This is a genomic window from Providencia sp. Me31A (assembly GCF_050487165.1).
In the GTDB taxonomy this organism is placed as follows: domain Bacteria; phylum Pseudomonadota; class Gammaproteobacteria; order Enterobacterales; family Enterobacteriaceae; genus Providencia.
On sequence record NZ_JBKQGZ010000003.1, the window covers coordinates 57,672 to 115,342 of the forward strand.

Sequence of the window (57,671 nt, forward strand, 5' to 3'; positions counted from 1 at the left end):
TGCGGAGGGGATGCGATGGAAGTCTCGCATTGTCAGCAACCTGCTAATGAAAAACAATATTTAGCTGAACTTGCTAAGAATGTGGATTTACGCACTTCTGTAGGCTCCGATTTTCATCGTCCATGTTCTTGGATAGAACTCGGTCGCAACCTATGGTTACCCAATGACGATGACGCAGTTTGGACTCTTTGGCATGAAGTAAAAAATAGCTAATTCATTGATGTATTAATAATGCGGTGTAAACTAATCAATATGGATTATGTTTGGCGCATGAGTCATTCGATTGTTATAAAAGATAGTACCATTTTTAGGTGTTTTGCCGTGTGATGCTGTCGATACCAAAACGTTGAGGTATGTATGAGTCAGTTTTTTTATGTCCATCCGGACAACCCGCAGGCACGGCTAATAAGCCAGAGTGTTGAAATCTTAAATAAGGGGGGAGTCGTCGTTTATCCCACCGATTCAGGCTATGCCATAGGTTGTCGTCTTGAGGAAAAAGATGCGTTACAACGTATTTGTCGTATCCGTCAGTTAGATACTAACCATAATTTCACCTTAATGTGCCGTGACCTTTCTGAACTATCGAACTATGCTCATGTCGATAATACCGTCTTTCGCTTAATTAAGAATAATACGCCGGGTAATTATACATTTATCTTACGGGCTACTAAAGAAGTGCCTCGCCGTTTAATGAATGAAAAGCGCAAAACAATTGGTTTGCGTGTGCCGTCGAATCCTATTGCTCGCGATTTACTTGAAGCCGTGGGGGAGCCACTGATGTCGACCAGCTTAATTATGCCTGGTGATGATTTCACTCAGTCTGATCCAGAGGAAATCCGTGATTTGTTAGATAAGCAAGTCGATTTAGTGATCCACGGTGGTTACATTGGACAAAAACCCACAACTGTCATCGATTTTACTGACGATACGCCTGTTGTTGCACGAGTTGGAACGGGCGATCCTAGGCCTTTTGAATAAATTTTAGTGGCTTAATCAGGGAAAGTGTATTGAAAATGCAGTATACAGATAAGTAATAGGGGATCAGGATAAACCTGTGTATAATGCGCGGGTTTTTAATTTAATCCTTTTGGATTGAAGTTAATGCTTTATCCAAGAGGTCATTTGACGCCTGTGAAGGCGACAGCAGAGGGTTACATGAGCGCTAAACCGCAAAAAACTGAAAAATTACAAAAAATCCTTGCTCGATCAGGGCATGGGTCACGCAGAGAAGTCGAAACATTCCTACAAGCAGGCCGTATCAGTGTTGATGGTAAAATTGCCACATTGGGCGATCGGGTTGAAGTTAAAGCGGATACTAAAATTCGTTTAGATGGTCGTTTATTGGCGATTAAAGCACCTGAAAAAGAAATTTGCCGTGTCATGGCTTATTACAAACCGGAAGGCGAACTGTGTACACGTCATGACCCTGAAGGTCGCCCGACTGTATTTACACGTTTACCAAAGTTAACAGGTGCAAGATGGATAGCGGTTGGTCGTCTAGATGTAAATACCAGCGGCTTATTGTTGTTTACGACAGATGGTGAATTAGCCAACCGTTTAATGCATCCAAGTCGCGAAGTTGAACGTGAGTATGCGGTGCGGGTCTTTGGTGAAATTAATGATGCTAAAATTCGCCAGTTAACGACAGGTGTCCAGTTAGAAGATGGTCCAGCTTCTTTTAAAACGGTTTCATATCGTGGTGGAGAAGGGATGAACCAATGGTACAACGTAACGTTAACTGAAGGCCGTAACCGTGAAGTTCGCCGTCTTTGGGAATCTGTTGGGGTGCAAGTTAGTCGTTTGATCCGTGTTCGCTATGGTGACCTTGACTTACCAAAAGGTCTACCACGGGGTGGTTGGACTGAACTGGGTTTAGAGCAAACTAACTATCTGCGAGAGTTAGTTGGTTTGGCGCCAGAAACTGAAACTAAAGTTGCGGTTGAACGCGATCAACGTCGTATTAAAGCTAATCAAATTCGCCGTGCAGTAAAACGCCATACGCAAGTGGCCTCACGTCCAGCCTCAAAACGCCAATCCTCAAGGCCGACAGCAAAACGTCGCACGCGTATCTAAAACGCTATCCATATTTTGTTATTTAAGATGCGCAGGGATAAAAACCTGCGTTTTTTGTATTTAAAATTTCTGCCAATAATCTCCTTTCTGACCGGTTATATGATAAATATGCATGATGATATGTATGCTACAAATTGATATCAATGATGCTATCAGACTGTCTAACATGCTGAGTCTACTATAACAACTGAAACCCAATTAAGGAATTACACTTGGAATTTGGTTGGTTTTTTTCGCTCACTATTAACAAATGCAGGTCTAGCTCACATTATTATTAACATTATTAATAATAGATAATATTTATGAGATATCAGTCTCGTTTTGATGAAAACAAAAGGCTTAATATTATCAACGCTGTGGGATGTGAATCACAAAATTTGCATTATTTACCGAGAGCAATAGAAAAATACGCCACAGAGCATATTACTTACACATTAGTTACACAGTTTATCCAAATGAATAAAGAATGGTTTTTAAGTGGATAAACCTGAATAAGGATAAAGCATGAAAAAAATAACACTGACGTTGAGCGCGGTTGCATTGGCATTAAGCTTTACAGCAACTTCTCAAGCAAAAATTCCAATGCCAGAAACCGTTAGCCCTGGTGTTACTGTTGTTGAACTTGCTCAACAACAACCTATTCATTGGGTCTCCATTGAGCAAATTAAGCAAAGCTTAGAGGGAAAAGCACCAATGGCGGTTGGTTTTGACATCGATGATACGGTGTTATTTTCAAGCCCTGGTTTCTACCGCGGTCAACTCGAATTTTCGCCAAATGATTTTAGTTATTTAAAAAATCCACAGTTTTGGGAAAAAATGAATAACGAGTGGGACAAATTTAGCATGCCCAAAAAAGTGGGTATTGATTTAGTCAAAATGCACTTAGATCGTGGTGATACTGTTTATTTCATTACAGGTCGTACTGAAACTAAAACTGAAACAGTGACTAAATACGTGCAAGAAGGCTTAAAGATCCCAGCAGATAAAATGCAGCCGGTGATTTTTGCTGGTGAAGGGGAAGGTAAAAATAATAAAGTAAGCTGGATGCGAGACCATAAATTGACAATTTATTATGGGGATGCGGATGCGGATATTGCAGCGGCTCATGAGTTAGGTATCCGTGGTATACGTATTTTAAGAGCAGCAAACTCATCTTACCAACCGTTACCAAAAGCCGGACGTTTTGGTGAGGAAGTGGTTATTAATTCAGAATACTAATTCTGAAAGCTAATCAGTGAGGAGGCGATAAAGCCTCCTATTAACTCGTCTTTTAATTATCTACAATAATCGGGCTTGCCTATATTGAGATATTGCTCTTTATTATATAGGTTACCAATCTATTCCTTTTTGCGCTTTAATTCCTACATCAAATGCATGCTTAATTGGACGCATCTCGGTTACAGTGTCTGCTAACGCTAATAAATCACGGTGGCACCCTCTACCCGTAATGATAACGGATTGATTGGAAGGCCGATTCTGTAACGCTTGAATGACATCATTTAACGCCAGATAATGGTAGCTCACCATATAAGTTAGCTCATCAAGTACAACTAAATCATATTGTGGGTCGTTCAATAACTGTTTGGCATAATGCCAAGTTTCAAGGCAAGCAAAGGTGTCGGTTTCTTTATTTTGCGTTTCCCATGTAAAGCCTGTGGACATGACATAAAAAGGTACTCCGTGAGGCTCTAATAGTTCGCGTTCTCCGTTGTCCCAACTTCCTTTGATGAACTGAACAACACCCGCTTTTTTACCGTGACCTACAGCGCGACAAATAGTGCCAAATGCCGCAGTGGTCTTGCCTTTGCCATTGCCTGTAAAGACAATTAAGATCCCGCGTTCAAGCTGTGCCATCTCAATACGTGCGTCCACTTTTGCTTTTAGGCGTTGTTGGCGCTCTTCATGTCGGTTTTGGGACATTGTCAATTACTCCGCTGCGCCCGGTTTACGTCCAGGTTGAGCATCATAGCTTCCTCCTGTTTTACGCAAGCTATCATCGCCCATTAAATAAATATAAATAGGCATAATATCGGCGGGTGTTTTCAGTTTTAGCGGATCTTCATTAGGAAATGCGCTGGCACGCATACTCGTCCTTGTACCCCCTGGGTTAATACAATTTACCCTCAGATGACTTTGTTTATATTCTTCGGCTAAAACTTGCATTAAGCCTTCTGTCGCAAATTTAGAGACAGCGTAAGCCCCCCAACCAGCACGCCCCTGTTTACCCACACTTGAACTTGTGAACACTAAGGAAGCATTCGGTGCTTTAAGCAATAGGGGAAGTAGCGCCTGAGTTAGCATGAATGTTGCATTTACATTGATTTGTATCACATCATGCCACAGGTCACTGGGCTGTTCAGTGATTGGCGCGACCACGCCAAGTATTCCTGCATTATGCAAAACGCCATCCAAATAGGGGGCATGTTCGGCTATTTGTGAGGCTAATTTTTGACAGTCACCAATAGTCGCTGTTAATAAGTCAAGTATGTAGCAAGGTGTGACTTGCCCTGTTAATGCTGTAATTTCTTGCCCTACTGCGTCTAATTTATGGCGCGTTCTACCTACAAGGATTAAGGATGCACCAAAGCGCGCATAGGTGAGAGCGGCTTCACGACCAATGCCATCACCGGCACCTGTAACAAGGATGGTTTTACCCTTTAATAGGTCTTGTCTAGGCTGATATTGGAGCATATTCTTTCCTATCATTTGTAATGAATAACAATCTTTATCATCGCACTGTTTGCGAACATTGGCTAATCTAACATAGATATCGACGAAGTTTATCGTGTTATGCATGGTTTTTTTCTGGTTGTTTATGTGTAATCGTGAGACTATTTTGTATTGAAGATAAATATCAGAAGGATCAAGTTGTGGAGTATTTCTCTTTATATGGTTTGTTTTTAGCAAAAGTTGTCACAATCGTTGTTGCAATTGTTTTGCTAGCTATTTTTGTATTTGGTGTAGGTATGCGTAAACAAGGTTCAAAGGGAGCTTTGAAAATCACGGATTTAGGCGAAAGCTATCGTGAACGACAACGTCAAATGCAACAAGTTAAAATGAATGAGTCAGAGCATAAAGTATGGCTAAAAGCGTTCAAAAAACAGCAAAAAGTGAAATTAAAAAGTGAGAAAACAGGGGCGAAACTAGGGCAAACGGAGGTTAAAAAACCGTGTTTATACGTCTTAGACTTCAAAGGAAGTATGGATGCTCGTGAAGTGACTTCTTTACGTGAAGAAATCAGTGCTGTTCTAGCTGTAGCCGATCAACAAGATGAAGTTTTATTAAGGCTAGAAAGTCCGGGAGGAATGGTTCACGGATATGGATTAGCTGCATCTCAATTATTAAGATTGAAAGAAAAAAATATCCCACTGACCATTGCAGTGGATAAAGTTGCTGCGAGTGGCGGTTATATGATGGCGTGTATTGCGAATAAAATTGTTGCGGCGCCATTTTCTATTATTGGTTCTATTGGGGTAGTGGCACAAATTCCTAATATTCATCGCTTATTGAAAAAACATGATGTTGATGTTGAGCTTCATACTGCTGGTGAATATAAGCGTACATTGACAATGTTAGGTGAAAACACTGAGCAAGGGCGCAAAAAATTTGTTGAGGACTTAAACTCAACTCATGAGCTGTTTAAGCAATTCGTTCATCAAAACCGTCCATCTCTTGATATCACATCGGTGGCTACAGGAGAATATTGGTATGGTTCGCAAGCGCTAGAAAAAGGGCTGGTGGATAGTATTGGTGTTAGTGATGACATTATTATCAATGCAATAGATACGAAAGAAATAGTGGGTATTCGCTATGTATTAAGTAAAAAAATGATGGATAAGTTTATGGGGAGTGCAGCAAACAGCGTGGATAACTTATTATTGCGCTGGTGGCAGCGAGGTCAAAAACCATTACTGTAATCTGCATTGAAATTTGCAAAATGGTATTTTCAATTTGGAACTAATTACCGGCATGATAGCCGGTAATTTTCATTTGGATGATTAATATTTAACTAGTCGTTATTACTGAGTTGGTATTGTTCTGAGAAAACATGAGCAAGATGTTTGTACATATTAAAAGCAGCGGTGCTTTTTAATGTGGGAATATTATTTTCATCTAAAAAGAACTCACCTTTGAACACTAACGTTCCTCGGTGCTGTTCAACCGAGTCTACAAACATGCCATGAATATAATCATCATGTTTCTTGATGATATCATTGGCTTTTTTAAGTAGTTCTTCTTTAGTGATGAAAGATAGATTGTCTTGCATAACATGGCTCCCTTGAAAAAATAATTGGTTGCTTCTAGCATTTTATCAGGTAGAGTGTGTGGTTTTCAATTACGACTTAATACCTTTATATGGTTAAAATCAGTCAACTAGAAGACTTTTGTGTTCTTGTAGCATAACGTGACTGACTTTATAAGTTTTGTTTCAACACAAATAATTGTTTAAAAATATATTGATATATTGTGATTGTGTCGCAATATAAAAAAGAGATTCTCATTTTACGCATTTTAATGTAGAAATGCGTCATAGTTGATATTTAGGTAAAGGTAAATATGGGTAAAGCTCTTGTTATAGTGGAGTCCCCGGCAAAGGCCAAAACGATCAATAAGTATCTTGGCAGTGGCTACGTTGTTAAAAGCAGCGTTGGCCACATTCGTGATCTGCCGAAAAGCGGCTCTGGTTCACAAACCGGCTCACAAAAGAGTACAGGCTCATCTACCGACAAAACAAAGAAAGCTAAAAAAGATCCGCGTGATGCTTTAGTTAAACGTATGGGGATCGATCCTTATCATGGTTGGGAGGCGAATTATCAAATTCTACCCGGTAAGGAAAAAGTGGTTTCTGAACTTAAATCACTGGCAGAGGATGCTGATCACATCTACCTCGCAACGGACTTGGACCGAGAGGGAGAGGCGATTGCATGGCATTTGCGTGAAGTGATTGGTGGTGATGATTCACGTTTTAGCCGTGTCGTGTTTAATGAAATTACAAAGAACGCAATCACTCAAGCATTTGATAGCCCTGGTGAACTCAATATTGATAGGGTAAATGCTCAGCAAGCGCGTCGCTTTATGGACCGTGTTGTGGGCTATATGGTTTCTCCACTTTTGTGGAAAAAAGTGGCTCGCGGCTTATCTGCGGGACGTGTTCAATCGGTTGCAGTTAAACTGATCGTTGAGCGTGAAAGAGAGATCAAAGCATTTGTTCCTGAAGAGTATTGGGAACTGCATGCGGACTTAGCAGATAAAGATATCGCTAACTTACGCATGGAAGTCACCTCCCAAAGTGGCAAAGCGTTTAAACCAGTTAATAAAGCGCAAACTGAAGCTGCGGTTAAATTACTTGAAAAAGCGCGCTTTGAGGTTATTGACCGCGAAGACCGTCCAACGTCAAGCAAACCAAGTGCGCCTTATATCACCTCAACGTTACAGCAAGCGGCAAGTACACGTCTTGGTTTTGGGGTGAAGAAAACCATGATGATGGCTCAGCGTCTTTATGAAGCAGGTTACATCACATATATGCGTACTGACTCTACCAATTTGAGCCAAGACGCATTAGAGATGGTTCGCGGCTATATTAACGACAACTTTGGCGCTAAATATCTGCCAAAAGATGCCAATGTTTATAGCAGTAAAGATAATTCTCAAGAAGCGCATGAAGCCATCCGTCCTTCTAGTGTTGATGTTCTCACTGATTCACTAAAAGACATGGAAAATGATGCAAAAAGGTTGTATCAATTAATTTGGAATCAATTTGTAGCTTGTCAAATGACACCTGCAAAATACGATTCAACAACCTTAACTGTTAAAGCTGGGGATTTTGAACTGAAGGCCAAAGGGCGTACTCTACGCTTCGATGGTTGGACGAAAGTGATGCCTGCGCTGCGTAAAAACGATGAAGATAAAACGTTACCTCCAATACAAGTTGGGTCTGAATTATCTTTAGTTGAATTATTACCTAGTCAGCATTTTACTAAACCGCCAGCACGTTTTAGTGAAGCGTCCCTAGTTAAAGAGTTGGAAAAACGCGGTATAGGCCGACCATCAACCTATGCTGCGATTATTTCAACTATTCAAGACAGGGGGTATGTCAAAGTTGAAAACCGTCGTTTCTATGCGGAAAAAATGGGTGAAATTGTTACTGATCGTTTAGAAGAAAACTTCAATGATCTGATGAACTATGATTTTACCGCTCGCATGGAAGACCAACTTGACCATGTTGCAAACCATGATGCCGAGTGGAAAGCCGTGTTGGATGAGTTCTTCTCTGATTTTAGTAAGCAATTAAATATTGCCGAAAAAGATCCAGAAGAAGGCGGTATGCGCACGAATCCAATGGTTATTACATCAATTATTTGTCCTGATTGTGAACGCCATATGGGTATTCGTACCGCATCAACAGGGGTATTCCTTGGGTGCTCGGGCTATGCATTGCCACCGAAAGAACGTTGTAAAAAAACCATCAACCTGATTCCTGAAGATGAAGTACTCAATGTGCTTGAAGGGGATGATGCAGAAACGAATGCGTTAAGAGCAAAACGTCGTTGTCCGAAGTGCGGTACAGCGATGGACAGCTACTTGATTGATAATGGTCGTAAATTACATGTGTGTGGTAATAACCCTGCATGTGAAGGCTATGAAATTGAGGAAGGCGAGTTTCGTATAAAAGGTTATGAAGGCCCTGTCGTTGAGTGCGACAAGTGTGGCGCTGAAATGCACCTAAAAATGGGGCGTTTTGGTAAGTACATGGGGTGTACTAATGAAGAGTGTAAAAATACACGTAAGATCTTAAAAAGTGGTGAAGTTGCTCCACCAAAAGAAGATCCGGTGCCATTACCTGAACTGCCATGTGAAAAATCAGATGCTTACTTTGTATTACGTGATGGTGCGGCAGGTGTGTTCCTTGCTGCGAACACCTTCCCTAAATCAAGGGAAACTCGTGCACCTCTCGTAGCTGAGTTACAGCGTTTTAAAGACCGTTTACCTGAAAAATTAGCCTATTTAGCGGATGCCCCTGCGAAAGATGGTGAAGGTAACCCAACAGTAGTTCGTTTTAGCCGTAAGACGAAACAGCAATATGTTTCTTCTGAAAAAGACGGTAAAGCAACGGGTTGGAGTGCGTTTTACGTTGATGGTAAATGGGAAGTCAAAGAAAAGTAGTTTCATTGACGACGTCAACATAATAGAAAAAACCAGTCACCGATTTGTGACTGGTTTTTTTATGTCATTACATCGTCAGTTAGTTTTAATAACCCCTGTTAGGTCAACGAGTTGTCTATGAAAAGCTTATTTAAGAAGGATAACGCTTTTTCGTTAGTAAGCGTTTCATTATCAAATAATAAGTGAAAAATAATTGGAGAAACCACAAAATTTATGAGTAATTCATTTGGGATTATTTGTTCGCCACGCTCTTGAGCTCTGCTATTGATGATGTTGAGTTGTTCCTCGATTATCAGGGTGCATTTTTTTGCTGCACAACCTTCCTTTGCATAAATAATTTCTCTCAACATATTCATACCCGTAGGAGAGCTCATTTCTTCATAATATTGTTCTACCCATTCGGTGATATCAGCTTGGTAATTCCCCATATCATTGGGGATCGTATCAGGATGCAGCTTTTGCACTGCAACATCAGCAAGCAGCCGATTGAGATCTCCCCAACGCCTATATATGGTTGAAGCTGGCACACCAGCCTCTGAAGCAATGGTATATACTGACAGCGTTGATGGCGTATTTTCTTCAAGTAGTTTGTTCACTGCCCGATAGACAGCCTGTTGTATCTTTGCGCTTCGCCCACCTGTTCTTAGCGATTTGACTGATATTTCCATATATTTACTCATTATTTATTAATGCAATAATATTGCGTTAATGATGATTGTTTTATATTATAGCATTTTTATTGCGTTAAGGTATTTTCATGCGTCATAAACTCTTGCAATATAAATTTAGCTCTACTCAAAATATTGTTTATTTAACATCTATCTTTATGTTTGTACTGGCTTTTTCTAGTGTTCCTACGCCGTTATATCATATCTATCAAGCTAAGTTATCATTTTCTACTTTTACACTCACTATCATATTTTCAGCTTATGCATTGTCGTTATTGACCACATTGATAATCGCAGGGGCGATTTCTGATTATATTGGAAGGAAGCCAATTATATTGATTTCTCTCACTTTGATATTACTTGCGGATGGTCTATTTTATTCAGCAGATTCCGTTACTATTCTTATTTTAGCGCGTGCTGTCCAAGGAATAGGGACCGCGTTAGCAACCGCGACATTATGTTCCGCGATTATTGATGTCAATAAGCAACTAGGTTCACGAATCAACAGCTTTGCTCCAATGGCAGGCATGGCAGTCGGAATGCTCATATCTTGCGCAGGGGTAACTTATGCTAGCGAGCCATTAAAAACAACATTTGTTATTGTAGGCATAATTTTATGTGTTTCATTGTTGGCATTGTGGTTTACAACAGAATCCGTTAATAAGCAAAAAATCACTTCGAAAATATTTAAACCATCACTAACGATGCCGGTGAATTCGCGAAAACGATTTGCGTTAATTTCACCAATTAACATATCACTATGGATGTTAAGTGGTTTTTATTTATCATTAATGCCTTCACTACTCGCGGCTGCTTTTGGTGATATTAACATTTGGGTCAGTGGATCTGCTTTTTTGTTTCTCACTATTTCTGCATCAATAACAATTATTTTTATCAATAAAATTCAGTATGATGGATTTATGAAAGTTGGAATATTATTGCTATTCATAGGGGTAATCCTTTTACTGTTTGGCGTCAATATTAATAGAGTTTTACTGCTTTTTGTTGGTAGCTCTTTAGCTGGAATGGGGTTTGGTATCTGTTTTATGCAAGAGATGGCAGTATTATTAACTGATGTTGATGCCACAATAAAAAGCCGTGTGTTATCTGTTTTTTATATCGAAAGCTATTTGGCGTTTTGTGTACCGGTACTCGTTACAAGTTTTGCATTAAATAGGTATGGGGCTTCTCTCGTTACAGCGGCCAATATCTATGGGGGCGCTATCCTTTGTTTACTTGGCATTGCCATAGGTAAAAACTACTGTTGTGCTAACATTATTGCAGTTCAGAGTCGTTAATTAAGCCTTTGTCATATTGCAAAATCGCATCAATTAGATTGATAACATTTTTGGAAAGCCAATTAAATATACTTAATATGAATGTTTAATTTGGGGAGCCGAAAATAGATATTTAATCAATATTCATTTTAGGATAAGAGAAAGATAGAAAGACAATTGTGATATGACTATCATTTGGTAACTAAACTAAAATTTACCAGCAAAATGATATCTTATTTATGTTAACTTAGGGGGATTCATTGGCGACGATGAATTAACAGTATCAGTTCTTACCTTATATAGAGAATAAGGTAAGTCGATGGAATGATAGAGAAATGTTATCCACCGGAGGCAAAATGAAGTTTAAAATGTGTTTACTGGCTGCATTATTTACTGCGGGTACTGCTTATGCAGCGCAATCTACCGTAGTACTAAAAGAAGCAACGCCAACAGGCGAAGGTAAAGCGATAGGTGAGGTTGTTATCTCAGAAACTGAGTATGGATTACTGTTCACGCCTAAACTTACAGGGTTACAAGCCGGCATTCACGGATTCCATGTCCATGAGAATCCAAGTTGTGAACCCGCTGAAAAAGACGGTAAACCTGTCCCTGCGCTAAAGGCTGGAGGGCATTTAGATCCAGCTAAGACTGGTGTGCATAAAGGGCCTTATGATAAAACGGGGCATTTAGGGGACTTACCGGGCTTAGTGGCGGATGGTCAAGGTAATGCAAATTATGCCGTTTTAGCACCGCGTTTAAAATCACTGAAAGATGTACAAGATAGAGCACTGATGGTGCATGTTGGTGGTGATAACTATTCAGATAACCCAGAAGCTTTAGGTGGTGGTGGGGCTAGGATGGCCTGCGGCGTCATCAAATAATACGCGCCATATTTCAAGTTGTGGCTAGGATTAGCAAGTGCAGCTAACAATGCCACAGCTTGAACTATCTAGCGTATTGTATCGATTATCAAGTCATTCAAACTGCGGTATTTAGCTATAATGAGAAGGCTCAGGTTAAATATCGAGCCTTCTTTTTCATTTATACACTACCAAATACGAATACGTTTCTCAGGCTCTAAATATAGCGCATTGTTTTTATCGACACCAAAAGTTTGGTACCAATCATCAATATTGCGAACCACACCATTAGCACGGAATTGATTTGGGCTATGAGGGTCAGTCATGATTTTATTACGTTCTGATTCTTTATTTGAGAGTTCTTGCCATGTGCGAGCCCAAGCAATAAAGAAGCGTTGTAACCCAGTTGTACCATCAATAATTGGCGGCTCACCATTTGGGTAGTTTTCTTTAGCGAATTGTTTATAAGCACTTAACGCAATGTTTAGTCCGCCTAAATCACCGATATTCTCACCTAGTGTTAATTGACCATTCACTTTCAGCCCATCAACATCAAAAGCATTGTATTGTTCAACAAGTTTATCGGTTTTTTCTTTGAAATGTGTTTTTGCGCTATCACTCCACCAATTACGTAGTTGGCCTGTGCCATCATATAAGCTACCTTGGTCATCGAAGCCGTGTCCCATTTCGTGACCGATAACAGCGCCAATAGCACCGTAGTTATAGGCCGGGTCGACATTTGGGTCAAAGAACGGAGCTTGTAAGATAGCCGCAGGGAAGACGATTTCATTTTGTACAGGGTTGAAGTAGGCGTTGACGGTTTGTGGTGTCATTCCCCATTCCCATTTACGCACAGGTTGGCCTATTTTGCTGATCATATCATCGTAAGACCATGCTAATACCTGTTTATAGTTTTCTAGCAGCGAATCTGGTTTCAAGTTGATCGTGCTAAAATCATTCCATTTATCCGGATAGCCTACTTTTACGGTAAATTGCTCTAACTTTTTCAGTGCTTCTTGGCGAGTGGGCTCATCCATCCAGTCATTATCTTTTAAGCGAGCGTTGAACGTACCTCGTACATAACTGACTAAATCTTGGATTTTTTCTTTAGATTGTGGGTCAAAATATTTTTCAACGTAAATTTGGCCTAATGGTTCACCCTGTAATGAGTTGACTATTTGTAAAGCACGTTCTTGGCGGGTACGTTGTTTTTCAACACCATTGAGTTTTTTCGAATAAAAGTCAAACTGCGTATCAGCAATTTCCTGATTTAAATAACGGGCATGTTCACTAATATATTGAAATGTTAAATAATCTTTTAATGTTGAAACAGGGGTGTCTGTAAAAATTTTAGCGGTCTGTTCAACAGCGCTGTCTGTTTCGACAATCACTTTTTCAAGCTGTTTATCGGTGAGTTTTCTATCACTGATAAAATCATCCCAATTAAAGCCATCGGTGTATTTTTTCATATCAGAAAGGGACATCGCGTGATAATTCTTTATGGTATCACGGCGCGCTTCAGGGCTCCAATGTACAGTGGCTATGGCTTTTTCTAATGCAAAGATTTTCTTGGCTTTTTCCTCAGTGTTTTTTTCTCCAGCGAGTTTCAGCATCGTAGAGATATAAGCGATATAACTTTTTCGTATATCTTCCATTTGAGGTGTGTCATCAAGGTAATAAGTGCGATTTGGCAAGCCTAAGCCGCCTTGGCCAATATACAGCACATAGGTATCCGGTGCCTTGGCATCTAAATCCACCCAGTAGGAGATTAGCGAGCTATAGTCAGGTTGTGTCATTAATCGGCTGATATCACGATGATCTTTTGCTTTAGTAATTGCATCTAAATCCGCTTGGATAGGGGATAAACCCGCTTTTTCAATTGCTGGCTCATTGAGATAACTCAGGTATAAATTACGAATATTACGCTGGTTATGCTCTAATGAACTTTCAGGTATTTTTTGTAGTTCATCAATAATTAATTGAGTTTGCTTTTCGGTATTCAAATACAAGTCAACAAAAGAGTTAATACGAGGCATGCCGGTTGGGATTTTGGCTTTGTTGATCCAATCTTCATTCACATAACGATAAAAATCATTACCCGGTTTTATCGAGTCCGAAAGGACAATTTTTTGTTGCCCATAAGAGACGTCTTTTGCCAATAGTTGCGGGGCAAAAGATAGAGTAGACATACCAATGATTAGTGCCAAAATATTTATACGCATGTAACGACCTCTCTTCGTTGAGAATATCGATATCCACATTTCCAATTTATGTTGTGGAAATCTTCCTAATTCGTTTTATTCATTGAAACACATAATGAAATAAAGTTAACCCGTCTTTGCAAAATCTTACGACATCATTAACTGTAGCTTATCCTGTGTATATGAAATTTTATCACCATACTGTTTATTCTTAACGAATTAATGTTATATTGGTTATATACAGCAAGTTATATATAATTTTTAGTTATAATTAATGTTTTTTAGCTATAGCAAATCTCAGTTATTAAGTAAGAGGAAGACTGAAATATGAAATTGCAGCAATTACGCTATATTGTTGAGGTCGTAAACCATGATTTGAATGTCTCCTCTACAGCGGAGGGGCTATTTACTTCGCAACCGGGTATCAGTAAACAAGTAAGAATGCTTGAAGATGAATTAGGTATCCAAATTTTTGCTCGCAGTGGTAAGCATTTAACCCATGTTACTCCCGCAGGGGAAGAAGTCGTTCGTATTTCTCGAGAGGTGTTATCTAAAATAGAAGCGATCCGCTCGGTTGCCGGGGAGCATACTTACCCTGACCGAGGTAGCTTAAGTATTGCCACAACGCATACTCAAGCACGCTACGCATTACCGCCAGTTATCAAAGGGTTCATTGAACGCTATCCGCATGTTTCATTGCATATGCAGCAGGGCTCACCGACACAAATTGCTGAAGAGGTTTGCAAGGGGAATAGTGACTTTGCGATTGCGACAGAGGCATTACATCTGTATAGCGATTTAATTATGTTGCCTTGCTATCATTGGAATCGCTGTGTTGTGGTACAAAAGGATCACCCTTTGGCAACGAAGAAGAATGTTACCATTGAGGATATTGCACAATATCAAATTGTCACTTATACCCATGGTTTTACTGGCCGTTCAGAACTAGATGTGGCGTTCCAAAAAGTAGGGATTGAGCCTAAAATCATCTTTACTGCGACCGATGCTGATGTTATTAAAACCTATGTAAGGCTTGGACTTGGAATAGGTATCATTGCCAGTATGGCGGTTGATCCTGTTAATGATAGTGATTTAGTTGTCATTGATATGCGTGATAAATTTAGCTATAGCACCACCAAAATCGGTTTTAAACGCACGACGTTCTTACGTAGCTATATGTATGATTTCATTTGGCGCTTTGCTCCACATTTGACCCGTGACGTAGTTGATAAAGCGGTAGCTTTGAGAAATAACGAAGATATTGAAGATTTCTTCAAAGAGATGAAGCTTCCGATTATTTAATTCATTAATTTTTACGCAGTAACGTTATGCTGTAACTTAAATGGAGAAGCGCCATTATAGTTACAGCGTATTTTGACCTTTTATTTATATTGGCCTTCCTTATTTCACTTCTTATCTTAAATTTCCTATTATAAATTAACTAGAAATTCAAAATTTGGCACAAAATCCATAAATCAAATTTATAAAGCAACTATGCTTACAATTGGTTAACAAAAAATAATGGTGGTAAACACAATATTGCCATAGCCATAAAAACCAAGGAGGAGTTATGTCGTTGAGTCTAAAAACAGCGAGTGCCTCGAAACTTACTGTCGGAAACAAGCAGTATAATTACTTCAGTTTAGCACTGGCCGCAAAAAAAATAGGTGATGGCTCGAAGTTGCCTAAGTCTCTGAAAGTTCTATTAGAAAACCTATTACGCCATATTGATGGTAGTTCAGTTGTCGAGCAAGACCTACAAGCTATTATCGACTGGCAAAAAAACGCACATGCGGATAGAGAAATTGCCTACCGGCCAGCGCGTGTGTTAATGCAAGATTTTACCGGTGTACCCGCAGTTGTTGACCTTGCCGCTATGCGTGAAGCGGTTAAGTCATTGGGGGGGAATGTGGCGCAAGTTAATCCATTATCACCTGTCGACTTGGTTATTGACCACTCAGTGATGGTGGATGAATTTGCCACGCAATCAGCATTTGGCGAAAACGTTGAAATTGAAATGGCGCGCAACCATGAACGTTATTTATTTCTACGCTGGGGACAAAAAGCATTTAATCGATTCCAAGTTGTCCCGCCAGGAACAGGGATCTGTCATCAAGTCAACTTAGAATACCTCGGTAAGGCTGTGTGGTATGAAGAGGTTGATGGCCAGCTATATGCTTACCCTGATACTTTGGTCGGAACTGACTCCCATACGACAATGATCAATGGATTAGGGGTACTTGGGTGGGGCGTTGGTGGAATAGAAGCCGAAGCTGCAATGTTAGGACAGCCTGTTTCGATGCTGATCCCCGATGTCGTTGGCTTTAAATTAACAGGAAAATTATCAGAGGGGATCACCGCAACTGACCTTGTGCTGACAGTGACACAAATGCTGCGTCAACACGGTGTAGTGGGTAAATTCGTGGAATTTTATGGTGATGGTCTTGCCGATTTACCACTTGCTGATCGTGCCACTATTGCCAATATGGCCCCTGAATACGGCGCAACCTGTGGGTTCTTCCCAATAGACGAGGTCACGTTATCTTATATGCGCCTGACTGGGCGTAGTGATGATGAAATCGCGCTGGTGGAAGCCTACAGTAAAGAACAAGGGTTATGGAGACATGCAGGTGATGCACCTATTTTCACCAGTACGCTCGAATTGGATATGTCTACGGTCGAATCTAGCTTAGCCGGTCCTAAACGTCCCCAAGACCGTGTGGAACTTAGCCAAGTACCTAAAGCTTTTCGTGGTGCTGTGGAATTGGAAGTGAACAAAAAAATTCCATCTCATTATCCAACAGTAAAATACCTCAATAAAAGTTTCGAACTGACCGATGGAGCCGTGGTGATTGCGGCCATTACATCATGTACTAACACATCGAACCCGAGCGTGTTAATGGCGGCTGGCTTATTGGCGAAAAAAGCGGTTGAGAAAGGGTTGATGCGCCAGCCTTGGGTTAAATCATCCCTTGCCCCCGGTTCTAAAGTGGTGACGGATTATCTCGCCGTTGCAGGCTTAACCCCTTATTTAGATAAATTAGGTTTTAACCTAGTGGGGTATGGTTGTACAACCTGCATTGGTAATTCTGGTCCATTACCAGAACCAATAGAAGAGGCAATTAAACAGGCTGACCTAACCGTAGGAGCCGTATTGTCAGGAAACCGTAACTTTGAAGGGCGTATTCACCCATTAGTCAAAACAAACTGGTTAGCTTCACCGCCGCTTGTTGTCGCTTATGCACTTGCCGGTAATATGAATATTAACCTAAAAACAGATCCCATTGGTGTTGATAAAGCTGGCAATGATGTTTATCTAAAAGATATTTGGCCATCCAGCGCTGAAATTGCAAGTGCGGTACAACAGGTTAAAACTGAGATGTTCCGTAAGGAGTATAATGCCGTGTTTACAGGGGATGAAGCATGGCGTGCATTAGAAGTTGAAAGCTCAGCGACGTATCATTGGCAGGAGGATTCAACCTATATTCGCCATCCACCATTCTTTGAAGGTATGCAAGTTAAGCCAGCCCCAATAAAAGACATTCATAGCGCTAATATTTTGGCGATCCTTGGTGATTCAGTCACCACAGATCATATTTCCCCAGCAGGTAATATTAAGAAAGACAGCCCAGCGGGCCGCTATTTACAAGAACACGGCGTTGCGGTTGCAGACTTTAACTCGTATGGTTCTCGCCGTGGTAACCATGAAGTCATGATGCGAGGCACTTTTGCGAATATACGTATTAAAAATGAAATGGTACCGGGTGTTGAAGGGGGGTATACCTTACATATCCCAACGGGACAGCAAATGGCAATATACGATGCCGCCATGTTGTATCAACAGGAGAAACGGCCATTAGCAATTATTGCCGGTAAAGAATATGGTTCTGGTTCAAGCCGAGATTGGGCTGCGAAAGGTACTAACTTACTTGGCATCAGAGTGGTTATCGCCGAGTCTTATGAACGTATCCACCGTTCTAATTTGATTGGAATGGGGGTTATTCCATTAGAATTTAAAGATGGTATTTCTCGCAAAACATTAGGGCTAAAAGGAGATGAGCGTATTGATGTTGTGGGACTACAGTCATTAATACCTGGTCAAGATCTCACTATCAACATTACTTATGGGAATGGTGAGGTTAAAACGGTGACAACACGCTGCCGTATTGATACGGCAACTGAAATGGATTACTACCGTCATGGCGGTATTCTTCATTATGTGATTAGGCAAATGTTACATTAATCTATCAATGCCAACGTCTGCATGGTTCGCCCTGCAGGCGTTTTCCTTTTCAATATTTAATCTTATTTATCAATATTGTTTTTTCTCAATATTTTCGATAGCAATCTACGTTATGGTGATAAGCAGAGAGTATATTACAGGAGAGGATTACTGTTATTTAGTGAAATGAAAGGGGGGAAGTTCGCCATAATAAGTTTCTTTGTTCGGAATAACATGATTGTAAAGGCTTCGGCACCTGTCACCTTGTGGTTGAACTTATTGAAAACAATGTAAAGGAAATAATATGGCAGATATCAATGAAACTGATTTCTATAAAGGGGCTTTATGGGCAGCAGATATTTTATTGACTACATCCCATTTTGATGGAGCAAATGAAGAAGTACGTGATATTTTAGAACACATCCCTAATTTATATTCCATTGTGATGAGAACCCCTGAAACGGAAGTTCATGACTTACGTTTATATGCGGACAAAGAGTTCCCTCTAGGCTTAAATGCAGATTATACATCTATTGAAATAGCGCCTCTTAAAGACTATTTTGATATTTTACCAATGCCAGATCAAAACCCTGAAAGTGTGACTGTTGAAGTTGATTATTGGGGGGTTGTTGCTATCACGGAGTCAGGTAAACAAGACTTGCTAATTGCAGGGCTAGCCACAGCAGAAATAGCACAAAGATACGCGCAAAGCTTAACTCAGCAATTAAAAGTTCAGCGTGAAAAATAGCCTATTGGTATGGTAAATACACAAGCTCAGTTCATTTATTAAACGATAATGCTAAAAACCCGCGATACTGTAAAAGTATACAGTATCGCGGGTTTTATTTAGCAAAATATCACTATAAAACTTTATCTTCTGCTAATTGTAACGCGAAATAGGTGAAAATTAAGTCAGCCCCAGCACGCTTAATAGAACCTAGAGTTTCCAGAGCAACACGTGTTTCATCAATTGCACCGGCTTGGGCTGCAAATTTGATTTGTGCATACTCACCACTAACCTGATAAGCGCCAATAGGTAGCTGAGTACGTTCACGTAAATCACGAATAATATCGAGGTAAGCCCCCGCAGGTTTGATCATCAGTGCATCCGCACCTTCACGTTCATCAATTAATGACTCATGTAATGCTTCTCGGCGGTTCATTGGGTTCATCTGGTAGGTTTTTCTATCACCTTTCAGGCATGATCCTGCCGCATCTCGGAATGGGCCATATAAGGCAGAAGCAAATTTTGTTGAGTAGGACATAATAGCCGTATCAGTAAACCCAGCAGCATCCAATGCGTGGCGGATGGCAGCGACTTGGCCATCCATTGCGGCAGATGGCGCAATGAAATCAGCACCTGCACGAGCTGCGGCAACCGCTTGTAAACCCAAGTTATGAATAGTTGCATCATTATCAACAACATGGCCATGCATCACACCACAGTGCCCATGGGAAGTATATTCACAGAAACAGGTATCTGACATAACAATCATTTCAGGGACTGTTTCTTTGCAAATGCGTGACATACGAGCAACTAAGCCATTTTCTTGCCATGCATCGCTTCCGTTATCGTCAAGGTGATGTGAAACGCCAAAAGTCATAACAGACTTTATCCCTGCATTAGCAATACGCTCAATCTCATAAGCTAAACGTTTTTCAGGGATACGCATAACACCAGGCATGCTAGTAATAGGCATATAATCGTCGAGTTCTTCCTCAACAAAAATAGGTAAGCAAAGGTCATTGATAGTTAATTGCGTTTCTTGAAATAAAGTGCGGAGTTTTTCGGTTTTACGCAGTCTTCTCATGCGCTCAATAGAATGCAGGTTATTCACAATATCTCCTTGTGGTTTGAAGAATAGCATTATTAGACTAAGCATATTCATCAAGGTAATAATATTGCTAACAGTATAAACCTTATAGAAAGAATGTGAATATAGCAGTCAATAAATGGCACAGATAGAATTGTTATAATTAGGAAAGAATAAAGGTTAGGAAAAAAATAAAGGGAAGAGCAGGATACTCTTCCTTTGATGCTGTTATTGATGTTTAAACAGTAGATGCCCCATTTTTTCAGCTTTGACATCTAAATAATGTTCATTAATTGGATTGCGACCAACGATCAACGGAACACGTTCGACAACATTGATCCCCGCCTCACGCATTTTATCAATTTTTTTCGGGTTATTCGTTAACAAGCGAACTTCGTTAATCCCTAATAGCTTATACATATCAGAACATAGGGTAAAATCACGTTCATCCGCTTTAAAGCCTAACTTGATATTCGCTTCTACGGTATCAAGGCCCTGATCTTGTAAAGCATAAGCCCTGATTTTGTTCAGTAAGCCAATATTTCGACCTTCTTGTCGATGGTAAAGCAATACCCCTCGGCCTTCTTTACTAATCTGAGAGAGCGCAGCTTCTAGTTGAAAGCCACAATCGCAACGTAGACTAAATAGTGCATCCCCCGTCAAACACTCTGAATGGATACGACTCAGTACGGGGCTATTTCCTGAGATATCGCCAAAAATTAACGCTACATGATCACGACCGGTAGCAACTTCTTCAAAACCTACCATTAAAAATTCACCAAAAGGAGTGGGTAGTTTTGCTTCGGCAACACGTTTTAGCTGCATATTTTCTTTCATTAGATAAAGTAACTCTTGCTTAATTAATAACGTTTATCGATATAAAATATTTTGAATATGGTATATCGACGCTATATGGCGTTTAGCATATAGAGGTTGACTTTCTTTGCACACGGTCAACGGTATATTACTATAGCAGAGTTAACAGGGGGGTGAATGTAATATTTGTACATTCGGTTTAATTTTTATTATTAATAGGAACCACTGAATGAGAAAGGCTATTTTAGTTGTGAGTAGTTTTGCACTATTACTCATCATTCCACCGATATGGATGATAATTACAGGGTGGCAGTGGGGGGCTGAAAATCATTTTAAATCAGAACAGTGGCTTTTGTGGCTGACTGATACCGCAGGGGCACCATACAGTATTTTAACGTCACTATTGTTTATTGGGATAATTAGCTATGTATTTCGGGCAAATAAAAAATATTTGCTGATTATTATAACGGTTGTCATGAGTACCGTATTGTTACAACAAGGTTTGAAAACGTTGTTAAAAAGTTCATTTAAAGAACCACGTCCTTATGTAGAATGGTTAGCTGCCAACTATCATATCCCACCTTCGGATTTTTATGATTTAAAACGCAGCGAGCGTGCAATATTAATTAAGAATACAGTTAAATCAAATAATGATATTCCTACATGGCAACGCAAACATTGGCAGGCAGAAACGGGATACTCTTTTCCATCTGGGCACATGTTATTTGCCGCTGGCTGGGTGTTATTATTGATAGCGCTTTTTTGGCAACAGCGTTTATATGCGTTATCCATTGCCTTAGCCATATGGGCAGAAGGGATTGCTTTTAGCCGAATGTTATTAGGAATGCATTGGCCTATCGATATTATTACGTCAGTTATCATCAGTGCTTGTTTTGCAATATTAGGCTATGGTGTGTTGCAATATCTTATTTTAAAAAATAAAGCCGACTAATCTTTCTACAAATGGTGGCGAACATGGGACTTTTAGTCCAAATTTGGTGTTGTATAAAATAAATTACTTTGTCTGAATGCGTTGGAAATGCTACCTTATCAGGTAGATATTACTGGATGAATAAGAACTGATAACGGGAACAAATGTGAAATATTTTCTGATTTTATTACTGGCGGTCGCGTTTTTTATCATTTCGATTACGCTAGGTTCAAGCAATGATCAGGTTATTACATTTAACTACCTGATAGCAAAAGGGAATTTTTCATTATCTACCCTGCTTGCATCACTTTTTGGTGTCGGTTTTGTGCTCGGTTGGCTGGTGTGCGCCGTATTTTATTTACGCACTATAGTTAGCCTAAAAAATGCACGTCGTAAAATTAGACGTTTAGAATCACAATTAGGTGCTGAAGAAAACAATATTTCTGACTCAACCTCATTAGTGACGACTCAGAACAAGGAATAATCCTGTATGTTCGAGTTGCTGTTTCTGTTGCTCCCAGTCGCTGCTGCATACGGTTGGTATATGGGGCGCAGAAGTGCTCAACAAGATAAGCAACATCATGCAAATCGCTTGTCACGTGATTATGTGACAGGCGTTAACTTTCTATTATCTAATCAACAAGATAAAGCAGTTGATTTATTCCTCGATATGTTAAAAAACGAGGACAGTTCTGCTTTTGAAGCCCATCTGACATTAGGCAATTTATTTCGTTCTCGTGGGGAAGTAGAGCGCGCTATTCGTATTCATCAGTCGCTGGTGGAAAGTGCCGCATTATCATTTGAACAACGTCTTCTGGCAACCCAACAATTGGGTCGTGACTATATGGCCGCTGGTGTTTATGACCGTGCTGAAATCATGTTTCAACAGTTAACGGATGAGGTGGATTTTAAACTCAGTGCCTACCAATCTTTACTGAATATTTATCAACTCACCAGCGATTGGACAAAAGCGATTGAGGTTGCAGGTAAATTAGTCAAATTAGGTCATCAAGAGTTACGTGAGCAAATTGCACATTTTTATTGTGAATTAGCAACTCAGCAACTCGCCAGTGATGATCTTGACGATGCCTTGTCATTTTTAAATAAAGCAGCACAAGCTGACAAAAATTGTGCTCGCGTTTCAATCATGAAAGGGCGACTTTTCATTGAGCAAAACAATTATGACAAAGCGATTAATGTATTAAAACAGGTATATGAGCAAGACAGAGAACTTGTTGTTGAGACGCTTCCATTACTTTATGACTGTTATCAACATACGGGTCAGTCAGATGACTGGGAAGATTATCTGCGTCAATGTGTTGCAGGCAACTCTGGTGCAATAGCTGAGCTCTATCTTGCTGATATTATTGTTGAAAAGCAAAATCATGAAGCGGCCGCAAGCTATATTAATGACCAAATACAACGTCATCCTACTATGCGTTTATTTTATCGCTTAATGGATTATCACCTAGAAGAAGCGGAAGAAGGGCGTGCAAAAGAAAGTTTGATTTTGCTACGTAAAATGGTCGGTGAACAAATTCGGACCAAACCTGATTATCGTTGCCACAAATGTGGTTTTACATCTCGTGCATTATATTGGCATTGTCCATCATGTCGCTCTTGGGACACGATAAAACCCATCCGTGGGCTTGATGGTCAGTGACAGCGTCACCTTTTTAAACAATAACGACTCTTTAAAGGCTAAGAAATGATTTCCTCAACTGAGAACCAGATACATTCACCCATTATTGTCGCACTTGATTATGAAGACTCGGATGTTGCATTAGCGTTTGCCGATCGCATTGACCCTCGTGATTGCCGCTTGAAAGTGGGTAAAGAAATGTTCACATTTAATGGTCCTCAATTTGTCAAATCACTCCATGATCGCGGCTTCGATATTTTTCTTGACTTGAAATTTCATGATATCCCTAACACGGTTGCACGCGCAGTGGCTGCTGCGGCTGAAATGGGTGTGTGGATGGTAAATGTGCATGCAACTGGTGGGGCGCGAATGATGGAAGCGGCTCGTCAGTCACTTGAAGCCTATGGTAAAGATGCCCCTTTGTTGACTGCGGTAACGGTATTAACCAGCATGGATGAGTCTGATCTCGTTGGTGTAGGTATTAATGTATCGCCCGCTGTTCATGCAGAGCGTTTAGCACTGCTAACTAAAGAGTGTGGCCTTGATGGCGTTGTTTGCTCTGCTCATGAAGCGCAGCGTTTGAAGAGTCTATGTGGCGCTGATTTTAAATTAGTGACGCCAGGTATTCGTCCCGCAGGCAGTGATATTGGTGATCAGCGCCGTATCATGACACCGCAAGATGCGATTAAAGCGGGGGTAGATTATATGGTTATTGGTCGCCCAATAACGCGTAGCGAAAACCCAACACAGACATTGCAACAAATCAATCAGTCGATTAAAGGCTTAGTATGAGTGATCAAAATAGTCGTCTTGTTTATAGCACAGATATTGGCCGCATTGTTGAGGAAAAACCAAAACCTGAAAGGCCAAAAGGTGATGGAACAGTCAGAATTCGTCGTGAAACGGCAGGGCGTAAAGGAAAAGGGGTCTGTGTGGTTACAGGCCTAGACCTTGATGATAGCGAATTGAATAAACTGGCCGCTGAATTGAAAAAAAAATGTGGATGCGGCGGCGCAGTGAAAGAGAGTAACATCGAAATTCAAGGCGATAAACGTGATGTGATTAAGCAGCACCTTGAAACTAAAGGGTTTCAAGTAAAGTTAGCTGGTGGCTGAATTTATTAACCGCTCAGCTTTCTGCTAACTCTTCAAACAATGCTGGGTTTTTCTGGATAGCGGCTAATACTTTTGCCGCTAAGTCCGTCGGATTTCGTCTTTTAAGTTCCCAACTTCTATTTGCCAACCTGATGGCCAATGATCCCACCGATTGCCGCTCCACCCACTGTTCCTACAGAACTTCCTCCAGTGAGAACGGCACCTCCGACTGCGCCGACACCCGCACCTACAGCGGTGTTTTTATCACGTTTAGACATATTAGAGCACGCGCTGACACTGACGGCGACAGTAGCGATCACTATAAATGATAAAATACGTTTGCTTATTCTGTTCATTGTATTAACCCCTTTAGTGCCTATTAGTTAAATTATAAAATAGCACGCTGCATGTTTATACGAATAAGAATAATCAGGAATTAATATTGAAAAATAGCTAAAATTTAACGTTAAATGCGAAAAAGAATATATAGAATTAAAGATATACGAAGAAAAGACCATAAGTTTCAGCTTATGGTCTTTAAATAATAGAACATATATAACTATTCTGCTGGGCGAGCGACGATATTACGAGTTTCCATGCGAACCTCGTTGATAGTGACATTGATAATATCGTTGAGTTGGTACGCTTTTTCGCCTTTAATTAAGATACTGCCCGTTTCTTGGCTGCATTGAATTTCATCGCGAACGCTGTGAATGAAAGGTGCCGGAACAAATGCCACCGCACCATTATCCACAAGGCGGACACGCACGCCACCACGGGTAATATCAATGATCTCTGCTGGGAATTTAGTATCTGTCCCTTCGAAAGGTTTCAAGTAACGTGAATACAGCCAATCTCCTACATCGCGCTCAGCCATACGGTTTGCACGACGGCGCTCAGCTAATTTAATCGATAATTCTTCAGAAGGTCTATTTGAAGAAGGTTTACCTGCTATTACCGATTTTAATAACCGATGATTCACGATATCAGTGTATTTACGAATAGGGGAAGTCCATGTTGCATAAGCATCAAAACCTAAACCGAAGTGTGGACCCGGCTCGGCTTTGACTTCCGCAAAAGTTTGATAACGACGAATACGGCTATCAAGGAATTGTGTCGGTTGTGCATCTAATTTACGGCGTAATTGACGGAAGCCTTCCAGCGTTAGTAAAGATTCAGCGGTAGTTTCGATGCCATTATCTTTTAACGTTTGTACAACTTGCTCAATTTGTAATGGCTCAAAGCCCATATGGACGTTGAATACACCAAAACCTAATTTTTCTTTTAGTACAGTAGCGGCACACAGGTTTGAGGTGATCATCGCTTCTTCAACAATACGGTTAGAGCTACGGCGACTTTCAGAAACGATATCGACAACATTGCCTTTATCATCAAGAATGAAACGGTAGTCTGGGCGATCTTTAAATACCAAAGCGTTGTTTTCACGCCATTGCAAACGCCTGTCTGCCATTTCTTTGAGTAATAAGATTTGCTGCTTGTCGGCCTCATTTGCAGGTTGCCATTCACCGGTATTTTCAAGCCAGTCCGAAACTTCGTCATAAACGAGTTTTGTTTTTGACTCCACCCATGCACTGAAAAACTCAATGTCACTATCAATACTGCCATCCGCTTTGATCCGTGTGACGCAAACTAAAGCAGGGCGACGTTCGTTAGGGCGAAGCGAACACAGGTCATCAGATAATTTACGTGGCAACATTGGAATATTGAAGCCAGGTAAATAATTGGTGTAAGAACGAGCTAAAGCAAGTTTATCGAGTTCACTACCTTCGGGAATATAACTTGTTGGGTCAGCAATGGCGATGAATAATTTTAAATCACCATTAGCATTTTTTTCAACGTATAAAGCATCATCCATATCTTCAGTACTGGCACTGTCGATAGTGGTAAAGTGTAAGTCAGTTAAATCAACACGCTCAATACCTTGGTCATCTCGCTCAGTTTCCACCATTTGTGGTTCATCACGATCTAATTGGTGACGGCGTAACGTTACCCACCAAGGGGCAAAGTGGTCATCACCATCAGTAATATATTCTGTAATTTCCGCATAGAAGCCTTTATCGCCTTTTAGTGGATGACGACGCATGTGTGCAACAACCCAATCATCTTGCTTGAATTCGTGGGTAATACTGTGTATTGGCCGGCAAGATATCATGTCTTTTAGTAATGGATGATCGGGAATGACAAATAGGCGATTATCGTTTTCTTTTTTCTGAATCTTCCCAACAAACCTATCTAAAAAAGGCTCTACAAGCTCTTCCGGTTCTGCAAATTCGCGGTCTTTATCCGTATGAATCGCTGCAATGACACGGTCACCGTGCATGACTTTTTTCATTTGTGGCGGCGGGATGAAATAACTTTTCTGGCCATCAACCTCGAGAAAGCCGAAACCTTTTTCTGTGCTTTTTACCAAGCCTTCAACACGAGGTGTTTGGGCGTGCAATGTCTGTTTAAGTTGTGCTAGCAGTGGGTTGTCTTGAAACATACTTACCGTTTAGTTGATGTTGAGTTTGGCTCTATTGTTACGTAAGACAAAGTATTAGAGCAAGGAAAAAATGCGATACAAAGAAGATTAATCATAAAAACTGTGGTTTAACTGACTCTGAATAACGTGTTATCAGGTCTAATTTTCAGGATAAACTTTTTCTTTAAACTCGCATAAATCTTCGATGATACATGAACCACAACGTGGTTTGCGTGCAATACAGGTATAACGTCCGTGTAAAATAAACCAGTGGTGGCAATCCACCTTAAATTCCGCGGGAACGACTTTAAGTAATTTGTCTTCCACTTCAACAACATTTTTACCTGGGGCAAAATTGGTGCGATTACAGACGCGAAAAATATGCGTATCAACAGCAATGGTAGGCCAACCAAAAGCGGTGTTTAGCACCACATTGGCCGTTTTTCGACCCACGCCGGGTAAAGCTTCAAGTGCTTCGCGGTCTTCGGGAACTTGGCTATTATGTTTCTCAATTAAAATTTGGCAAGTTTTATAAACACTTTCTGCTTTGGTATTAAATAGCCCAATGGTTTTAATGTACTCTTTAATACCATCTACACCGAGTGCCATGATTGCCTCTGGGGTATTAGCGATAGGATAAAGCTTGGCCGTTGCTTTGTTGACACTCACATCCGTCGCTTGAGCCGAAAGTAACACTGCTATCAATAATTCAAAAGGGGAGCTAAATTCTAGCTCCGTCGTTGGATGTGGATTGTTATCGCGTAGGCGAGTTAGAATTTCAATACGTTTTGATTTATTCATTGCTCACAATAATATTGTTGTTAAGAAAGATGACTGCCACACCCTTGCTGCTTTTCATATTCACGAGCTGGCTGATGATGCAATTTTAAAGCGGCTCTTTTTTTCATTTTTTCATCAATTAAGTACTTAGCCGCTAATAATAGCGCAAGGCCAATAAAGGCTCCAGGAGGTAGCATAGCGAGTAAAAATGGAGAATCAAGGTGTATCACTTCGATTCGTAATGAAGTTGCCCAAGAACCCAATAATAAATCTGCTCCATCAAATAAGGTTCCATTACCTAAGATCTCACGGATGGAACCAAGAACAAATAAGGTGGCGGTTGCACCTAATCCCATCGCTAAGCCATCTAAAGCAGATAAAGGTACTGGGTTGCGAGAGGCATAGGCTTCAGCTCGACCAATGACAATACAGTTTGTGACAATCAGCGGAATGAATATCCCCAGTGACTCATATAACCCAAATGCATATGCATTGATGAGTTGTTGTACTGCACTAACCACCGAGGCGATAATCATAACATAAATGGGAATACGAATTTCAGAAGGCACCCAACGACGTAAAGCAGACACCGCAACATTAGTACAAACTAGAACTAATGTCGTCGCTAATCCTAACCCAAGGGCGTTAGTTGCCGTCGAAGACACCGCAAGAAGCGGGCAAAGCCCTAATAGTTGGACTAAAGCGGAGTTGTTTTTCCAGAGCCCTTGTACTAGTAAGTCTTTAGATTCACTCATTATTCATCTCCACACCGTGGGTAAATCGATAATTGTTGCGGAATACTTTGCATGAACACAGCGGTGCGTTTAGTTGCATTAACAACAGCACGCGGTGTAATAGTGGCTCCGGTGAACTGATCAAATTCGCCCCCATCTTTTTTTACCGCCCATTTAGGGTCGTTATCTGAGGCGATTTTCTTGCCACTAAAATAGGTGATCCAATCAGAAATTCGAGTTTCAATTTTATCCCCAAGGCCTGGTGTTTCATGGTGCTCTGTGACGCGAACACCAAGCACAGTACCATCAAAGTCGGCCCCGACTAATAGGTGGATTGCCCCTGAATAACCATCTAATGCCGTTGTTTCTAAGGCCGCCGCGATAGGTTCGCCATTTTTGCGTGCGATATATAAGCGCCTTGGTTGTTTATTTCCAAGTATTTCTTCGTTGTGAACCAGATAACATTCTTTAGTTAAATCATTATCATACAGGTCACTAGGTATAACTTGGTCAAGCAATTTTTTCTGAACGAGTGCAGCCTGTTCAGCGATAGTTTCTTTAGTTAAAGTATAGACAACAGCACTCAGTGCGGTCGTTCCAGCAGCAAAGATTGCTAAGATTACGCCATGGCGTCGCATTGTGTTTAACATCATTGCCCCTTATTTATGTCCATGCCCGTACGCACGTGGCTGCGTATAGTAATCAATTAATGGTACGGTAATATTGGCTAATAGTACGGCAAATGCGACAGCATCAGGATAACCACCATAAACGCGGATCACCCAAACCAAGAATCCAATAATGACGCCAAAGATAATTCGGCCTTTAGGTGTTGTTGAGGCTGTGACAGGGTCGGTGGCGATAAAGAATGCACCTAACATAGTTGCACCTGATAACAAATGAACGAGTGGAGGGGCATAGCGACTATCATCAATTAAATAGCTCACCACCGCTAAGATAGCTAATGTTCCTATAAATGATAATGGGATATGCCAGCTAATAATACGGCGATTAATCATAATTAACCCACCAATTAGATAAGCAATATTTACCCATTGCCAACCGATACCAGCGAGTGAACCTTGTAATATAGGTTGTTGTAATACATCAGAAATAGAATGTGTTAATAACCCCGTTTTAAAGCTATCAAGAGGGGTTGCTTGGCTCATGCCATCAATACCGGTTCGTAGCTGATCAAGGGGAATACCGCCTTGAGTATGACCACTGAAGATCACAGACAAGCTATCTAGTGCTGAAATATGCAGGGTCTGCAACTCTTGAGGTGGTAACCAATTTGTCATATGCACAGGGAATGATATCAGCAATACAACGTATCCTACCATTGCAGGGTTGAACGGGTTTTGTCCCAAACCACCATAGCATTGTTTAGCTATAGTGATTGCAAAGAAGGTTCCCAATACAATTAACCACCACGGTGATAATGGGGGAAGGCTTATGCCGAGTAGCAATGCCGTTACAATGGCAGAGTTATCTTTTAGTACAGGTATGACAGGTTGTTGACGCAAGCGGATAGAGCCCGCCTCGGTAATTACAGCCGTTAACATGGCTAAAATAATTTGATACAAGGTCCCAATACCGAAAAAATAAACTTGTGCTGCAATACCGGGAATGGCAGCCAAAAGCACCCAAAACATGACTAAACTTGTACTTTGTTTGTTATGAGTAAATGGTGCGCTAGCAATTTTTAAACGGCGATTTTTCGCATCAGTTGGCCTAAATTTCATCTCGTTATCACTTACTCTGTAGTCGTTTGTTCATTTTGTTTTTGAGCTTGTTTCGCTTTAACACGGGCGATCGCGGCAGCAACGGCAATTTTCCGAGGGTCACTTTCTTCGTCAATTGGCTGTTCTGCTGCGGGTGATAGCTCTTCTTGTGCTAGCAATTCGGCTTGCGCGGCTTTTTTGGCTTTAGCACGGGCAATGGCAGCAGCGACGGCGGCTTTACGTGGGGCGACGTCAGTGTCTGCGGTTGCATCAACCGCAGGTTCAGCAGCGGTTTTCGCTTGTGCGGCTTTTTTAGCTTTAGCACGGGCAATGGCAGCAGCGACGGCGGCTTTACGTGGGTCGACGTCAGTGTCTGCGGTCGTATCAACAGCAGGTTCAGCAGCGCTTTGCGCTTGTGCGGCTTTTTTAGCTTTAGCACGGGCAATGGCAGCAGCGACGGCGGCTTTACGTGGGTCGACGTCAGTGTCTACGGTTGCATCAACAGCAGGTTCAGCAGCGCTTTGCGCTTGTGCGGCTTTTTTAGCTTTAGCACGGGCAATGGCAGCAGCGACGGCGGCTTTACGTGGGTCGACGTCAGTATCTGCGGTCGTATCAACAGCAGGTTCAGCAGCGGTTTTCGCTTGTGCGGCTTTTTTAGCTTTAGCACGGGCAATGGCAGCAGCGACGGCGGCTTTACGTGGGTCGACGTCAGTGTCTACGGTTGCATCAACAGCAGGTTCAGCAGTGGTTTGCGCTTGTGCGGCTTTTTTAGCTTTGGCACGGGCAATGGCAGCAGCGACGGCGGCTTTACGTGGGTCGACGTCAGTGTCTACGGTTGCATCAACAGCAGGTTCAGCAGCGGCTTGCGCTTGTGCGGCTTTTTTAGCTTTAGCACGGGCAATGGCAGCAGCGACAGCATCCTTGCGTGAGTCGTTTTGTGTTTCGTCATCAACAGATGCTAAAGGTGAATTTGCTTGTTTTTCAGCTTGTTTGGCGCGAGCTTGTGCTTTGCGAGCTTCTCGTGCGGCTATAACGGCACTGTTATCAGGTAATTCGCCTGAAATAATTTTAATCGGTTCTGTGGTTGTGCTCTGCTTGGCTTTAACTCTAGCCAATGCTGCATTGACGGCATCTTTGTCTGAACTATCAACCTGAACAGCTGCTTTTTTATGGCGCTCTTCACGCGCCAGTTTGTCTCGCTCCATGCGCAGCTGCTTAGCTTCAAAGCGAAGCTTAGCCTCAGCAGCTCGGCGTTCTTCTTGGGCGATTTCACGAATTTCCGCTTTCTCTTGGCGGTAGTACTGGACTAATGGAATATTGCTAGGGCAAACATAGGCACAGGCTCCGCACTCGATACAGTCGAATAAATTATGCTTTTGTGCTTTTTCATGTTCATTTCCTTTACTAAACCAGTAAAGTTGTTGAGGTAATAATGCCGCAGGGCAGGCATCTACACATAAGCCACAGCGAATACAAGCCTCTTCTAATGCTTTTGGCCCCATTTCTTCCATTGTAGGAACTAAAAGGCAGTTACAAATTTTAACGACAGGTACATTGAGATCAGGGAGAGTGAACCCCATCAATGGGCCTCCCATGATCACCATTTGCTCTGGCTCAGGGGTAAATCCTGATTGTTGCAGCAGATGTTTCACGGGGGTGCCAAGACGCGTCCAAAAATTACCTGGATGGGTAATGGCTTCCCCAGTTACGGTAACGACACGTTCAATTAATGGCTGCCCGTCGATAACAGCACGCTTGATAGCGACAACAGTCCCCACGTTTTGCATTAATACACCAATTTGTGATGACCGCGCGCCAGACGGCACTTCTTTACCTGTTAATATTTTTGTTAGCTGCTTAGCGCCACCCGATGGGTACTTAGTTGGGATAACGCGGACAAATATTTGCGGGTCCTGATAGGTTATCGCCTGCTTTAAAGCACGAATAGCTTCTGGTTTATTATCTTCAATACCAATCAAAACTTGGTCAGGGTTTAATAAGTGTTGTAAGACTCGGCATCCCTCGATAACTTCCAGTGCATGTTCTTGCATTAACCTATCATCAGCAGTGATATAAGGTTCACATTCAGCCGCATTGATAATTAATGTTTTAATCGCATCTTTACCTCCGGCTAATTTAGACGCCGTCGGGAAACCTGCACCGCCAAGCCCTGCAATACCAGCTTGCTCAATTTTTTGTAATAACTCAGGCTTACTTAGCTGTGTATAGTCAGGTTCAGGAAACAGAGTACACCAGCTATCATTGCCATCTGATTGAATGCGGACACAGAGCTCTTTTAAGCCTGAAGGGTGTGCAGTTACCATCGGTTCAATGGCAGTAATCGTCCCTGAGGTTGAGGCATGAACGGGAACTGTACGTCCCAATCCTTTGGTTAGCGGTTGGCCTTTTAAAACCACGTCGCCAACTTGAACGATGAGTTCGCCCTCAGGGCCTAAATGTTGCTGCAACGGTATAATTAGCTCATCAGGCACAGTGGCAACACGCATTGGTGCTTGGCTAGACTGTAATTTCATCTCAGGAGGATGAATACCGCCATCAAAATCCCAAATATTATCTTTTTTCAACCAATTAAATAACTTAAGCATGAGTATTACCTCGCGCTTCGGTATAGGGTTGTTGGTTTGGTTCAACGCTAATATTTTTGACAGGGATAGTATTTAAATCCCATTTCCAGTTGGCGGTAGTCGTTTTCACAGGGACAAGCTCAATACAATCGGTCGGGCATGGTGCAACGCAGAGGTCACAACCGGTGCATAAATCTTCAATAACAGTGTGCATCGCACGTGTCGCACCAACAATGGCATCAACAGGACATGCCTGAATGCACTTAGTGCAACCAATACAATTTTGCTCATCAATAATAGCAACTTTACGTACCGGATTTTGGGCGCTTTCATCACCATCAATCGGCTGTGGGTCAACGTTAAGTAATTCTGCTATTTTAAGCATCACTTGTTCGCCACCAGGGGCGCATTTGTTAATCATTTCCCCATTGTTAGCCACAGCTTCCGCATACGGACGGCAACCAGGATAACTGCATTGGCCACACTGACTTTGCGGTAAAATAGCTTCGACCTGCTCAACGATAGGGTCAGCTTCAACTTTGAAACGTAAAGAGGCGTATCCTAAGATCAACCCAAATATAAGGCCCAAAACGGCTAATATACCGATGGCAATCCATACTGACATCATTAGAATTTCACCAATCCACTAAAGCCCATAAATGCAAGAGACATTAGTCCTGCGGTGATAAGCCCAATGGAGGAGCCTTTGAATGGGGCGGGAACATTAGCTACAGCAAGTCGTTCACGGATAGCGGCAAATAACACCATGACTAATGAGAAACCAATGGCAGCACCGAAACCATATACTGCAGATTGCATAAATGTATGGGACATATTGATATTTAATAAAGCCACTCCGAGAACAGCACAGTTAGTGGTGATCAGTGGTAAGAAAATACCCAGTAAGCGATAAAGTGTTGGACTGGTCTTACGAACCACCATCTCAGTGAACTGAACAACAACGGCGATAGCTAAGATAAAACTTAGCGTACGTAAGTATATGAGATCGAGTGGGATTAATATCAGTGTGTCAATTAACCATGAGCTTATTGAGGCTAAAGTCATAACAAATGTGGTGGCTAACCCCATTCCAATGGCAGGTTCGAGTTTTTTTGATACACCCATAAATGGGCATAGGCCAAGGAATTTAACAAGGACGAAGTTGTTAACCAGTACTGTTCCAATAAAGAGTAATAGATAATCAGTCATACTATTGCCTGAAAGAATAAAAGAACAAAAACTGGCCGAAGCCAGTTAAACTATCATTATGATATCAAGCAATTTATGTGATGCTTATCGATCTTGTGTGAAAGTCATTTTCACACGTTGAGAACGTTTTAAATAGGGGACAAAAAAGCCAGCTCCCAATAATGGCCACGCAAGAACTTGCAGTGCTGTATTGTCATCAATAGGTGAGAAAGCAAATGTTTTTAAGCCTAATAATAATAAAACTAACAGCCAAATAGTAAAACGGCGAGGAAAATGTTTCGAACGCGAAAACATTAATTGCAGAACATGAACACTAAATAATGTCATTGCTATTGAAATAGCAAATGAGAGCACCCAAGCCATAGTGATGTAGTTAGTCCAATTATTTATAGTCGTGACAATGTCATAAAATTTAATGCAATACATCACGGTCATGCTGCATACAGCTAAAAAGGTTAGCAATAAATAGATTGCTGGCACCAATAACCAGCCAGTGATACGGTTAGCACTATAAACTGAAGTCATAAATAAACATCCATTATTGCGAAGTTGCGGTAGATAACCTTGGATATTTTACAATCCTATCATAGATTTATTTGCCATTTAATTCCTTCTGATGGTACTTTTTAATTCTATCTAAGTCTGTTTTTCTGTGAGGTCAATATGTCGAAACCGATTAAAGTAGGTATTCTTGGGTATGGCTATGCAAGTAAAACCTTCCATGCTCCTTTTTTAGGGACGTTAGAAGGGTATGATTTAACCAGTATTTCCAGTAGTGACCCGAGTAAAGTTAAGGCAGATTGGCCGGATGTTAACGTGGCTGCATCTCCAGAAGCCATATTTGCTGACAAAGACATTGAATTAGTGGTGATTCCAACTCCTAATGATACACATTTCCCATTAGCACAAGCTGCATTGGCAGCCGGAAAGCATGTTGTTGTCGATAAACCTTTTACATTGGATGTTGCACAAGCAGAACAATTGAAATTGCAAGCCGAAAAAGCGGGAAAACTGCTTTCTGTTTATCAAAATCGTCGTTGGGACTCTGGGTTTCTTACAGTCAAAAAAATACTGCAAGAGGGTTGCCTTGGGGACATCAAGTATTATGAATCCCATTTTGACCGTTATCGCCCAGCAGTAAGACAACGTTGGCGTGAAGCAAATATACCTGGGGCAGGGATTTGGTACGATTTGGGCCCTCATTTGTTAGACCAAGTGCTGCAATATTTTGGTAAACCGACAGCGATCACCGCAGATCTCGCCATGATCCGTCCGAATGCACAAGCAGTGGACTACTTTCATACTATTTTACAGTACGCAGATAAAAAAGTGGTTTTACACGCGACAACCTTAGCGGCAGCTCCAATGCCAATATATGTTATTCACGGAATGAATGGTAGCTATGTGAAGTATGGGTTAGATACCCAAGAAAGTTGCTTAAAAAACGGCGCTAAGCCTGAAGGTGTGAACTGGGGCGTTGATAGTAATACAGGGAATGTGACGCTGTCACAAAATGATGAGTTGATTACTCAACCATGGCCTAATGAAAAAGGTAACTATGGTGGTTATTACCACGCTATTTATAAAGCGATACGCAACGGTGAAGCAAATCCAGTTACTCCGAGTGAAGCTATTGATATTATGAAACTGATTGAAGCTGGTATACGTTCAGCAACAGAAAAACGCACTATCGAATCCATTTTTTAATTTTAAAAGTACTAAAAAGCCAGTCAATATAAACTGGCTTTTATTATGGACAATAAAATGAACCTGTTAGCTAAACTGAGAATCGACCCTTTTTTACTGATTATGGTCACAGTCGTTGTCATCGCAAGTTTCTTTCCATGTGAGGGGGACATAAAAATAGGGTTTCAATACCTAACAACGGCCGCAATTGCACTATTATTCTTTATGCATGGAGCAAAACTATCACGAGAGTCAATAATGGCTGGGATAGGGCACTGGCGTTTGCACCTTTTGGTTTTTGCCAGTACCTTTATTGTATTCCCTATAGTGGGGCTTGGACTGTCAGTTATTGTGCCAGAATGGATGTCTCCTACGGTGTATATGGGTTTTTTGTATCTTTGTGCTTTGCCTGCCACGGTTCAGTCTGCAATCGCATTTACTTCCGTTGCCGGAGGTAATATTGCAGCTGCAATCTGTAGCGCTTCAGCATCGAGTATATTAGGCGTTTTTCTTTCCCCAATCCTCGTAGGGGTTTTGATTGATGCTGATGGCAGTCAAGCCGTAGATACGTTAAATGCCATTGGGGCGATTCTAATGCAATTAATGTTACCTTTTGTGGTCGGGCATTTGGCTCGTCCTTTGATTGCAAATTGGATCAATCGTAATCGTAAATTAGTCAACATGACTGATCGTTCTTCTATCTTATTAGTGGTCTATGTTGCCTTTAGTGAAGCCGTTGTTGAAGGGATATGGCAAAAAATTGATGCGTTCTCCTTGTTTATGATTGTGGTTGTCAGTTGCGTAATCCTATTTATTGTTATTGTGATAAATACCTTAGCTGCACGGTTGTTTGGCTTTAGTAAAGAAGATGAAATTACCATTGTATTTTGTGGTTCTAAAAAGAGTTTAGCGAATGGTGTACCTATGGCCAATGTGTTATTTCCTGCGGCAACTGTTGGGGTGATTTTACTACCGTTAATGATTTTTCATCAAATTCAACTCATGGTCAGTGCGGTACTTGCTCAGCGTTATGCTAAAAGGTTAACCACTAAATAGATATTTTTTCTTATTAAATGGGGTAATGCTTAGTGTATAAATATCATTATCCCCATTATCATATTCAATATGAGTTTTCATTGCAGTTGAGTGCTGTAATATTGATTAAAAATAGCTAACTACGAATCTAAAGAAATTATTACAATATCGTTATTGATGGTCTATCAGCTTAGCGTGATGGTGTCTATATCAAAGAAACGAACGTTACGTAGTCCTATAAATATAAATGCTAAAAAATATTTTAGTTACAACATACTATTTATTGGATAAAAATAAAATTAGCAATAGTGAAATAAATAAGAATGGGCTAACAAGGATACCAGAGAATAGCTAATAAATTGATTTTACATGATTATAATGCGTTAGTGACGATAACTCCTCTAAAGGGCTTTATTGATTGTCCACACTATAAGTGAGTTTTCAAAAATTTCAATAAAGCCCTTTATACGTTAACGAGTTGCTGCTTTTTGTATCAGCTCATTTTTCTCATTAGTCGATAAAAATGCCATAGTTAAACCATTACGCTGTGCTTGTTCAATTTCATTATTTGTCAGGCCAGCTTGTGGGGCCGCAACTTCATATTCATGACGTAATTCAATTCCTTGAACAGCAGGGTCATCAGTATTAATTGATGCAAGTATTCCATGTTGTAAAAAGCTTTTTAATGGATGCTTTTCGAGGGAAGGGACAGTACTGGTTTGAATATTGGACGTTAAGCAACTTTCTATACCAATTTGGTGTTTGGCTAAGTAGTCCATCAATGCAGGGTCTTCAATTGCTTTAACACCGTGGCCAATTCGTTGAGCACCTAATACGTTAATGGCATGCCAAATACTTGCTGCACCCGCAGCTTCGCCTGCATGAACTGTAATGTTTAATCCTGAATCTCGGGCTTTAATAAAATGCGGCTCAAATAACTCGCCAGGGAAACCGAGTTCATCACCTGCTAAGTCTAAAGCACACAGATGGTTACGGTGAGCCAATAGTCCTTCTAATTCGGTCATACAGGCTTTTTGACCAAAGGTACGGCTTAAAATACCAATTAAGTTAACTTTGATATCAAACTGGCGGCAACCCGCATTGATGCCATCAATGATTGCTTCAACAACACCTGCAACTGGAAGCTGATGTTTCATCGCCATATAGTAAGGAGAGAAGCGCAGTTCTGCATAATCAATACCTGCATTAAAAGCATCTTCAACATTTTCAAATGCAACACGCCGGCATGCATCTAAATCAGCTAATACAGCGACCCCCCAGTCTAATTTTGTTAAGAAACCCACGAGATCCGCTTCTTGGCCTATAATTTGAACATGTGGACGTAAGGCCTCCAGCTCAGTAGCGGGTAATTGAATCTTATGTTGCTCAGCTAAGGAGAGAATGGTTTCAGGGCGAATATTGCCATCAAGATGGCGATGTAAATCAGTTAAAGGTAGATGAGTATTTATCACGGGATGATCCTTTTTCTAGTTTCTTTCCTTATTTTGACTTTAGAGCGAGCAAAAGCAATTTAAAATCACGAAAAATGTGAAACGTAGTTAATAATTACATTTATAATGTGATATTAATCACAAAAAACAAAGGACGTAAAAAAACGCCAGTCATTGCTGACTAGCGTTTAATAGTGTTAAAAATGATTAATTAGCTAGAACAGGAGCAGGTTTTGCTTCATGCTCTCACTCGTTTTCAGAAGCTGACATCACTTTCATCTTAGTTAAGAATTCAGCTAAAGTGTATTTATCATTATTGAATGTCAAATCATTACCAGCAAATTTGATAGTCATGGTTAAATCATTTTCACTGTCAATCATCCAAGGTGATTTCTTCTGTTTTGCTTTCTCAGCACGCTCTTCATCTGTCATAAACATTTCGTCAAGCGGGGAAGAGAACATATCTGAAGTTAACATCTGTTGGACGCCAGCAAACTCCGTAGTAACGATATCTTTTATTTCTTTTTTAGCATCAGCATCAACTGGAACACCTTTATCTAAAATCATGGCTTGCGTCATTGATTCAATCAACATAGGTTTATTCAGTTTCATGTTGAAATCAAAAGAAGAAATTAGCTGTTTGAATGCTTCATCAACTTTATTTGACATCGCTAATGCAGTGATTTCGTCTTGATTCCATTTATTAAAAGTCATATTCAAATCAATAGAACTTTGACCTGCTTCATTTTTCCAGTATAAAGGGCTAACCGTGAATACTGGTTTATTTTTCATTAGTTCAGGCAATGTTGTTGTCATCATTTCCATCGCTAAACGTTCAGTGGCATCAGTAGGATCACCACTTGCTAACCCCTCAGCTAATGCTTTGTTGTATTGTTCAACAAATTTACCGAGTGCTTTAGCATCTAATTTTTCAATTGCAACTGTGATTTGGCCAGAACCTAAATTTTGTTTTAATGCCTTAAGGTCACCAATACTGTAAGAAATATTGCCTTTAACATCATCACCATTGACAGAGGTGTCACTTGAAATTTTTAAATCTTTAAATGAAAAATTTGTATCAGGGATGTTGAAATCAGTGTCTGCAATCACAAATTCTTGGGTTCCAGTATAGAAACCGTATTGGGTTTTTTTCACGTTAGAAACTAACTTCAAACCTTTCAACGTCATGGTTTCCGATTTATCGGTTTTACCCATAACTAAATTGTCAGTGATTAAAGATGCATCCACAGACCCGAGATCTGCCGTCGTAGAGACGTCAAATTTGGAACCACTGAAAGATATTGAAACATCATCTTTGCTATAATCAACAGGGATCAACTCTAAACTTGTATCAATGCTTTTGCTGTAGCCAATTACAGCTGAACCATGAATAAAAGGTTTACCTTTTGTTGCCTCAAACAACTCTTTTGTCGTCGCATTGTTTGCTAGCTCAACTTGAGTTGCTGCTAATTTTGGCATTAAATTGAATTTAGCGACTTGTGATAATGGGAAGGGACCATGATCAATATTTGTTTTGAAGATAATTGAATCATCTGGTGATGTAGAATCAGCAGATGTAATCACGATATTAGCGGTAGAGGAAAAAACACCTCTCTCATAACCTTCAACTTTAAAGTTCAAACCTGATTCAGGCACATTTACAGCAAAAAAATCGTTGGTTTTAAGGATCACTCTATCCAGTTCATCTTTTACTTTTGATCCTGTATACCATGATGCACCGGTCCAGACTACACCCAGAGCAACGATAACACCAACCGCAACTAATGACTTTTTCATTATAAACATCCATCCTTTCAGTGCGTTACTAACACACTTACCAATTTAAATAAGTTTTATGTAACCGTCTTTTAGTACCAGAAAAGACGGTTAAATACAGAATATGACACTAATCATTAAAAACTCGGGCAAGTTTACCATCGCCGTCAATGGTAATACTTTTCTCGTAAGCAGGCAGAAAAACAGATTCACCAGAATCAATGCATATTTTTTCATTACCTGAACGTAAAACAAACTTGCCTTCAATACAGAATAAAATCGAGGCGGTATCGTTAGATAGCGTAATTCCCGAGTCGTTAATAGAATATATATTAAATGAAAAATCTTCTACTGGAATATTATATTTCCAGATATTTCCAGATTTTTCGGGAGTGTTTAGTAAGTCATTGGCTGCGGTTGGTTTAAAGTCAATATTAGCAATTAATTCAGGTATATCGATATGTTTATTGGTTAAACCTGCACGTAACACATTGTCGGAGTTTGCCATGACCTCTAAACCGACACCTTCTAAATAAGCATGCGGTGTTCTTGCATATAAAAACATTGCTTCTCCTGGTTGTAATTCAACAACATTAAGAAGAAGTGGGGTGAAAAGGCCATTATCCTCTGGATAAAGGTTCACCATTTGTTTTATAGAATTCCACGGCTCACCTTGACGACTATTTAGAGCTGCTTTTAATACGCCCAGAGCCAATTCTTTTTGTTCTCCCGTTAAATTAAGAAGTTGTGCAAACAATCTAGAAAGTTTCTCTTCTGTCGGATTTTGGACAAATAATTGGATATCAGGATGAGCAGCAGAAATAAAATCAAGCAATGCAGCAATTTCATCGAGTGGTCGAAAAGCATTCATCGCTTTAAACGGCGTTAACGCATAAATTAATTCAGGCTTATGATTATCATCCTTGTAATTACGAATAGGAGAATCAAGAGGAATCCCCGCAGCATTTTCTTTGGCAAAACCGACTTCAGCGTAAGTTTTATTTGGATGCACCTGAACAGACAATGGCTGTGCTGCACACAACACCTTGAATAAATAAGGTAAACGGTGGTAGGTTTGCGCGATTTTCTGACCTAAATAGTATTCAGGGTTATTATCAATCAATGATTTGAGAGAAACGACCTGATTTTTTTGTACATCGAGAACTTCCGAACTCGCTTTTGGATGAGCCCCCATCCAAAGTTCAGCCATAGGAAGATTATCAGGGTTAGAAACCGCGTATAGCTTCGTTAGGGCAGTTTTGCTTCCCCAATCATAATTTTGGATTTTGTTTATCATTTTAAGCATAAAAAAATTCTCTTTTTTGTAAAAATCAACTCATTTCCTTTTCACAACAGTACAATAAGGTCGACCAAGTCTCATAAATTAAATTCAATTTGTGGCATTATACTGCTCGGTTATTTGCTTACCTGCAAGCAGATGATTCTAAAAATCAATTATTCTGTGTATGTACCTAAGGAGATAGTAATGGCAGCCACTCGCATTGAAAAAGACTCAATGGGACCAATTGAAGTACCTGCTGACCAATTGTGGGGCGCGCAAACGCAGCGTTCTTTAGAACATTTCCGTATATCTGTAGAAAAAATGCCTGTTGCGTTAATCCATGCACTCGCCATCACGAAAAAAGCCGCTGCTAGTGTGAATATGGATCTTGGATTATTAGCTAAAGAGCGTGGCGATGCAATCATTGCTGCTGCTGATGAAGTGTTAGCGGGCAAACATCCAACAGAATTCCCTTTGGCTATTTGGCAAACGGGTTCTGGTACGCAAAGTAACATGAACATGAATGAGGTGCTAGCTAACCGTGGCAGCGAAATCCTCGGTGGTCAACGTGGTAATGATCGCCTTATTCACCCTAATGATGATGTAAACAAAAGTCAAAGCTCAAACGATGTTTTCCCTACTGCGATGCATGTTGCTGCTGTGGTTGCTATCCGTGAACATCTACTGCCAGAATTGAAGGTTTTGCATAAAACTTTAGATGCAAAAGCAAAAGAATTTAAAGACATCGTTAAAATTGGTCGTACCCACTTACAAGATGCGACACCACTGACTTTAGGCCAAGAGATTTCTGGCTGGGCTGCAATGTTAGCGCATAATGAAAAACATATTGAAAACGCCGTCCCACATGTTTGCGAGCTTGCATTGGGAGGTACAGCCGTAGGTACAGGGTTGAATACTCACCCTGAATATGCTGTTCGTGTCGCGAAAAAAATTGCTGAATTAACGGGGCAACCTTTCATTACGGCACCAAATAAATTTGAGGCTTTAGCTACGTGTGACAGTTTAGTTCACGCTCATGGTGCGCTGAAAGGCTTAGCTGCATCATTGATGAAAATCGCTAATGATGTTAGATGGTTAGCTTCAGGTCCTCGTTGTGGTATTGGTGAAATCTCTATCCCAGAGAATGAGCCAGGCAGTTCAATCATGCCGGGTAAAGTTAACCCAACACAATGTGAGGCATTAACCATGTTATGTGCTCAAGTGATGGGTAACGATGTTGCGGTAAACATTGGTGGCGCATCAGGTAACTTCGAGCTGAACGTATTTCGTCCTATGTTAATTGATAACTTCTTGCAGTCAGTCCGTTTATTAGCAGATGGCATGCGTAGCTTCAATGAGCACTGTGCCGTAGGTATTGAACCAAACCGTGAACGTATTGAGAAATTACTGCATGAATCACTGATGCTAGTAACAGCACTAAATACGCATATCGGTTATGATAAAGCTGCCGAAATTGCTAAAAAAGCGCATAAAGAAGGCTTAACTCTGAAACAATCTGCACTGAAATTAAACTACTTAACTGAAGCGCAATTTGATGAGTGGGTTCGCCCTGAAGATATGGTTGGTAGTATGAAGTCATAAGCCTTAATTTTATAAAGGCTTAATATAAAAATACCCATACTGGAAATTACAGATGGGTATTTTTTTAGCGTTCAATATACAGATTCAAACGAGGGATTAATAATTCAACTTGTTTTGCTTTAGGTCTATGACGGATTGAAATATTGTCAGCATGGTAATCCGGTAACTCGCCAACCTTGATTTCTGGAATCTCTTTTTCTAATGCAAAAACAAATAAAGGTGTGGCACAGGCATACTGAACCTGCTTTTGTTGTGCTTTATCCCAAACTCGAGCAATGGGCTGTACTTTTACAGGACGCTGGGTTTTCAATATAGCATCGTGGGGTAGGGAGTTGACCAATCGAATTTCATTTTCGAGCTGTAAACGCCAATGTTCTCTAGGAATATGCAATGGGCAACGACCGCTATCTAAGCTAGCCTGCAAACGATCTAGCATGGTTTCTTTTTTAACGTTATTAATGACTTTTTTATTTGCCCATCCAAAATTAATAGTATCAACATCCACTAAGGCGGTAAGGGTACGATAGGTGTTTAGTGTTAATAGCCCATGTAAGCTTTCCCTTATAAAATCAAAGCGTTGAGCTTCATTGACATGAGTAACAATATTTTTTATTTGTGCTTTTAATTCATTGATTTTAGATATGTGCTGACTAAATTCTTGGTATTTTTTAAATTCAGTTTGAATACAAATTGCACCGGGTAAACGAATAGCAGATTTATTACTAACATCTTCAGATTTATTGTGGATAAACAGTAGATTAATCAACTTTATCGTTTCATCTATAGCTTCATAGCTTGCTAATTTATGTACGCTAATGCTTGATACTTCATTACTTTCATCCCCTTTAGCGACATCGGGAAGTGTATAGACTTTGGCTACAAATGCGTGATTACGGGTGTGTTTTAATAACTGTTCACTGAACTGAATTATTTCAAGTTCTAGTTGGTTAAATGCATTAATTAAATCTTGTTTATAAGTCATATATTTAGTTACAACATTCTATACGCTTTAATTACACTAACACTAATAAAAGCATTGTGCAATCCCAAGCTAAACAAGGGTAAAGGTAGGTCACCTCTTACCCCTATAATATTATTAACGAAGATCTGTATCTATAACTTGGTAGAATGCATTTCCGGTATCAAATATTGTCCATACAGAAAGGATGACATGGTAACCTTTTCGGTCGCTTGATATCTCACAAGTATGCTCCACTTCAACAGGGGGTTTCTTGTTAAATCCGTTAACCTCACAGAAAGGGGTTAAATCAAACTGCTGACGTGTTAATGGGGCATTTGGATCCCAATCGGTTTTAGTAACAAAGTACTCCCATTTCGTCGTTTTGTGGGGTGCTGTGAAAAACCACTTAAATGCAATTTTGGTTGCATCTAATTGAACATGCTTCCAGCGCGTAGTTGTTTGCTCATCAAGCTCCCTAAATTTAAAATGTCCCGCACTTGCAATTTTACCATCGTCCGGTCCTGCTTGAGGGAAACCTTTAGAGGCTTCTAGGGATTGTGGCTCGTATTGGATTTGCCCGCAGCCAGTATTGGCTTTTTGTTGGCACAAATATGAACGGCTTTCAGGAAACTTAACGTAACCATGTGACCATACAGAAAAACTGCTGCATAAAAGTAAAGAGCCTAATAATAATTTCTTCATTGTGTTTCCTCGCTATTAAAGTGGATTTATATCATCTTCGAATAGCGAGGAAATAAGGAAGCTTACCTTTTATTAGAAACTAATCTAATGGTCATAACACCCTGATTTCAAACGATAAGCAATGACGATTCCAATAAATAATATTCCTGCAATAAACAATGCAACGCCATTCCACCCAAAGTGAGCCCAAAAGATCCCACCAACAGTACCTGCAATACTGGAACCTGCGTAATAGCTGAACAAGTATAAAGATGAAGCTTGCCCACGAGCACGTTTCGCGCGACGGCCAACCCAACTACTCGCTACTGAGTGGGCGGCAAAAAAACCAGCTGTTAATATCGTCATACCAAGTAAAACCAACCAAACATTCGGATGTAATGTAATGATTATCCCAGCTAACATCATACCGATTGAAGCCATCAACACACTACCTAAGCCGTATTTTTGCGTAAGGCTACCCGTTTTTGTGGCACTATAGGTACCAGTTAAATAAATAATAGATAATAATCCAACTGTTGACTGTGAAAAATAATATGGTGCTTCTAATAAACGATAGCCGATGTAGTTATACATTGTTACAAAACCGCCCATCAATACGAAGCCTTCTACAAATAACCACGGTAAGCCTTTATCTCTAAAGTGGAGGTGTAGATTGACCCATAAATTTTTTGGTTTTAATGAAGTTGCGCGAAAGTGTTGAGAGGATGGCAATAAGCGCCAAAATCCTATCGCAGCCAGCAGGGCTAAAGTACCTAAAATGACCACTGCGACACGCCAAGAATAAAAATCAGCAATAACCCCTGTCATTAAACGGCCACTCATTCCACCGATAGAATTACCACTAATGTATAGTCCCATAGATAGTGCAACGTAGCTTGGGTGAATTTCTTCACTCAGATAAGTCATAGCAACAGCAGCAACACCGCTCAATGATAAACCAACTAAAGCCCTAGCAACTAATATGCCTTGCCAACTTTGCATTACTGCACTCAGCAATGTAAATAAAGCGGCACAAGTCAGAGCGATTACCATGACATTTTTTCTGCCAATGGCATCTGAAATTGGCCCTGTAATTAATAAGCCTAAAGCCATTAAGCCTGTACTTAAAGATAACGACAAGCTCGCTGTTGCAGGGGAGATATTAAAATCTGCGGATAACAACGGCAGGATGGGTTGAACAAAATACAATAGGGCGAACGTCGCAAATCCAACCGTAAAAAAAGACAGCGTAACTCGTAAATACAATGCATCATCTCGCTGAATATAATGTTTTTTAGGTTGAGATTGAGGAGAAGAGTTAGTTTTTCTTCCTTTTGTTTGTTCAGAGGTAAAGCTATCTGATGAGTGCTCCATACATATTCCTTGTCATACCAACTCGTTTGATTTTGATCAAAGAATAGAAATTTTTATTTCTTTTGTCTAATATATTAATTATACAAAATAATACATTAAAGATATCAAACAAATTATGAGCATAGAACTTAGGCACCTAAGATACTTCATTGCTGTTGCTGAAGAACTTCATTTTGGTCGAGCAGCTGAACGATTACATATATCGCAACCTCCTTTAAGCCAGCAAATACAAATGCTTGAAGAAAAAATTCATGCAAAGTTATTAGAAAGAAATAACAGAAATGTCGCATTAACGCCCGCTGGCACAATGTTTTTAAAAGAGGCTTACCAAATTTTGGCGCAGGTTGATGCGGCGTCTACTAAGGCTGCTCGCATGGAAAAAGGTGAACTTGGCGAGTTATCAATAGGTTTCACTTCTACGACGCCATTTATGCATAAGGTCACAATGAGTTTACGGCAATATCGTGAAGCCTACCCAGATGTATCCATTCATATGCACCAAATGAATACAAAACAGCAAATTGCACCTTTAATTACAGGTCGTATCGATATTGGTATTATGCGAAACACGGTATTACCTGAACAGCTAGACTACCAGCTATTATTTAAAGAGCCGTTTATGGTAGCTGTTTATGAAGGGCATCCACTGTTGGAATTTGCTGATAAGGGAATCGACATCCAACAGCTTGCTAATTATCCACTGATTTTTTTTGAGCGAGAGGTAGGAACAGCATTATATGATGAAATTAGTCGGCTGCTCTCTTCTGCTGGGGTGGTTCCAACTATTTCCCAAGAAGCAGGTGAGGCTATGACAATTTTGGGGCTAGTTTCAGCAGGAATGGGGATATCTATAATTACAGAGTCCTTCACTCGAATGAAAATTGATGGCGTGAAATATATAAAACTGACTAATATTAATGCATCTTCTGAGGTTTGGTTGGTTTACAATACACGAAGAACTGTTCCCGCAGCCGCGAAAAAGTTAACTAGCCTTTTGATTTCTAATATTGTGGGTGATAAAAAGTGATCTAATTCACATTTATTATGTATGTGACATAATTCATATACATATTAAGGCATAATAACTTATTGCTTTATAAAGGATTTGAATTATTACCATGGTTAATCAAACAGGTCATATTGACCAGATCAAACAGTTGAATACAGCTATTGTGTATCGAGTTATTGATCAACATGGTCCTATTTCACGCATTGCGCTATCCAAACAATCACAACTTGCACCAGCTAGTATCACAAAAATTACTCGTGAACTAATGGATGCTCACTTAATCAAAGAACTCGAATTTCCTGTACTTGGTCTTCGTGGTCGTCCTGCTGTCGGAGTAGTTATTGAAAGTGACGGGTGGCAGTTTTTAGCAATCCGCATTGAAAATAAAAAAATCATTATTTCGTTGAAAGAGATTAGCGCAATCACATTAGCGCAAACGGAATACCCTTTTGATGTTAATGGTAATGATGAGTTTATTGGCTCTTTATCTGAATTGATTAGTCAATTTTTTGCAACTCACCAAAATGTATTAGAAAGGGTTACCGCCATTAGTATTCTGTCTAACGGGATTTTAGACCCATACTCTTGTGTTATTTATCAACATATTCATTTTAATATCAGCCAATTAGCTATTGGAGAGTATCTGACTAAACAAACGGGGCTACCTGTTTATTTACATTCCCCCGTAGATGCGTTAGCTCTGATGGATCATTTCACCCATTTAGCCAAACGTAGTGCCAAGAATGTAATTTACCTACAGTTACAGGATGTTGTCGATTTGATGGCATTGAACCATGGGATCACTTTAGATGCCAACACTCAGAGGCCTATTTTATTTGGCCATGTTCAATCAGAGCTTAACTTAGATGAAACTTGTTACTGTGGTGGGCGAGGGTGCTTAGAGACACAAGTTTCTATGCCTGCAATTGTGCGACAAGCAAATCAGTTACTGGCCCGTTATCCAGACTCATATTTACACCAACATACTATTTGTATTGATAATATTTGTACTGGTGCAAAAATTAACGATGCACTTTGTGTTTACCTTATTGATAAAATTGCAAAACAATTAGCAAAACCATTAGCAATAATCGTAAACTTGCTCGGAACTGAATTAATTTTAATTAATTCTCCTTTGAATCAAATTTTTGAATTGTTTTTTGATAAGTTACTTCATCATATTAATCAATACACAATCCCTCTGTATTCTACTAATTTGCAGATAGAAAAATCCATGTATACAATTCAAGAAAGTGAAACTTCACTAATACAACGTGCATTATATGATGGTTCACTGCTACTGCAATTGCTGCAAGGTTAAGTCTATTCGATAATCTTTACACTATCGTACACAAAATTGAGCTAACGCAAAATTATCGTTTTCCCATTCCAATACACTGAATCCATATCATTTTTGCAGCTTGTTGCTGTGCAAGTCTGTCACTTCAGGATAGAAAAAGACCATGATCAATCTCTTTATTACCGGGACAGATACAGATGTAGGGAAGACAGTATCGACGCTTGCCATATTGCAAGCACTTAATGGTCAAGGGATTAAGGCGGTAGGCTATAAGCCTATTGCAGACCAGTGCATTGATACCCCTGAAGGGGTTAGAAATAAAGATGCATTACTTATTCATAGCGTATCTAAAGACTTAGTCTCTTATGATGAAGTTAACCCTGTACGGATAACGGATAATTACAGTCATAAAAACAGCATTGACTTTAATAAAATTAAACAAGGCTTAGAGTATTTGCATAGCCAATGTGACATGGTCGTCATTGAAGGGAATGGCGGGTGGCGTTATCTTATTGATGATAATACGTTTTATGCAGATTGGCTTAAAGGCCAACCAGTGGGTGTTATTTTAGTCGTTGGCATCCAACATGGTTGCGTAAACCATGCATTATTAACAGCCGAAGCCATTAGGGCAGATGGCTTACCTCTAATTGGTTGGATGGCAAATCGTATTAATCCAGGTTTAGCCCATTACGCACAAATTATTGAAAGGTTGCAATATCATCTCAAAGCGCCATTAATTGGCGAAATTCCATACTTATTACGTCCAGAAGAAAGAGAATTAGGTCACTACCTTGATGTTGAAAAACTACAACAATTTATAGCGATCCCTGCATAATAAACATAATGCAAGGAAAAAGGGCGCTATCATTAGATGAGCGCCCTTTGTTTTACCCCTAAAAGTCAATTAATGACGAGTATAAATAATTTTATATGAATCATTTTGGCAGTGGCCAACGACTTGTCCCTTAGAAGCGTCAACTTCATCATTAGGTACCGCAACCAAGGTAAAATTATCTACCGGTACACCATTGTTGATAATTTTTTGCTTGATCTCTTCAATTACACTTTCACATGAAGCTTGAGCGAGGACAGGCGCTACCATCAACATAAACAGTGGTACTAATAATTTCTTTTGCATTATACCTCCTTAGTAAACATTTCCATATGAACACAATTACAGAAAAAACTATGGGTTAATTGGACGACCAGTGCTTACATCAAGACAACGCTTAGTACTAGGCTCCCAATAGGCGTTTAGATTAAGACTTTTTTCGCATTTGTCTTTTGCATCAAAAGCCGCATCTATTTTATCAAATTCTTTTTCAGAACGAGTGTTGACCTTTTTACGTAGCATACGCGTTTCATCCCACTGCTCTTTCTCTTGGCGGGCTTGTTCTTTGTTAAGAGAATCATCGCCTTGACCTACAGAAACACATGTACTGCCAGCAGTACATGAGGTTGTAGTTTGTGCAGCAGAAGCTGATGTTACCCAAAAGAGTGGGAGACAAAAACAAATCGCGGTTAAGCCAGTTTTTAAAATTTTATGTGCACTCATGTAAAAATTCCTTACTAAGTAGGATCAATAACTTGAGTATAGCCAAAAGCAGGGCGTTTCGTCATATGGAATAGTACTAAAAATTAAAGCTGTTTATGAACGGTTAAACCCGCAAAAGTTTGGCACACAGGCATCAGTTCTAATAGGTTTACATTCACATGCTCAGGTAATGTGGCTACCCAATAAACGGTTTCAGCAATATCTTCAGGTGTTAAAGCTTCAGCGCCTTTATAAGGACTTGCAGCTTTGTCTCCATCACCTTTAAAACGAACGTTAGAAAATTCCGTTCCTCCCACTAAACCTGGTTCAATATCGGTCACTCGAATTTTTTTGCCTTGTAAGTCTGCACGCAAACCTAAAGAAAATTGTTTAACAAACGCTTTGGTTGCACCATAGACATTTCCGCCCTTATAAGGCCAACTTGCCGCCGTTGAACCAATATTAATTATGTGGCCATGATTTTCGGCTACCATATTTTGTAGCACTTCATAGGTCATATTCACTAAACCCTTCGTATTGGTATTAATCATTACTTCCCAATCATCTGGATTTGCGTCAAAAGCTGGTTCTAAACCCAATGCAAGGCCGGCGTTATTGACTAAGACATCAATATTTTTAAGGTGGGTAGGTAGATTGGTTATTGCAGACTGAATTGCTTTTCTGTCTTGGACGTCCAATGTTAATGGATAAAATTTATCGCCTAACTCTTGATGTAGAGCATCTAAACGTTGGGTTCTGCGCCCTGTACCAATAACGGTATGGTTATTTTGAATAAATTTACGAGCTATTGATTCACCGAAGCCAGAAGAAGCACCTGTTACTAATATAATCATGGAAACCTCAAATTTGTTATTGTTGTGTCAGCATGCCTTTATTCTAACGCCATATAACATTAACTACAAAGTTGTTGTAAGTTCAATATCAGCTTTAGCGTAACATTCCCAGTTACTTCATCCGTCATATTAGAAAACTCTAAGTTGGTATGTCTCAATTAATGGGGGGGCGGACACGTTTAAGAGGTTTTTTTGATTGAAAACAACATAAGTGAAATTTATAATGCATTAATAATCAAAATATAAATTGAATCAAAAGGGCATAAAATGGCTATGGACGATTTTAATGAAGGGTGGATATATTGTTCTAAAAATACTAAACAATCGATACGCTTCACTAATAGTACGACAGAATTCGTAGCAAGTATTATAATAAATGATCTACCCCTAAGAGTAATTAGTTCATCGTTAGAAAGCTCTTTATGACTTCAACTAATTTTAAGCTTAATTTTCTTAGCGTTACTTATTTGTTAATCGACTTATTTTAACCTCTTTTATTTGTCGACATATTTATTTAAAAGCACTACTAATAATAAATTAAAAAGAAGAAAAAGCTAATCAATGGTGCTTATCAAGTTCCACAAAACCGAAAATTCACCACTGGTTGACAGGATTTTAATTATTCGACCTAATGTACTCAATAGGTTAGAACTCAATGGTGAAAGAGTCTTTCAGTGATAATTTATAGGGAATAAATTAGATGAAAACTGTTTGGATTAGTGAGCAATCATTTTTGAAAATGGCTAAAATTGGCTGGATTGATTATAATAATGCGCGATTAAGTGATAATAAGATTCTTGGTGTTAAATTACCTGAAACGCGCTTCTTCTATGGACAAAGAACTAGAAAACCACACATGCAGTTACATGAAGTAACTCGGTTCATCAATGATTATAACCGGACTAAAAAGAATCAACTCGAAAGAGCTTAATGATCGTAGACAAAGTCTAATCAAATGATCTGGTTACAGCTCAGGCTATTTAGTTTATTTATTTTTTAAAAACTTAATTCAATATAGCTGAATTAATATTATTTTTTGCTACTGCAACACATGTTATCACATGTGCTAGAAAGGTTAAATATTTGTGTAAAAACAAACAGAATCATAACGAGATGATTCTGTTTATGAATTTATTTCTTTTTTAATTCATCTAATTTTTCTTCGCAATAACTCTGCGCATAAGAAGCAACTAGCAATTCTGAAAGCATAAGTAATAGTTGAAACATAAAATCTCCATTCATGATTAATGGAAAAACAAAGATAGCATGCTAAATGTTAACGATCAATAAGCAACCTAAAAGGGGACTGGTAAGTTGCAGAGGGACACACTTGCGCCTCTTGTTAATCATTATTAAAAACACTAGATTCCTTCATTTCACACTTGTGTCAAGGCTAAGTTAAAATGTCCGCCTCTCAGCAAAGTTGAAATGACCATCATAAATTAAGTCGTGTATGTTTATGTGCATTTAAGTTAAGGTGAGGCATGACTTAGTTATGAGCTGGTTTTTTATGAAAATATATACTTACCCTAGAAGTCGTTCTCTGAGAGTTTTATGGACATTAGAAGAACTTGGCGTTGATTATGAAACAGTTAAAGTTGATATGTTCAGCGATAAACCTAAAGCTAAATCACCTCACTCACGAGGTAAAGTTCCGTTTATGGTAGATGGGGATGTTTCAATAGAAGAGACATTTGCGATATGTCATTATTTGTGCCATAAATTCCCAAAGGAAAGTTTTTATCCATCTGATATTAAAGAACAATCAGTTATTGAGTCTTACATAAGCTTTGCATTAACAGACTTAGAATCGCCTATCTGGAATTTACTAAAACAACTTGTTTTTGTTCCTGAAGAAAAACGCGTTTTACCGTTAGTTGATTACTTTAAAGAAGAATCTGAAAATGTGACCAAACAATTTAAATTCGATGAAAATAACGAATGGGTCGCTGGTGATAATTTCACTCTAGCTGATATATTTCTGTCGCATACGCTCCTTTGGGCTAGGCTATGCCATATTAGCCTCAAACCTGCTCTCAACGATTATATTGATCGAGCTACTAGCCGGAGTTCATATATGCAAGCTCAAGAAAATAATAATTTATAAAATCAGATAATTAAAGCAATACTGCTAATAACAAACAATCCCTAAAGGATCATCTGCACGATAGCGAACTAGTAGCCGTCGGCATTGGCGAGCAGATATTCCTAATCGTTGTGCTGCCATTTTAGTTGGCAGGCGCTGGTCAATCACATCCTGGATCACTTTCTGGATCACTTTTAGTCATTTAACATCTTCCAAGGTAAATAACTCCGCTCTATAAGCCGTCATGTGAAGCCCTTAATGGTGAGCTTAGCCCAGAACGGACATTACAACTTTGCTATTACAGCTTAGGTTCGCTTAATGTATGACGCTATGTTACAAAAGGGTTCTGAGCGATTGCGGTAGAATGGGTTGGGGTCTACCGCAATCGGGAAGGTTCGTCTTTACACATAGAGTGCATTGTGCGAATCAATCAAGAGGTAAGTTCAAATTTTTTTGGTGCTCTTTTTTTATGCTAGGCTTAACTTCTTCTTTAAACACTAATTCAAGTTCACATTGTGGATCTGTATTAAATCGTTTTTTAAATAACAAATTAAATTGTTCTTTATTATCAGATATTTTCATTAGTGTAGTAACTTCTGTTATCTGTTTCTTTAAATGTTCTCTACCTATTTCAGGTGTTAATTTTTAAGACATGTAAACACTTTTGGTGACTTATGAACATTGTTTATTTCGATTTTATAGAAGGGTACGGCATTAATGCTCAAGTTGGTATTGAGTGGGATTTCTATCGTTCTTTCGATGAATTGATAAAAGAGTGTTCAAACTGTTTTCAAGATAATTTTATCTTAGCGCCAACTACGGCAGTTTCAGGGAATTTTTTAGGATATAGGGAGAGCTTACAATGAGTTCACAATCAGCTCGCCCTGTTTTTATTGATTATTTTGCTTTTTCTGCACCAATTTCAGTCATGAAAGATGTTCATACCTTTCAAGAAAAGGGCTTTGAATGGCGTAAATTTCAATATTTGCCGTCATATCGACATTATCAATCTGAAGCGCGTTATAATTGTAGGTGAGGGCATCGATATAAAAAATCCGTTTCAAACTATTGAAAGGCGTGATGTCGGAATTTCTCTTGATGTAGTTCCCGTGGTTCTTAATGGTAATAAAATTATGTTAACCATAAAGTCAAAGGCTGATAGTGTTTCTAATATTTCTTCAGCAACTGATATCGTTTTTAATCAACGTATGATTGACACTACAGTTCAACTTAAAGACGGTGATACCTTGCTAATCGGTGGCTTAATTCAGCACAATGCTGTTAATTCTTCAACATCTACACCAGATGCTTCCGATATTCCTTTAATCGGCTGGCTTTTTGATTCGAATTCTAAAAATGAAGATACTTCCGTTATGTATATCCTTATTCGCGCTCGAATACTTCATACTATTTAAATAGTTAGGGTTAGGTATAAGTAGGCGCAGCCTGCTTATATCTAACCCATATATTTTACTAACTTTTATTTGATGCCCGTTAAGGGCATGTAAGGCGGCATAATTTTATTTATATATTTTACTTATGGTTAACCGCCGAAAAATAGGGGGGACTTCTTAATTTTTGAGGTACTGCGCTTGCGCCTCCTGTTAGACTTTTTTTTAACGTTACATTCAACAATTAATAAGCTAGACGGTCGAAGACAAAAGAAAAGTAAAGCGACTTATTTTGACAAATGATCTATGTACCTATTTTGAATGTTCAACCAAAAATTTGGTGAGCTTCCAAGTTGTGAAGATAATTTTTCAGCTAATTCGACATTAAGTTTGATTTGACCACTAATGAGCTGTTGAGTAAAAGACAGCTCAGCATTCAGCATGTTAGCGAATGTGGCGATATCAATATTTGATTCAATTAAGGTTTCGCTGATGAGTTCGCCAACGTGTGGCGGGTTATGCATTTTCATTTGAACTTACCATGACGATCTAAGATTGAGCTAATGATAGCAGATGATGGAAAAAACATCGATTTAGAGCCTAAATGAAGCAACACAATTAGCCAGCCAGAATGCTGGATTTCTTCATTTTATACCTAGGTTCGCATAATGCATATTATGTTAAATAGAATTTAATGGCTTAATCCATCGTTTAAAACTACCTCTCCAATCGTGTTTAGTCATTTAGTTCAAAAAAAGTCCCTCACATCATGTGAAGGACTTATGTATAAAAGACAATCCCCTAGTCGCTTAAAGGTGGTTTAAAACGGTCACTGTTCACTATTTTATTTTGGGTAGAAAACTTACATCCATATAATATTTATTAGCATTGTTCTTATCGATGTAAATCGTGACGTTTTCACGATCAATATAAGGTGTCGGGTCAAAATAAATATTATCACTCTTGTAGCGTTTGATGGTATTAATGCTTTTATCATGAACATCCGCTATAATTTGATATGGAGATTTTTTATTTATTTGGATCATCGTATTTTTTTCAATTCCAGTGATTTTCACTTGAATTGGGGTGCCTTCACGCAGTAAGCGTGCATTTTTCTTTTTACGCACCATACCAAAAGCAAACGGAATACCACCAATTAGCGTAAATATCCCCCCAAAAATACCAAAAATAATACTTAAACCATAAATACCAAATAATGAATTAATCACTGCATCATGGGGTTTTTCTGGGTCATATAGTACATCAATAGGTTGTCCTATAGTGCCACGATAGCTGCTACCACCCATCGAGGAACGAAACTCGATTTTTTGATTATCTTGTGTAGTGAATTCAATGATTGGAAAATAACTTTTTGATTTATCATCCGAAATACTAACATCCAGGTCAATAATAATTCCTACCGTTTCAATCCCCTTATTCACCTTACTCACACCCGAATAAAGTGTTAGTACTGTTCCCAATAAAAACAAAATTCCAACCACTAAAAAAACGCCTAATATGATATTTTTATTTCTCACCCTTATATTCCTTTAGTTAATTTTTCTTTCTCTATTATTATGGTGTAAATCATAATTAACTTAAATTAATTATAATATTAAGGCGATATTTAAGATTACTTACTTCGACTCTGATAGGTATTAATCCTAACAAAAACATAAAAAAGCAAAACTGGCTTTCCTGAGATTACCATTTTTGATCAGCGACTAATGATTTTTATTGAGCGCGTTTTCTCTTTGTAACCTAAGGTATTATGTGAACCTCCGGTCTCGGTATGGTATTTATCTGTATAATTATCCCCTTCGTAAAAACGAACTATCCAACCATCAGGGATAATAAAAGAAGATATTTTATCTGAGAAATGATAGCGTGATAAATATGGGATATCGTCCGACACTTCAAGATAGTCCCCTTTTTGCCACGATTTGGTGAAAACAACGATACTATCTTCAATATATTGCTGGTCATTGAACGATAACTTACTACTACTGCATTTTGCATCTTTGGCTTTACAAAAAATACTGCGTTGTCCTCGCTCTAACTCACAACGGCGAGCCGCTTTTTGCCTCGCAACTTGCTCCGATATGCCTACTTCCGCATAAAATTCAGAAAAAGGTGATAATGCACAAATATATACTGGAATAGTATCATTGCGTGAATAGTTGCTATGATAGCTTGGTTTGGCCACCGCAAATCCACAGAACAACACTAATAATAGTATTAATTTTTTCATTTTGAAGGCATCTGATTGAAGGTTGAATTGCGTCAAATTACGATGTCTTCACTAAAATAACCAGTAGAATATTCTTATTAAAAATCAAATTAATAGCTTTTACTTGGCTTATTTACTTGTCCCAAAAAAACGACTAATTCGCATTCGGCATTTTGTAAGGAAATTAACGATATCCTCGCGTATGATTTGCAGAAGACCAGCTATACGTTTCGTCACTTGGTACTAATTTATCTTTTCTCTTTTGTGCTCGTTGTTTTTTTGCTTGTTTATCAGCCTCTTTAGATACTTCAGCAATCGCTAATTTTTTGACTTTACTCTCTTCAGATTTAGTAAGTTCACGACCCAGTTTTTTTCTTTCTTGGGCGAGTCTACTGCGAACTTGCATTTTTTGAGTGTCGGTCATCTCTTGAATGGTTAGCATTTTCATCGTATTACCCCTTATCCACATTGAAATATCCAAAACCAATATAACACTTTTATTTAGCCAAGTACTATCGCGCTTTATAAACTTAACATAAGATGCCAAATGACGGGTTTAGGAGTATAGTAAGACTCATTGCAACTTTAAAGATTATTCTGCTTATTATGGAATTAGTGCCCTCTTCTCAAAATATACGTCAAATATTAGCTACTGATACCCCATTGATTGATGTTCGTGCTCCTGTTGAATTTCAGCAAGGATCGATGCCCGCAGCCATTAACCTTCCTTTAATGAATGATGATGAACGTGCTGCCGTTGGGACTTGCTATAAGCAAGAAGGTTCTAAAAAGGCGGTTGAATTAGGACATAAACTTGTTAGTGGAAATAACAAATTAGAGCGTATTGCCGCTTGGGTAAATACTTGTCAGCAACATACATCTGGCTATATCTGCTGTGCTCGAGGTGGTATGCGATCTCATATTGTTCAATCTTGGCTCAAAGAGGTTGGGATCGAATATCCTTTAATTTCAGGTGGGTATAAAGCACTCCGTCAAGCAGCTATTGACGCCATTAATGAATTGACTCAACGCCCTATTATTTTAGTAGGCGGATGCACCGGTAACGGTAAAACAACCCTTGTTCATCATTTAGCGGATGGTATTGATTTAGAGGGTATTGCGCACCATCGTGGCTCATCT

General features: G+C 39.6%; 58 protein-coding genes and 2 pseudogenes (2 of these 60 cut by a window edge). 27 read left to right on the forward strand and 33 right to left on the reverse strand.

Going from position 1 to position 57,671, the window contains the following annotated elements; translation table 11 throughout:
- From rnm to aphA, 4 genes are all read left to right on the forward strand, one after another.
- Positions 1-213 carry the end of an RNase RNM gene (rnm, locus tag ACLPIE_RS03005; protein ID WP_430259517.1) on the forward strand. The gene continues 660 nt to the left of window position 1, outside the view, so 213 of the gene's 873 nt are visible here — the last part of the coding sequence; the start codon falls outside the window, past its left edge; the stop codon is at positions 211-213.
- A gap of 144 nt (positions 214-357) precedes the next feature.
- Positions 358-978, forward strand: a complete 621-nt coding sequence (locus tag ACLPIE_RS03010; RefSeq protein ID WP_430259519.1) for an L-threonylcarbamoyladenylate synthase — start codon at positions 358-360, stop codon at positions 976-978.
- A 177-nt stretch (positions 979-1,155) separates the two neighbouring features.
- Complete coding sequence (gene rluB, locus ACLPIE_RS03015) at positions 1,156-2,073, forward strand: 23S rRNA pseudouridine(2605) synthase RluB (RefSeq protein ID WP_430259521.1); 918 nt, start codon at positions 1,156-1,158, stop codon at positions 2,071-2,073.
- Positions 2,074-2,577: 504 nt separating this feature from the next.
- On the forward strand, positions 2,578-3,291 hold the full coding sequence (gene aphA, locus ACLPIE_RS03020; RefSeq protein WP_430259523.1) for an acid phosphatase AphA: 714 nt from the start codon (positions 2,578-2,580) through the stop codon (positions 3,289-3,291).
- 111 nt (positions 3,292-3,402) lie between these two features.
- Here the strand turns inward: aphA and cobO are convergent, their stop codons facing one another.
- Both cobO and ACLPIE_RS03030 read right to left on the reverse strand, forming a co-directional pair.
- Entirely contained in the window at positions 3,403-3,993 is a 591-nt protein-coding gene (cobO, locus tag ACLPIE_RS03025) for a cob(I)yrinic acid a,c-diamide adenosyltransferase (protein WP_430259525.1), read from the reverse strand.
- Between the two features lie 6 nt (positions 3,994-3,999).
- On the reverse strand, positions 4,000-4,764 hold the full coding sequence (locus ACLPIE_RS03030; RefSeq protein ID WP_430259869.1) for a YciK family oxidoreductase: 765 nt from the start codon (positions 4,762-4,764) through the stop codon (positions 4,000-4,002).
- A gap of 179 nt (positions 4,765-4,943) precedes the next feature.
- Between ACLPIE_RS03030 and sohB the strand changes: the two genes are divergently transcribed.
- Positions 4,944-5,990, forward strand: a complete 1,047-nt coding sequence (sohB, locus tag ACLPIE_RS03035) for a protease SohB (RefSeq protein WP_430259527.1) — start codon at positions 4,944-4,946, stop codon at positions 5,988-5,990.
- A gap of 92 nt (positions 5,991-6,082) precedes the next feature.
- Here sohB and ACLPIE_RS03040 read toward each other — a convergent pair whose 3' ends face one another.
- Complete coding sequence (locus ACLPIE_RS03040) at positions 6,083-6,340, reverse strand: DUF2498 family protein (RefSeq protein WP_430259529.1); 258 nt, start codon at positions 6,338-6,340, stop codon at positions 6,083-6,085.
- A 290-nt stretch (positions 6,341-6,630) separates the two neighbouring features.
- On the opposite strand from ACLPIE_RS03040, the gene topA reads away from it, so the two are divergent.
- Positions 6,631-9,237 (forward strand): type I DNA topoisomerase, encoded by a 2,607-nt coding sequence (gene topA, locus ACLPIE_RS03045; RefSeq protein WP_430259531.1) that lies wholly within the window; start codon positions 6,631-6,633, stop codon positions 9,235-9,237.
- A 98-nt stretch (positions 9,238-9,335) separates the two neighbouring features.
- On the opposite strand, the gene ACLPIE_RS03050 is transcribed toward topA, so the two are convergent.
- The gene (locus ACLPIE_RS03050) at positions 9,336-9,905 is read right to left on the reverse strand and encodes a TetR/AcrR family transcriptional regulator (protein ID WP_430259533.1); all 570 of its coding nucleotides are present in this window, start codon (positions 9,903-9,905) and stop codon (positions 9,336-9,338) included.
- Positions 9,906-9,994: 89 nt separating this feature from the next.
- Between ACLPIE_RS03050 and ACLPIE_RS03055 the strand changes: the two genes are divergently transcribed.
- The gene (locus ACLPIE_RS03055; protein WP_430259535.1) at positions 9,995-11,203 is read left to right on the forward strand and encodes an MFS transporter; all 1,209 of its coding nucleotides are present in this window, start codon (positions 9,995-9,997) and stop codon (positions 11,201-11,203) included.
- A 335-nt stretch (positions 11,204-11,538) separates the two neighbouring features.
- Positions 11,539-12,063, forward strand: a complete 525-nt coding sequence (gene sodC / locus ACLPIE_RS03060; RefSeq protein WP_430259537.1) for a superoxide dismutase [Cu-Zn] SodC — start codon at positions 11,539-11,541, stop codon at positions 12,061-12,063.
- Positions 12,064-12,230: 167 nt separating this feature from the next.
- On the opposite strand, the gene ACLPIE_RS03065 is transcribed toward sodC, so the two are convergent.
- Entirely contained in the window at positions 12,231-14,264 is a 2,034-nt protein-coding gene (locus tag ACLPIE_RS03065) for a M13 family metallopeptidase (protein WP_430259539.1), read from the reverse strand.
- Positions 14,265-14,570: 306 nt separating this feature from the next.
- Here ACLPIE_RS03065 and cysB point away from each other — a divergent pair, with 306 nt between their 5' ends.
- The 3 genes from cysB (at position 14,571) to ACLPIE_RS03080 (ending at position 19,213) form a co-directional block, all read left to right on the forward strand.
- Entirely contained in the window at positions 14,571-15,545 is a 975-nt protein-coding gene (gene cysB, locus ACLPIE_RS03070) for an HTH-type transcriptional regulator CysB (RefSeq protein ID WP_430259541.1), read from the forward strand.
- Between the two features lie 268 nt (positions 15,546-15,813).
- Positions 15,814-18,486 carry an aconitate hydratase AcnA gene (acnA, locus tag ACLPIE_RS03075; protein WP_430259543.1) on the forward strand — a complete coding sequence of 891 codons (2,673 nt, stop codon included), beginning with the start codon at positions 15,814-15,816 and terminating at the stop codon, positions 18,484-18,486.
- A 283-nt stretch (positions 18,487-18,769) separates the two neighbouring features.
- On the forward strand, positions 18,770-19,213 hold the full coding sequence (locus tag ACLPIE_RS03080; protein WP_430259545.1) for a hypothetical protein: 444 nt from the start codon (positions 18,770-18,772) through the stop codon (positions 19,211-19,213).
- 112 nt (positions 19,214-19,325) lie between these two features.
- On the opposite strand, the gene hemB is transcribed toward ACLPIE_RS03080, so the two are convergent.
- Both hemB and ribA read right to left on the reverse strand, forming a co-directional pair.
- The gene (gene hemB / locus ACLPIE_RS03085; protein ID WP_430259547.1) at positions 19,326-20,303 is read right to left on the reverse strand and encodes a porphobilinogen synthase; all 978 of its coding nucleotides are present in this window, start codon (positions 20,301-20,303) and stop codon (positions 19,326-19,328) included.
- A gap of 204 nt (positions 20,304-20,507) precedes the next feature.
- Positions 20,508-21,104: a GTP cyclohydrolase II gene (gene ribA, locus ACLPIE_RS03090; protein ID WP_430259549.1), complete on the reverse strand. Its 597-nt coding sequence runs from the start codon at positions 21,102-21,104 to the stop codon at positions 20,508-20,510.
- Between the two features lie 220 nt (positions 21,105-21,324).
- On the opposite strand from ribA, the gene ACLPIE_RS03095 reads away from it, so the two are divergent.
- The 5 genes from ACLPIE_RS03095 (at position 21,325) to yciH (ending at position 24,783) form a co-directional block, all read left to right on the forward strand.
- Positions 21,325-22,047, forward strand: a complete 723-nt coding sequence (locus ACLPIE_RS03095; RefSeq protein WP_430259551.1) for a phosphatase PAP2 family protein — start codon at positions 21,325-21,327, stop codon at positions 22,045-22,047.
- 145 nt (positions 22,048-22,192) lie between these two features.
- On the forward strand, positions 22,193-22,510 hold the full coding sequence (locus ACLPIE_RS03100; RefSeq protein WP_430259553.1) for a LapA family protein: 318 nt from the start codon (positions 22,193-22,195) through the stop codon (positions 22,508-22,510).
- Positions 22,511-22,516: 6 nt separating this feature from the next.
- A complete protein-coding gene (gene lapB / locus ACLPIE_RS03105) occupies positions 22,517-23,689 on the forward strand; it encodes a lipopolysaccharide assembly protein LapB (protein WP_430259555.1) in 1,173 nt (390 codons plus the stop codon).
- 45 nt (positions 23,690-23,734) lie between these two features.
- Entirely contained in the window at positions 23,735-24,460 is a 726-nt protein-coding gene (pyrF, locus tag ACLPIE_RS03110) for an orotidine-5'-phosphate decarboxylase (RefSeq protein ID WP_430259557.1), read from the forward strand.
- Entirely contained in the window at positions 24,457-24,783 is a 327-nt protein-coding gene (yciH, locus tag ACLPIE_RS03115; protein ID WP_430259559.1) for a stress response translation initiation inhibitor YciH, read from the forward strand. Before pyrF ends, yciH begins: the two co-directional genes overlap by 4 nt.
- Positions 24,784-24,796: 13 nt before the next feature.
- On the opposite strand, the pseudogene ACLPIE_RS03120 reads toward yciH, so the two are convergent.
- The 11 genes and pseudogenes from ACLPIE_RS03120 to ACLPIE_RS03170 form a co-directional block, all read right to left on the reverse strand.
- A pseudogene (locus ACLPIE_RS03120) lies at positions 24,797-24,901 on the reverse strand (NadS family protein); the annotation flags it as partial.
- Positions 24,900-25,118 carry an osmotically-inducible lipoprotein OsmB gene (osmB, locus tag ACLPIE_RS03125; RefSeq protein WP_430259561.1) on the reverse strand — a complete coding sequence of 73 codons (219 nt, stop codon included), beginning with the start codon at positions 25,116-25,118 and terminating at the stop codon, positions 24,900-24,902. The pseudogene ACLPIE_RS03120 and the gene osmB, both read right to left, overlap by 2 nt.
- 203 nt (positions 25,119-25,321) lie before the next feature.
- A complete protein-coding gene (locus ACLPIE_RS03130) occupies positions 25,322-27,265 on the reverse strand; it encodes an exoribonuclease II (RefSeq protein ID WP_430259563.1) in 1,944 nt (647 codons plus the stop codon).
- Between the two features lie 138 nt (positions 27,266-27,403).
- Positions 27,404-28,045, reverse strand: coding sequence for an endonuclease III (gene nth, locus ACLPIE_RS03135; protein ID WP_430259565.1), 642 nt, complete (start codon positions 28,043-28,045; stop codon positions 27,404-27,406).
- A gap of 20 nt (positions 28,046-28,065) precedes the next feature.
- Positions 28,066-28,779: an electron transport complex subunit E gene (locus tag ACLPIE_RS03140; protein WP_430259567.1), complete on the reverse strand. Its 714-nt coding sequence runs from the start codon at positions 28,777-28,779 to the stop codon at positions 28,066-28,068.
- Positions 28,779-29,408, reverse strand: a complete 630-nt coding sequence (gene rsxG / locus ACLPIE_RS03145; protein ID WP_430259569.1) for an electron transport complex subunit RsxG — start codon at positions 29,406-29,408, stop codon at positions 28,779-28,781. Before rsxG ends, ACLPIE_RS03140 begins: the two co-directional genes overlap by 1 nt.
- 9 nt (positions 29,409-29,417) lie before the next feature.
- Complete coding sequence (gene rsxD / locus ACLPIE_RS03150) at positions 29,418-30,503, reverse strand: electron transport complex subunit RsxD (RefSeq protein WP_430259571.1); 1,086 nt, start codon at positions 30,501-30,503, stop codon at positions 29,418-29,420.
- An 11-nt stretch (positions 30,504-30,514) separates the two neighbouring features.
- A complete protein-coding gene (rsxC, locus tag ACLPIE_RS03155; RefSeq protein WP_430259573.1) occupies positions 30,515-33,088 on the reverse strand; it encodes an electron transport complex subunit RsxC in 2,574 nt (857 codons plus the stop codon).
- Entirely contained in the window at positions 33,081-33,695 is a 615-nt protein-coding gene (gene rsxB / locus ACLPIE_RS03160; RefSeq protein WP_430259575.1) for an electron transport complex subunit RsxB, read from the reverse strand. The genes rsxC and rsxB overlap by 8 nt, the downstream gene beginning before the upstream one ends.
- Positions 33,695-34,276 (reverse strand): electron transport complex subunit RsxA, encoded by a 582-nt coding sequence (gene rsxA, locus ACLPIE_RS03165; protein WP_430259577.1) that lies wholly within the window; start codon positions 34,274-34,276, stop codon positions 33,695-33,697. Before rsxA ends, rsxB begins: the two co-directional genes overlap by 1 nt.
- Positions 34,277-34,360: 84 nt before the next feature.
- Positions 34,361-34,801 carry a DUF2569 domain-containing protein gene (locus ACLPIE_RS03170; protein WP_430259579.1) on the reverse strand — a complete coding sequence of 147 codons (441 nt, stop codon included), beginning with the start codon at positions 34,799-34,801 and terminating at the stop codon, positions 34,361-34,363.
- 138 nt (positions 34,802-34,939) lie between these two features.
- Here ACLPIE_RS03170 and ACLPIE_RS03175 point away from each other — a divergent pair, with 138 nt between their 5' ends.
- Together ACLPIE_RS03175 and ACLPIE_RS03180 are read left to right on the forward strand one after the other, a co-directional pair.
- Positions 34,940-35,983, forward strand: coding sequence for an oxidoreductase (locus tag ACLPIE_RS03175; RefSeq protein ID WP_430259581.1), 1,044 nt, complete (start codon positions 34,940-34,942; stop codon positions 35,981-35,983).
- A gap of 57 nt (positions 35,984-36,040) precedes the next feature.
- A complete protein-coding gene (locus ACLPIE_RS03180) occupies positions 36,041-37,018 on the forward strand; it encodes a bile acid:sodium symporter family protein (protein WP_430259871.1) in 978 nt (325 codons plus the stop codon).
- Between the two features lie 449 nt (positions 37,019-37,467).
- On the opposite strand, the gene add is transcribed toward ACLPIE_RS03180, so the two are convergent.
- From add to manA, 3 genes are all read right to left on the reverse strand, one after another.
- Positions 37,468-38,469: an adenosine deaminase gene (gene add, locus ACLPIE_RS03185; RefSeq protein ID WP_430259583.1), complete on the reverse strand. Its 1,002-nt coding sequence runs from the start codon at positions 38,467-38,469 to the stop codon at positions 37,468-37,470.
- Between the two features lie 225 nt (positions 38,470-38,694).
- Complete coding sequence (locus ACLPIE_RS03190) at positions 38,695-40,245, reverse strand: YdgA family protein (protein WP_430259585.1); 1,551 nt, start codon at positions 40,243-40,245, stop codon at positions 38,695-38,697.
- A gap of 109 nt (positions 40,246-40,354) precedes the next feature.
- Positions 40,355-41,530, reverse strand: a complete 1,176-nt coding sequence (gene manA, locus ACLPIE_RS03195) for a mannose-6-phosphate isomerase (protein ID WP_430259587.1) — start codon at positions 41,528-41,530, stop codon at positions 40,355-40,357.
- 180 nt (positions 41,531-41,710) lie between these two features.
- Between manA and fumC the strand changes: the two genes are divergently transcribed.
- A complete protein-coding gene (gene fumC / locus ACLPIE_RS03200) occupies positions 41,711-43,108 on the forward strand; it encodes a class II fumarate hydratase (protein ID WP_430259589.1) in 1,398 nt (465 codons plus the stop codon).
- A gap of 64 nt (positions 43,109-43,172) precedes the next feature.
- On the opposite strand, the gene tus is transcribed toward fumC, so the two are convergent.
- From tus to ACLPIE_RS03215, 3 genes are all read right to left on the reverse strand, one after another.
- Positions 43,173-44,090 (reverse strand): DNA replication terminus site-binding protein, encoded by a 918-nt coding sequence (gene tus, locus ACLPIE_RS03205; protein WP_430259591.1) that lies wholly within the window; start codon positions 44,088-44,090, stop codon positions 43,173-43,175.
- 114 nt (positions 44,091-44,204) lie between these two features.
- Positions 44,205-44,771, reverse strand: coding sequence for a lytic polysaccharide monooxygenase (locus ACLPIE_RS03210; protein ID WP_430259593.1), 567 nt, complete (start codon positions 44,769-44,771; stop codon positions 44,205-44,207).
- Between the two features lie 84 nt (positions 44,772-44,855).
- On the reverse strand, positions 44,856-46,124 hold the full coding sequence (locus tag ACLPIE_RS03215; RefSeq protein WP_430259595.1) for an MFS transporter: 1,269 nt from the start codon (positions 46,122-46,124) through the stop codon (positions 44,856-44,858).
- Between the two features lie 115 nt (positions 46,125-46,239).
- Here ACLPIE_RS03215 and ACLPIE_RS03220 point away from each other — a divergent pair, with 115 nt between their 5' ends.
- The 3 genes from ACLPIE_RS03220 (at position 46,240) to bioD (ending at position 49,271) form a co-directional block, all read left to right on the forward strand.
- Positions 46,240-47,151 carry a LysR family transcriptional regulator gene (locus tag ACLPIE_RS03220; protein WP_430259597.1) on the forward strand — a complete coding sequence of 304 codons (912 nt, stop codon included), beginning with the start codon at positions 46,240-46,242 and terminating at the stop codon, positions 47,149-47,151.
- Positions 47,152-47,242: 91 nt separating this feature from the next.
- Positions 47,243-48,454 (forward strand): ROK family protein, encoded by a 1,212-nt coding sequence (locus ACLPIE_RS03225; RefSeq protein WP_430259599.1) that lies wholly within the window; start codon positions 47,243-47,245, stop codon positions 48,452-48,454.
- A 142-nt stretch (positions 48,455-48,596) separates the two neighbouring features.
- Positions 48,597-49,271, forward strand: a complete 675-nt coding sequence (gene bioD, locus ACLPIE_RS03230; protein WP_430259601.1) for a dethiobiotin synthase — start codon at positions 48,597-48,599, stop codon at positions 49,269-49,271.
- 69 nt (positions 49,272-49,340) lie between these two features.
- Here bioD and ACLPIE_RS03235 read toward each other — a convergent pair whose 3' ends face one another.
- The 3 genes from ACLPIE_RS03235 to ydfG all read right to left on the reverse strand — a co-directional run bounded on the left by ACLPIE_RS03235 (position 49,341) and on the right by ydfG (position 50,824).
- A complete protein-coding gene (locus ACLPIE_RS03235; RefSeq protein WP_430259603.1) occupies positions 49,341-49,574 on the reverse strand; it encodes a DUF1161 domain-containing protein in 234 nt (77 codons plus the stop codon).
- 48 nt (positions 49,575-49,622) lie between these two features.
- A complete protein-coding gene (locus tag ACLPIE_RS03240) occupies positions 49,623-49,991 on the reverse strand; it encodes a DUF1283 family protein (protein WP_430259605.1) in 369 nt (122 codons plus the stop codon).
- Positions 49,992-50,074: 83 nt separating this feature from the next.
- On the reverse strand, positions 50,075-50,824 hold the full coding sequence (ydfG, locus tag ACLPIE_RS03245) for a bifunctional NADP-dependent 3-hydroxy acid dehydrogenase/3-hydroxypropionate dehydrogenase YdfG (RefSeq protein WP_430259607.1): 750 nt from the start codon (positions 50,822-50,824) through the stop codon (positions 50,075-50,077).
- 700 nt (positions 50,825-51,524) lie between these two features.
- Between ydfG and ACLPIE_RS03250 the strand changes: the two genes are divergently transcribed.
- The gene (locus ACLPIE_RS03250) at positions 51,525-51,755 is read left to right on the forward strand and encodes a hypothetical protein (RefSeq protein ID WP_430259609.1); all 231 of its coding nucleotides are present in this window, start codon (positions 51,525-51,527) and stop codon (positions 51,753-51,755) included.
- A gap of 579 nt (positions 51,756-52,334) precedes the next feature.
- A complete protein-coding gene (locus ACLPIE_RS03255; RefSeq protein WP_430259873.1) occupies positions 52,335-52,931 on the forward strand; it encodes a glutathione S-transferase family protein in 597 nt (198 codons plus the stop codon).
- 36 nt (positions 52,932-52,967) lie between these two features.
- Here ACLPIE_RS03255 and ACLPIE_RS03260 read toward each other — a convergent pair.
- Both ACLPIE_RS03260 and ACLPIE_RS03265 read right to left on the reverse strand, forming a co-directional pair.
- Positions 52,968-53,102, reverse strand: a pseudogene (locus ACLPIE_RS03260) (helix-turn-helix domain-containing protein); the annotation flags it as partial.
- A 234-nt stretch (positions 53,103-53,336) separates the two neighbouring features.
- Positions 53,337-53,492, reverse strand: a complete 156-nt coding sequence (locus ACLPIE_RS03265) for a hypothetical protein (RefSeq protein ID WP_430259611.1) — start codon at positions 53,490-53,492, stop codon at positions 53,337-53,339.
- A gap of 92 nt (positions 53,493-53,584) precedes the next feature.
- Between ACLPIE_RS03265 and ACLPIE_RS03270 the strand changes: the two genes are divergently transcribed.
- Positions 53,585-53,776 (forward strand): hypothetical protein, encoded by a 192-nt coding sequence (locus ACLPIE_RS03270; RefSeq protein WP_430259613.1) that lies wholly within the window; start codon positions 53,585-53,587, stop codon positions 53,774-53,776.
- Positions 53,777-53,872: 96 nt separating this feature from the next.
- On the forward strand, positions 53,873-54,325 hold the full coding sequence (locus ACLPIE_RS03275; RefSeq protein ID WP_430259615.1) for a hypothetical protein: 453 nt from the start codon (positions 53,873-53,875) through the stop codon (positions 54,323-54,325).
- A 263-nt stretch (positions 54,326-54,588) separates the two neighbouring features.
- Here ACLPIE_RS03275 and ACLPIE_RS03280 read toward each other — a convergent pair whose 3' ends face one another.
- From ACLPIE_RS03280 to ACLPIE_RS03295, 4 genes are all read right to left on the reverse strand, one after another.
- Positions 54,589-54,831, reverse strand: a complete 243-nt coding sequence (locus ACLPIE_RS03280) for a HigA family addiction module antitoxin (protein ID WP_430259617.1) — start codon at positions 54,829-54,831, stop codon at positions 54,589-54,591.
- Between the two features lie 309 nt (positions 54,832-55,140).
- Positions 55,141-55,839, reverse strand: coding sequence for a DUF3592 domain-containing protein (locus ACLPIE_RS03285; RefSeq protein ID WP_430259619.1), 699 nt, complete (start codon positions 55,837-55,839; stop codon positions 55,141-55,143).
- 179 nt (positions 55,840-56,018) lie between these two features.
- Positions 56,019-56,552 carry a beta/gamma crystallin-related protein gene (locus ACLPIE_RS03290; protein ID WP_430259621.1) on the reverse strand — a complete coding sequence of 178 codons (534 nt, stop codon included), beginning with the start codon at positions 56,550-56,552 and terminating at the stop codon, positions 56,019-56,021.
- A 163-nt stretch (positions 56,553-56,715) separates the two neighbouring features.
- Entirely contained in the window at positions 56,716-56,979 is a 264-nt protein-coding gene (locus tag ACLPIE_RS03295) for a YjbD family protein (RefSeq protein WP_430259623.1), read from the reverse strand.
- 158 nt (positions 56,980-57,137) lie between these two features.
- Here ACLPIE_RS03295 and mnmH point away from each other — a divergent pair, with 158 nt between their 5' ends.
- Positions 57,138-57,671, forward strand: the start of a protein-coding gene (mnmH, locus tag ACLPIE_RS03300) for a tRNA 2-selenouridine(34) synthase MnmH (protein ID WP_430259625.1). Its footprint extends 555 nt past the window's final position; the window shows 534 of its 1,089 coding nt (coding positions 1-534); it begins with the start codon at positions 57,138-57,140; its stop codon lies beyond the right edge, outside the window.

What these genes read in the sequence shown, in the direction of transcription:
- ACLPIE_RS03010 (WP_430259519.1), top strand. Translation starts at nt 358, where the DNA reads ATGAGTCAGTTTTTTTATGTCCATCCGGACAACCCGCAGGCACGGCTA.
- rluB (WP_430259521.1), top strand. Translation starts at nt 1,156, where the DNA reads ATGAGCGCTAAACCGCAAAAAACTGAAAAATTACAAAAAATCCTTGCT.
- aphA (WP_430259523.1), top strand. Translation starts at nt 2,578, where the DNA reads ATGAAAAAAATAACACTGACGTTGAGCGCGGTTGCATTGGCATTAAGC.
- cobO (WP_430259525.1), bottom strand. Translation starts at nt 3,993, where the DNA reads ATGTCCCAAAACCGACATGAAGAGCGCCAACAACGCCTAAAAGCAAAA.
- ACLPIE_RS03030 (WP_430259869.1), bottom strand. Translation starts at nt 4,764, where the DNA reads ATGCTCCAATATCAGCCTAGACAAGACCTATTAAAGGGTAAAACCATC.
- ACLPIE_RS03040 (WP_430259529.1), bottom strand. Translation starts at nt 6,340, where the DNA reads ATGCAAGACAATCTATCTTTCATCACTAAAGAAGAACTACTTAAAAAA.
- topA (WP_430259531.1), top strand. Translation starts at nt 6,631, where the DNA reads ATGGGTAAAGCTCTTGTTATAGTGGAGTCCCCGGCAAAGGCCAAAACG.
- ACLPIE_RS03050 (WP_430259533.1), bottom strand. Translation starts at nt 9,905, where the DNA reads ATGGAAATATCAGTCAAATCGCTAAGAACAGGTGGGCGAAGCGCAAAG.
- ACLPIE_RS03055 (WP_430259535.1), top strand. Translation starts at nt 9,995, where the DNA reads ATGCGTCATAAACTCTTGCAATATAAATTTAGCTCTACTCAAAATATT.
- sodC (WP_430259537.1), top strand. Translation starts at nt 11,539, where the DNA reads ATGAAGTTTAAAATGTGTTTACTGGCTGCATTATTTACTGCGGGTACT.
- ACLPIE_RS03065 (WP_430259539.1), bottom strand. Translation starts at nt 14,264, where the DNA reads ATGCGTATAAATATTTTGGCACTAATCATTGGTATGTCTACTCTATCT.
- cysB (WP_430259541.1), top strand. Translation starts at nt 14,571, where the DNA reads ATGAAATTGCAGCAATTACGCTATATTGTTGAGGTCGTAAACCATGAT.
- acnA (WP_430259543.1), top strand. Translation starts at nt 15,814, where the DNA reads ATGTCGTTGAGTCTAAAAACAGCGAGTGCCTCGAAACTTACTGTCGGA.
- ACLPIE_RS03080 (WP_430259545.1), top strand. Translation starts at nt 18,770, where the DNA reads ATGGCAGATATCAATGAAACTGATTTCTATAAAGGGGCTTTATGGGCA.
- ribA (WP_430259549.1), bottom strand. Translation starts at nt 21,104, where the DNA reads ATGCAGCTAAAACGTGTTGCCGAAGCAAAACTACCCACTCCTTTTGGT.
- ACLPIE_RS03095 (WP_430259551.1), top strand. Translation starts at nt 21,325, where the DNA reads ATGAGAAAGGCTATTTTAGTTGTGAGTAGTTTTGCACTATTACTCATC.
- lapB (WP_430259555.1), top strand. Translation starts at nt 22,517, where the DNA reads ATGTTCGAGTTGCTGTTTCTGTTGCTCCCAGTCGCTGCTGCATACGGT.
- pyrF (WP_430259557.1), top strand. Translation starts at nt 23,735, where the DNA reads ATGATTTCCTCAACTGAGAACCAGATACATTCACCCATTATTGTCGCA.
- yciH (WP_430259559.1), top strand. Translation starts at nt 24,457, where the DNA reads ATGAGTGATCAAAATAGTCGTCTTGTTTATAGCACAGATATTGGCCGC.
- osmB (WP_430259561.1), bottom strand. Translation starts at nt 25,118, where the DNA reads ATGAACAGAATAAGCAAACGTATTTTATCATTTATAGTGATCGCTACT.
- ACLPIE_RS03130 (WP_430259563.1), bottom strand. Translation starts at nt 27,265, where the DNA reads ATGTTTCAAGACAACCCACTGCTAGCACAACTTAAACAGACATTGCAC.
- nth (WP_430259565.1), bottom strand. Translation starts at nt 28,045, where the DNA reads ATGAATAAATCAAAACGTATTGAAATTCTAACTCGCCTACGCGATAAC.
- ACLPIE_RS03140 (WP_430259567.1), bottom strand. Translation starts at nt 28,779, where the DNA reads ATGAGTGAATCTAAAGACTTACTAGTACAAGGGCTCTGGAAAAACAAC.
- rsxG (WP_430259569.1), bottom strand. Translation starts at nt 29,408, where the DNA reads ATGTTAAACACAATGCGACGCCATGGCGTAATCTTAGCAATCTTTGCT.
- rsxD (WP_430259571.1), bottom strand. Translation starts at nt 30,503, where the DNA reads ATGAAATTTAGGCCAACTGATGCGAAAAATCGCCGTTTAAAAATTGCT.
- rsxC (WP_430259573.1), bottom strand. Translation starts at nt 33,088, where the DNA reads ATGCTTAAGTTATTTAATTGGTTGAAAAAAGATAATATTTGGGATTTT.
- rsxB (WP_430259575.1), bottom strand. Translation starts at nt 33,695, where the DNA reads ATGATGTCAGTATGGATTGCCATCGGTATATTAGCCGTTTTGGGCCTT.
- rsxA (WP_430259577.1), bottom strand. Translation starts at nt 34,276, where the DNA reads ATGACTGATTATCTATTACTCTTTATTGGAACAGTACTGGTTAACAAC.
- ACLPIE_RS03170 (WP_430259579.1), bottom strand. Translation starts at nt 34,801, where the DNA reads ATGACTTCAGTTTATAGTGCTAACCGTATCACTGGCTGGTTATTGGTG.
- ACLPIE_RS03175 (WP_430259581.1), top strand. Translation starts at nt 34,940, where the DNA reads ATGTCGAAACCGATTAAAGTAGGTATTCTTGGGTATGGCTATGCAAGT.
- ACLPIE_RS03180 (WP_430259871.1), top strand. Translation starts at nt 36,041, where the DNA reads ATGAACCTGTTAGCTAAACTGAGAATCGACCCTTTTTTACTGATTATG.
- ACLPIE_RS03190 (WP_430259585.1), bottom strand. Translation starts at nt 40,245, where the DNA reads ATGAAAAAGTCATTAGTTGCGGTTGGTGTTATCGTTGCTCTGGGTGTA.
- manA (WP_430259587.1), bottom strand. Translation starts at nt 41,530, where the DNA reads ATGCTTAAAATGATAAACAAAATCCAAAATTATGATTGGGGAAGCAAA.
- fumC (WP_430259589.1), top strand. Translation starts at nt 41,711, where the DNA reads ATGGCAGCCACTCGCATTGAAAAAGACTCAATGGGACCAATTGAAGTA.
- tus (WP_430259591.1), bottom strand. Translation starts at nt 44,090, where the DNA reads ATGACTTATAAACAAGATTTAATTAATGCATTTAACCAACTAGAACTT.
- ACLPIE_RS03210 (WP_430259593.1), bottom strand. Translation starts at nt 44,771, where the DNA reads ATGAAGAAATTATTATTAGGCTCTTTACTTTTATGCAGCAGTTTTTCT.
- ACLPIE_RS03215 (WP_430259595.1), bottom strand. Translation starts at nt 46,124, where the DNA reads ATGGAGCACTCATCAGATAGCTTTACCTCTGAACAAACAAAAGGAAGA.
- ACLPIE_RS03220 (WP_430259597.1), top strand. Translation starts at nt 46,240, where the DNA reads ATGAGCATAGAACTTAGGCACCTAAGATACTTCATTGCTGTTGCTGAA.
- ACLPIE_RS03225 (WP_430259599.1), top strand. Translation starts at nt 47,243, where the DNA reads ATGGTTAATCAAACAGGTCATATTGACCAGATCAAACAGTTGAATACA.
- bioD (WP_430259601.1), top strand. Translation starts at nt 48,597, where the DNA reads ATGATCAATCTCTTTATTACCGGGACAGATACAGATGTAGGGAAGACA.
- ACLPIE_RS03235 (WP_430259603.1), bottom strand. Translation starts at nt 49,574, where the DNA reads ATGCAAAAGAAATTATTAGTACCACTGTTTATGTTGATGGTAGCGCCT.
- ACLPIE_RS03240 (WP_430259605.1), bottom strand. Translation starts at nt 49,991, where the DNA reads ATGAGTGCACATAAAATTTTAAAAACTGGCTTAACCGCGATTTGTTTT.
- ydfG (WP_430259607.1), bottom strand. Translation starts at nt 50,824, where the DNA reads ATGATTATATTAGTAACAGGTGCTTCTTCTGGCTTCGGTGAATCAATA.
- ACLPIE_RS03250 (WP_430259609.1), top strand. Translation starts at nt 51,525, where the DNA reads ATGAAAACTGTTTGGATTAGTGAGCAATCATTTTTGAAAATGGCTAAA.
- ACLPIE_RS03255 (WP_430259873.1), top strand. Translation starts at nt 52,335, where the DNA reads ATGAAAATATATACTTACCCTAGAAGTCGTTCTCTGAGAGTTTTATGG.
- ACLPIE_RS03265 (WP_430259611.1), bottom strand. Translation starts at nt 53,492, where the DNA reads ATGAAAATATCTGATAATAAAGAACAATTTAATTTGTTATTTAAAAAA.
- ACLPIE_RS03270 (WP_430259613.1), top strand. Translation starts at nt 53,585, where the DNA reads ATGAACATTGTTTATTTCGATTTTATAGAAGGGTACGGCATTAATGCT.
- ACLPIE_RS03280 (WP_430259617.1), bottom strand. Translation starts at nt 54,831, where the DNA reads ATGAAAATGCATAACCCGCCACACGTTGGCGAACTCATCAGCGAAACC.
- ACLPIE_RS03290 (WP_430259621.1), bottom strand. Translation starts at nt 56,552, where the DNA reads ATGAAAAAATTAATACTATTATTAGTGTTGTTCTGTGGATTTGCGGTG.
- ACLPIE_RS03295 (WP_430259623.1), bottom strand. Translation starts at nt 56,979, where the DNA reads ATGAAAATGCTAACCATTCAAGAGATGACCGACACTCAAAAAATGCAA.